Below are 56,016 nucleotides of genomic sequence, written 5' to 3'. Positions count from 1 at the left end.
TGGAACTCTATGCCGCCGATGCGACCTTCTGGATGCCGGCCTGGGATGACAACGACACACTCACCGAAGACCCGCAAAGCGAAATCTCGCTGATCTGGTACGGCAACCGTGGCGGCCTCGAAGACCGCATCTTCCGGATCAAGACCGAGCGCTCCAGCGCGACCATCCCCGACACCCGCACATCGCACAACCTGAGCAACATCGAGATCGTCGAGCACAGCGCCGACCAGTGCCAGGTGCGTTTCAACTGGCACACCCTGAGCTTTCGCTACCAGGTCACCGACAGCTACTTCGGCAGCAGTTTCTACACCCTCGATCTGCGTGGCGAACAGCCGCTGATCAAGGCCAAGAAAGTCGTGCTGAAAAACGATTACGTCCGTCAGGTCATCGACATCTACCACATCTAGTCGACACGGCGAGGTGCACCATGAATTTCCAGATCGCGCTTAATTTTGAAGACGGCGTCACCCGATTCATCGAGGCTGGCAGCCATGAAACCGTGGCCGATGCGGCGTATCGCCAAGGCATCAACATCCCGCTGGATTGCCGTGACGGCGCCTGCGGCACCTGCAAATGTTTCGCCGAAGCCGGGCGTTACGACATGGGCGACAACTTTATCGAAGACGCCTTGAGCGCCGATGAACTTGCGCAAGGTTTTGTGCTGACCTGCCAGATGCGCGTCGCCAGCGATTGCGTCGTCCGCGTGCCGGCCGGCTCGCAAGTGTGCAAGACCGAGCAGGCGAATTTCCACGCCTCGATCAGCGCTGTCCGGCAGTTGTCCAAGAGCACCATCGCCCTGTCGATCAAGGGCGAGGCGCTAAGCAAACTGGTTTTTTTGCCGGGCCAGTACGTCAATCTGCAAGTGCCGGGCAGCGAGCAGTCCCGCGCCTATTCTTTCAGCTCGTTGCAGAAGAACGGCGAGGTCAGCTTTCTGATTCGCAACGTGCCTGGCGGCTTGATGAGCAGTTTCCTCACCGGGTTGGCCAAGGCCGGCGACAGCATGACGCTGGCTGGTCCTTTGGGCAGCTTCTATCTGCGCGAAATCAAGCGGCCGTTGCTGTTGCTCGCAGGCGGCACCGGCCTGGCACCGTTCACCGCGATGCTGGAAAAGATCGCCGAGCAGGGCAGCGCGCACCCGGTGCATTTGATCTACGGCGTGACCAACGATTTCGATCTGGTCGAACTCGATCGCCTCGAAGCCTTTGCCGCACGGATCGCCAATTTCAGCTTCGGCGCCTGCGTGGCCAATCCGCAGAGCGCGCACCCGCTCAAGGGCTACGTCACCCAGCACATCGAGCCGCACCATCTCAATGAAGGCGACGTCGACGTGTACCTGTGCGGCCCGCCGCCGATGGTTGAAGCCGTCAGCCAATACATTCGTGAACAGGGCATCACCCCGGCGAATTTCTACTACGAAAAATTCGCCGCAGCGGCTGCCTGAACCCCTATTTTCGAGGTTGTCATGAACAACAGATTCTCCAACAAGGTCGCGCTGGTCACCGGCGCGGCGCAGGGTATCGGCCGCCGTGTGTGCGAACGCCTGCTGAACGAAGGCGCGCAAGTGGTCGCGGTTGATCGTTCCGAACTGGTTCACGAACTGCAAGGCGAGGGCGTTCTCGCGCTGACCGCTGACCTTGAGCAATACGCCGATTGTGCACGGGTCATGGCCGAGGCGATCAACACCTTCGGCCGCCTCGACATCCTGATCAACAACGTCGGCGGTACGATCTGGGCCAAGCCGTTCGAGCATTACGACGTCGAGCAGATCGAGGCTGAAGTGCGCCGCTCGCTGTTCCCGACCCTGTGGTGCTGCCACGCCGCGCTGCCGTACATGCTCAAGCAAGGGCGCGGCGCCATCGTCAATGTCTCGTCGATTGCCACCCGTAGCATCAATCGTGTGCCGTACGGCGCGGCCAAGGGCGGCATCAATGCCCTGACCGCGTGCCTGGCGTTTGAAAACGCCGAGCGTGGCATCCGCGTCAACGCCACGGCTCCGGGCGGCACCGAAGCGCCGCCCCGGCGCATCCCGCGCAATGCCGGCGAACAGTCGGCGCAAGAGCAGGCCTGGTATCAGGAGATCGTCGCGCAAACCCTCGACAGCAGCCTGATGAAACGTTACGGCAGCCTCGACGAACAGGTCGGCGCGATACTTTTTCTCGCCTCCGACGACGCCTCCTACATCACCGGCGTGACCTTGCCAGTTGGTGGCGGCGACCTCGGTTGAGCACTTTTCAAGGGACACAAAAATGCAGCGAATCCTGATTGAAAACCTGACGACGATCATCGTTGACCTGCCGACCATCCGCCCGCACAAACTGGCGATGCACACGATGCAGAAGCAGACTCTGGTAATCCTGCGTCTACGTTGCAGCGACGGCATCGAAGGCATCGGTGAAGCCACCACCATCGGCGGCCTCGCCTACGGCTACGAAAGCCCGGAAAGCATCAAAGCCAATATCGATGCGCATCTGGCTCCGGCGCTGGTCGGCATGGAGGCCAGCAACATCAACGCGGCGATGCAGCGGCTCGACAGGATCGCCAAGGGCAACACCTTCGCCAAGTCCGGTATCGAAAGCGCATTGCTTGACGCCCAAGGCAAGCGCCTCGGTTTGCCGGTCAGCGAGCTGCTCGGCGGCCGTGTGCGGGACAGCCTCGAAGTGGCCTGGACCCTGGCCAGCGGCGACACCGCCCGCGACATCGCCGAAGCCGAGCAGATGCTCGAAGCACGCCGCCATCGCATCTTCAAATTGAAGATCGGCGCAAACCCGCTGGAACAGGATCTCAAGCATGTGGTGGCGATCAAAAAAGCCTTGGGCGAGCGTGCCAGTGTGCGGGTCGACGTCAATCAGTATTGGGACGAATCCCAGGCGGTTCGTGGCTGTCAGGTGCTCGGTGACAACGGCATCGACCTGATTGAGCAGCCGATTTCACGGGTCAACCGTTCCGGGCAGATTCGCCTGAATCAGCGCAGCCCGGCAGCGATCATGGCCGACGAGTCGATCGCAAGCGTCGAGGACGCCTTCAGCCTCGCCGCCGACGGTGCCGCCAGTGTGTTCGCCCTGAAAATCGCCAAAAACGGCGGCCCGCGCGCCGTGCTCAGAACCGCGCAGATCGCCGAAGCAGCAGGTATCGCGTTGTACGGCGGCACCATGCTCGAAGGCTCCGTCGGCACGCTGGCCTCGGCGCATGCCTTCCTGACCCTGAAGCAACTGACCTGGAGCACCGAGCTGTTTGGTCCGTTGTTGCTGACCGAAGACATCGTCACGGAAACGCCGCAGTACCGCGATTTCCATCTGCACATCCCGCGAACGCCGGGCCTTGGCCTGGCGCTGGACGAAGAGCGTCTGGCGCGTTTTCGCCGCCACTGAATCAGGAGAACCGCCATGTTGTTCCACGTAAAAATGACCGTGAAATTGCCCGTCGATATGGACCCGTCATTGGCCACCCGGCTCAAGGCGGACGAAAAGGAACTGGCGCAACGGCTGCAACGCGACGGCGTATGGCGACACCTGTGGCGCATCGCCGGGCACTACGCCAATTACAGCGTGTTCGACGTGCCTAGCGTCGAGGCGCTGCACGACACGCTGATGCGCTTGCCGTTGTTTCCCTACATGGACATTGAGGTTGACGGCCTCTGCCGGCATCCGTCGTCGATCCACAACGACGATCGCTAAATCCGGGTCCGCCCCGAAAACCTTGTGGGAGCGAGCCTGCTCGCGAAAGCGATATGTCATTCGGCATCAATAGCGACTGATCCACCGAATTCGCGAGCAGGCTCGCTCCCACAGGTAAATGGGGGAGCCAAGAACTGTGTCGACAAAACAACAAGATGAGGTAACCACCATGACCGTGAAAATTGCCCACACCGCCGAGTTGCAGAAATTCTTCAAGGAAGCCGCCGGTTTTGCCAACGACGACGGCAACTCCCGGCTGAAAAGCATCGTCCTGCGCATCTTGCAGGACAGCGCGAAAATCATCGAAGACCTCGAAATCAGCGAGGACGAGTTCTGGAAAGCGGTTGATTATCTCAACCGTCTGGGCGCTCGCTCTGAAGCAGGTTTATTGGTTGCGGGCCTGGGTCTCGAACATTTCCTTGATCTGCTTCAGGACGCCAAGGACGCACAGATCGGCTTGACCGGCGGCACACCGCGCACCATCGAAGGCCCGCTTTACGTGGCCGGCGCGCCCCTGTGCGAAGGCGAGTGCCGCATGGATGACGGCAGCGAGGAGGGCGTCGCCACGGTGATGCTTCTTGAAGGTCAGGTGTTCGATCTGCACGGTCAACCGTTGGCCGGTGCCACGGTTGACCTGTGGCACGCCAACACCAAGGGCACGTACTCGTTTTTCGACCCGAGCCAGTCCGAGTACAACTTGCGCCGCCGCATCATCACCGACGCCGAGGGCCGCTACCGCGCTCGCAGTATCGTGCCCTCCGGTTATGGCTGCGACCCGCAAGGGCCGACCCAGGAATGCCTGAACCAGCTCGGCCGCCATGGCCAGCGCCCGGCCCATGTGCACTTCTTCATCAGCGCACCGGGGCATCGGCACCTGACGACGCAAATCAATCTGTCGGGTGATCAATACCTGTGGGATGACTTTGCTTATGCGACCCGTGAAGGGTTGGTTGGGGAGGTGGTGTTCCGCGAGGATGCGGCGTCGGGGCGTTATGCCGAGCTGAAGTTCGACTTTCAGTTGCAACCGGCGCCGGATGCCAGTGCTGAACAACGCAGCCAACGGCCGCGTGCGTTGCAAGACGCTTGATACCGCGTCGACTGATTCCCTCACCCTAGCCCTCTCCCGGAGGGAGAGGGAACTGACCGCGTTGTTGTTAAGCATCACGCCGACCTGAACGCTTTGTACCGAATCCAACCCGGTTTTTCAGGTCGGTGCATAACGCAAGACAACTCGTTCGGCTCCCTCTCCCTCCGGGAGAGGGCTGGGGTGAGGGGAAATCAGGCCTAAGGTAATGCGAAAAAGATATTGGCTCCGCATTTTTAAGATCGTTTAGTTTTGTCGCAACGACGAATCAAAACGCATCAAACCGATAGACCCCGATTGCCATGACGGCGCACGCTGAATCGATCACAGGTTTTTCAGGTTTGATTCACACGGGAGTGAATCATGCCGCATACCCTCGATATCACCGCATTACCGACGCTGGACCTGTCCCTGTTCGAAGGCACGGCGCAACAGCGGTACGAATTTCTCGAAAACCTGCGCCACGCCGCTCGCGACGTCGGGTTCTTCTACCTGACCGGTCACGGCATCGACAGCGCTTTACTCAAGCGCGTTCAGGCTCATGCTCAGCAGTTCTTCGCCTTGCCCGACAGTGAGAAAACCGCCGTCGGCATGATCAACTCACCGCACTTTCGCGGGTACAACCGTGCCGCCTCGGAAATCACCCGTGGCCAGCCCGATCTGCGCGAACAGTTTGATCTGGGCGCCGAGCGCGAGGCGTTGCCATTGACGGCCGACAGCCCGTTCTGGGCGCGGCTGCAAGGCCCCAACCAATGGCCGGCGGCGTTGCCTGAACTGAAACCCTTGCTGCTCGAATGGCAACAGGCGATGACGCGCATGTCGTTGCGCCTGCTGCGTGCGTTCGCTCAGGCACTGTCGCTGCGCGCCGATGCGTTCGATCAACTCTACGGTGACAAACCCAACGAACACATCAAGCTGATGCGCTATCCCGGTCAATCCAGCGAGTCGAGCCACCAAGGCGTCGGCGCGCACAAGGATTCCGGTTTCCTCAGCTTCCTTCTGCAAGACCAACAGGCCGGTCTGCAGGTCGAGATCGAAGAGGGCCGCTGGATCGATGCGTTGCCACGCGAGAACACCCTGGTGGTGAACATCGGCGAACTGCTCGAACTGGCCAGCAACGGTTATCTGCGGGCCACGGTGCATCGCGTGGTTTCGCCACCGGCGGGTAGCGAACGCCTGTCCATCGCCTTCTTCCTCGGTGCGCAACTGGATGCCGTGGTGCCGCTGTATCCGCTGCCCACCGCACTGTTGCGCGAGGCACGCGGGCCGGCGAGTGATCCGCTCAATCCGCTGTTTCGCGATGTCGGCTGGAACTACCTCAAGGGTCGTTTGCGCTCGCATCCCGATGTCGCGCAGCGCTTCTATGCCGATGCGCTGCTGCCGCCACCGCCTATTCGTCAATCCGCCTGACTCATCAATCGCTCAAGGACTCCGCACATGATCAACAAAGCAGGTTTGACCCTGGCCGTGCTCGGCGCGCTGGTGACGTCGTTCGGTGCCCAGGCGTTGGAGCCGTTGCGCGTGGCTGCCGACCCGGTGCCCCACGCGCAGATTCTGGCGTACATCCAGAAGATCGATCCGCAGCTGAACCTTAAAGTCATCGAGATCCCCAACGGGGTGAACTCCAACGAGCTGTTGGTACACGGTGACGTCGACGCCAATTACTTCCAGCACCTGCCGTATCTGAAATCCCAGGAAAAGGCCCTCGGCGAGAAACTCGCGGTGGCGGCCACGGTGCATATCGAACCCTTGGGCATCTACTCGCATCGGCATAAAAGCTTCGCTGACGTGCCGGTAAAAGGCACCGTCGCTGTGCCCAACAACGTCACCAACCTGAGCCGCGCGCTGTACCTGTTGCAGGACAATGGCCTGATCAAACTCAAACCCGGCTTCAACGATCCGGCGGCGGATCAGGCAACGCCCAAGGACATCGCCGAGAACCCGAAACAGCTGAAGATTCTCGAGATCGAATCGCCGCAGATTCCGCGCTCGCTGGACGACGTCGATCTGGCCGTGATCAACGGCAACTACGCGCTCGACGCCGGCCTGGTGCCGGCCAAGGATGCCTTGGGCCTGGAGAAAGCCGAGCACAATCCTTACGCCAATATTCTGGTGACCACGCCCAAGCTCGAACACGACCCGCGTATCGCGCAACTGGCCAAGGACCTGACGTCGCCCGAGGTCGCCAAATACATCACCGACAACTTCGCCGGCTCGGTGATTCCGGTGGCAGGCGGCAAGCCATGATTGCCGTCGAGCAGTTGAGCAAGACTTATCCTTCGGCCGCGCAACCGGCACTCGATCAGGTTTCGCTGAGCATTCCCGACGGTGCGGTCTACGGGATTCTCGGGCGTAGCGGGGCGGGCAAGTCGACGCTGCTGCGTTGCCTCAACCTGCTCGAACGTCCGGACAGCGGGCGCATTTTGCTCGATGGCATTGATCTGACAACGCTTGCGGTCAGCGAACTGCGCCAGCAGCGCCAGCGCATCGGCATGATCTTCCAGGGCTTCAACTTGCTGCATTCACGCACGGTGTTCGACAACATCGCGGTGCCGCTGGAGATCGCCAAGGTGGGCAAGCCGTGGCGCCACGTACGGGTCCGCGAACTGCTGGAGCTGGTTGGCTTGAGTGACAAGGCACAGGCCTTTCCCTCGCAGTTGTCCGGTGGCCAGAAACAGCGTGTCGGCATTGCCCGCGCCCTCGCCGCTGAGCCGGCCTATCTGTTATCGGACGAGGCCACCAGCGCGCTCGACCCGGAAACCACCGCGTCGATCCTTGAACTGCTGCGCGACATCAATCGGCAACTGGGCGTGACCATCGTGCTGATCACCCATGAACTGGAGGTGGTCAAGTCGATCTGCGACCACGCTGCGTTCATGGCCAATGGACGTTTGGTCGAAGCCGGGCCGGTGCCACGGTTGCTGGCCGATGCGCAATCGCAACTGGGTGCTTCGTTGCGACCGACCTGCGGCTTGCCACTGGGCCACGCTGAGCCGGGCCTGAGTTTTCTCAAGCAATACGGGGTAAGGGCGGCGCACTCATGAACCGCACGGTCAATTGGGATGAAATCCTGCAATTGGTGTTCAACGCCACCGGTGAAACCTTGTACATGGTTCTGCTCGCAGGACTGTTCACACTGCTGATCGGTTTGCCGCTGGGCGTGTTGCTGTTTATCAGCCGTCGCGACGGACTGCTGCCGATGCCACGCCTCAATGCGACTCTGGGTGGCGTGGTCAACCTTGGCCGCTCACTGCCCTTCGTGGTGATGCTGATCGCCCTGATCCCGCTGACGCGACTGGTGGTCGGCACAACGCTGGGCAGCACTGCCGCTGTGGTACCGATCACCATCGGCGCCTTTCCGTTTTTTGCCCGCATCGTTGAAAACGCCTTGGACGAAGTCGACAAGGGTCGCATCGAAGCGATCCTCGCCATGGGTGGCGACATCGGTCATGTGATTTTCAAAGTGTTGTTGCCCGAAGCGCTGCCGGCGCTGCTGGCCGGTATCACCTTGACGCTGGTGATGCTGATCGGGTTTTCCTCGATGGCCGGGGTGATCGGTGGCGGTGGACTCGGTGATCTGGCGATCCGTTACGGTTATCAGCGTTTCAACAATGAAGTGATGGTTGCCACGGTGGTGGTGTTGGTGATCCTCGTTCAAGGCGTGCAAAGCCTGGGCGATCGATTGGTTCGTTCGCTGGCGCATCGCCGCTAAGGAATTGTATGAGTGTGCCGGTTGCCGTAGTCCGCGAGCCGCTGATTCGTCTGCGTGAGTTGAGCAAGATATTTGGCGCGAGTCGGGCGCTGGATGCCGTCAGCCTGGACATCTATCCCGCCGAAGTGGTGGCGCTGCTCGGTGCCAATGGCGCGGGTAAGTCGACCTTGGTGAAGATTCTCGCGGGCAGCCAGACTGCCGATGCTGGGGAAATTCATGTGAACGGTGAGCCGCGACATTTCGCTTCGCCGTTGTCGGCACGACGGGTCGGGATTGTCGCGGTGCATCAGCAGATCAACGAAGGCATCGCACCCGGTTTGAGCGTTGCGGGGAATCTGCTGCTCGATGAGCTGTGCAAGCCGGACGCGGACTTCTGGCTCAATCGCAAACGCCTGCTGGAGCGTGCTGCGAGCATCGCCGCCGGACTGGGCTTGGTGTTGCCGCTGGAGCAGCCGATCGAGCATCTTGGTCAGGCCGAACGGCAACTGGTGGTGCTCGCTCGCGCGTTGGCGTTGCAGCCGCGTCTGCTGATTCTTGATGAGCCGACGGCGGCGCTCTCCGATGCCGAGGCGCAACGGTTGTTTGGATTGATCGACACTTTGCGCAGTCGCGGTGTGGCGATTCTGTACATCTCCCATCGACTCTCCGACCTGCAACGCGTGGCGGATCGCGCCATCGTTCTGCGTGACGGGCGACTCGCGGGCGAGTTCACGGCGCGGCAATTGCCGGAAGCGGTGAGCGCCATGCTCGGGCAGGTGCTGGCCGAGCATGTCTACCAACCGCGTGCGGCCGGGCGCGAGGTGTTGAAACTCAACGCCCTGCAAATTCTGCCGCGATCCGCCGCGTTCGATCTGACCCTGCACGAGAACGAAGTGGTGGTACTGACCGGACTGTTGGGCGCCGGCAAAAGTGAAATCGTCGAGGTGCTGTTCGGCCTGCGTAAAGCGACCTCGGGCAGCGTGCAACTGGACGGGGTCGACTGGCGTGCAGACTCACCGCGCAAGGCTATCCAAAGCGGGGTCTTCTTCGCGGCCGAGGATCGCGCCAGTCAATCGCTGGTGGCGGATTTCTCTCTGCGTCGAACCCTGACCTTGCCGTTTCTCGAGCGTTTCACCCGTGGCGGCTTCATCCGCAACCGTGCCGAGGCCACGGCGGTCGAGGCGCAAGTGGCGGCGCTGGGGATCAAGACCACCGGCATCGATGTGCCGATGACCGCACTGTCGGGCGGCAATCAACAGAAAGTCGTGCTCGGCCGCTGGCTGCTCGGCGAAGGGCGGGTGTTGATCCTCGATGAACCGTTTCAAGGCGTCGACGTGCGTGCCCGCCGCGACATTGGCCAACTGCTGCGTGACAGCGCCAAGGGCCGCGCGACGCTGGTGATTTGCGCCGATGTCGATGAAGCCCTGGAAATTGCTGACCGCATCCTGCTGGTGCGCGATCACGCCGTGGTGGCCGAGTACCCGCGTGCCGAACTGAATCGCGCTGATCTGGTGGCCGCATTGGCCGGCAGCGACGTCACCGAACATTCCCCTCAAGCGACGCCAAGGAGCAGAGCGAGTGCCTGATTCAAGTTCACCGTTATCGACCGAGCCGGCACGCGCCGAACGTCTGCTTCAAGTGCTGATTCGCTACGGCCTGTTGTGGCTACTGGCGCTGATCGTGGTGTTTTTCAGCGTGGCCGAGCCGGCATTCCTGCGTGTCGGCAACCTGTTCAGCATCCTGCAATCGGTGTCGATTGTCGCGCTGCTGGCGCTGGGCGTCACGCTGACCATGGCCGTCGGCGGACTCGATCTGTCGATTGGCGCGGTGGCGGCGATGAGCCTGATGATCGCCAGTTACGTGATGGTCGTGCTCGGCTGGGGCGCGGTGCCGGCGGTGTTGATCAGTCTGGCGGGCGGCGCGCTGGTCGGCCTGCTCAACGGCTGGCTGATCGTCAAACTGCGCGTGCCGGATATTCTCGCGACGCTGGGCAGCATGTTTCTGGTGATCGGCGTGCAACTGATTCCCACCGGTGGACGCTCGATTGCAGTCGGCATGACCTTGCCCAGTGGCGAGGAAACCGAAGGTACGTTCAGTGCCGCGTTTCTTGCGCTGGGACGTGGGCGGTTGTGGGAGGTTGTGCCGATTCCGGTGCTGATTACCGCCGTGGTCGCCTTGGCCGTGTGGCTGTTTCTCGAACGCACGCGCATTGGTCGTTTGTTCTATGCCATCGGTGGCAACGAGCAAGCGGCACGACTGGCGGGTGCGCCGGTGCAGCGTTTCAAGTTGTTGGCTTACGTGCTCTCGGCGTTGCTCGCATCGCTCGGGGGATTGTTGCTCGCGGCGCGCTTGGGCCGTGGTGACGTCAGTTCGGGCAACGGTCTGGTGCTGGATGCCCTCGGTGCGGCGCTGATCGGTTTTGCCGTACTCGGCGCGAAAAAGCCTAACGCATTCGGCACGCTGGTCGGCGCGCTGCTGGTGGCGGCGTTGCTCAATGGCCTGACCATGCTCAACGCGCCGTATTACGCGCAGGATTTCGTCAAGGGACTGGTGCTGGTGCTGGCCCTGATGTTCACGTTCGGCCTCGCGCATCGGGCGCGTTGAGCCGCTTCATTCAAGGAAGTTGTATGCACGGTTCAATCAAACAATTTGCCCGTCATTGCCTCGCTGGCGCGTTGTTTTCTGCAATGGCGCTGAACGCTCAGGCCAAAGCCTTGCCCGGTGCACCGGCGCCATTCGACAAAGGTCAGGTGCAGATCGCATTGGTCGGTTACTCGTTCTCTGGGGACTTCCCCGAGGCGTACTTGCGTGGCGTGGAAAAACAGACCGAAGCGCTCGGTGCCAACCTGCGCGTATTCGATGCCCGGCAGCAGGCGGCGAGTCAGGGCGAGATGATCGATCAGGCGATTGATCTGGGCGTGGACGGCATTATCGTCCAGCTCGGCTTGGCTGAAACCCTGAAAGCACCGATCGATCGGGCGATTGCCAAAGGCATCAAAGTGGTTGCTTTCGACGTCGATCTGAACACGCCGCAAGTGACCCAGGTCGAGCAGGATCACCATGCGCTGGCGCGTTTGGCGCTGGATCAAGCCGTCAAGGACAACGGCACGCAGTTTGATGCCGGCTACGTGTACATCAGCGGCTTTACGCCGATGGAGCGCCGCGACGAAATCTGGAGTCAGGTGAAGAAGGCCAATCCGGGGATCGTCGAGAAGGCGCGCTTCGGCACGTTGAATCCGCCGATCGCTAACTCGGTGGCGGATCAGGCCAGCGCCGTACTTCGCGCCAACCCGGGCATCAGCGTGATTTTTGCGCCGTTCGATGAGTTTGCCAAAGGCGCGAAAATCGCCGTCGACGAGGCTGGGCTGGCGAACAAGGTGAAAATCTACAGCGCCGATATTTCTACCGCTGATATTCAGATCATGAAAGAAGCGGACAGCGCTTGGGCGGCGACAGCAGCGGTCAATCCGCAAGTGGCCGGGGCGATCAGCGTGCGCAGTCTGGCGATGTTGATTGCCGGGGAAAATCCGGGGCATCAGGTGCTGGTGCCGCCGACGCTGATTACTCGTCAGCAGTTGCTCGATCTGGACGTGAAAAACGTTCGAGATCTGGCGCAGAAGCTCCCGGGCTTTGGTGATACCGCGAATGTTGCGCGGGCGGCGTGGATTCCGGTGGCTAACTAGAACATTTGCCACGACATCGCCCATGTGGGAGCGAGCCTGCTCGCGAAGAGGTCCGCTCAGTTGATATCTCTGTTGACTGGCCCAGCGCTTTCGCGAGCAGGCTCGCTCCCACAGGGGTAACGCGTAGTTGCGCAAACTGAGGGAGTTCTGGAGCTTACATGCACAACAAAGCTGACCGCTTACGCAAAAGCCGTTCTCCGACAGCGAATCCAGCATTCGGTGAACGACTACCCCCAGGCCAAGTGCTGACGGAGCGATTGCCAATCCTCCACGAAGGCGAAGTACCGGAATATGACCTCGCCAACTGGTCGCTGCGCTTGTCCGGCACGCTCGCACGGCCAATCGAATTACGTTACGCCGATCTGCAGGCACTGCCGCAACGACAACTGCGTTGTGACATCCATTGCGTGACACGCTGGTCGAAATTCGACACCGAGTGGAGCGGGGTGCATCTGCAGGATTTGTTGCAGGCGTTCGATATCCAGCCAGCCTCGGCGTTCGTCATGGCCCATGCCGACCACGATTACCAGACCAACTTGCGACTCGACGATCTGTTGCTTCCCGACAGTCTGCTGGCCACTCATTACGCCGGCCAACCGCTGACTGCGCAACACGGCTGGCCACTGCGGCTGGTAGTGGCAGGCCGGTATTTCTGGAAGAGTGCCAAGTGGCTGCGCGGGCTTGAATTTGTCGATCAGGAACAACCGGGGTTCTGGGAGCAGAACGGCTTTCACCTGCACGCTGATCCGTTTGCCGAGCAGCGATTCAGTGGCGATGAACTGGATATTGCCGAGGATGCCTGGCTGGATAAAGAGTTCGATTAAGTCTCCAGGACGCAGCCTGTTCAAACATTGAAATACGATCAACCTGTGGGAGCGAGCCTGCTCGCGAAGGGGCCGGGCCAGTTGCCTTTTTGGTGACTGATCCACCGCTTCGCGAGCAGGCTCGCTCCCACAGGGGGGGTATTCCGCACCTTGCTTAGTTGTAGGTTAGTTGGTTCAGGTGTTGGCTCAGCAACACTTATGCTGAACTAAGAACACTCCTGTAGAGCGATCTAACCTAAGCGTTATTGGTTCTTTTGCGATCAACTGAAGCTCGTCTAGCATCGGCTTTCAAGGGGAAACGTCTCACACTGGGGAAACTGCAACTCATCCTAAAAAAGCCTTCACTGCCTTCCAGAAATCCAAAACTACAGCAGACATTACCGCGCAATGATTGCCGCACTTTTATTGTCGGCAACGGCCGGGTATTAACTGCGATTCAAGGAGCTGTTATATGCATTACCGTTCCCGTTCATTATTGGCGGCTGCTGTCGTGTCCGCTATCTGGCAAATTCCGGTCAACGCCGAAGAAACTTCGGCAAGTGCCGACAGCGAATCCCGACTTGGCACCGTGTTGGTCACCGGCACCCGTGGCACTTCACGCACCGTGCTCGATTCTCCGGTACCGGTCGATGTGCTCACCGCCGAAGACCTCAAATCTGCCGGCGCCGCTGATGGTGAACTGGGCGCGGCGTTGCAGACGCTGTTGCCATCCTTCAGCCTGCCGCGTCAATCCAACTCCGGTGGCGCCGACCATGTGCGTGCAGCGCAATTGCGTGGCATGAGTCCGGATCAGGTGCTGGTGCTGGTCAACGGCAAGCGCCGCCACACGTCGGCGGTAGTCAACGACTCCTCGAAGATCGGTCGTGGTACCGCGCCGGTCGACTTCAACTCTATCCCGCTCAGCGCGATCAAACGTATCGAAGTGCTGCGCGATGGCGCCGGCGCACAGTACGGCTCCGACGCGATTGCCGGGGTGATCAACATCATCCTCGATGACGCCCCCGAGGGCGGCGAAGTGTCGACCAGTTATGGCGTTTATCACACCCGTCAGGACGCCATCGGCAAGACCACCACCGACGGCCAGAACAGTGTGACCACCGCGAAGATCGGCACGCGTTTGGGCGAGGAGGGCGGCTTCATTCGTGGCGGCACCGAATACAAGGATCGCAACCCGACCAACCGCGCCGGTTTTGACGGTTTTGCCGATACCCCCGGCCAGCGCAACTATGTGATGGGCGACGGCGTCGCGCGCGATGTGAACCTCTGGTTCAACAGCGAATTGCCGCTGGCCGGCGGCAAGGCCTACAGCTTCGGCACCTATAACCAGCGCCACACCACTGGCGCCGAGTTCTATCGTTATCCGTATGAACAGCCGCAGTTCTACCCCAACGGCTATTTGCCGCAATCGCTCGGTGACAACAAAGACGTCTCCGCCACCGCCGGTTTCAAAGGCCTGCTCGGTGACGAGTGGGACTTCGACAGCAGCGTCACCCACGGTCGCAATCGCTTCGATGGATCGACCCGGCGAACACTTAACGTCAGCCTCGGCGAAGACTCGCCGACGAAGTTCGACACCGGCGATTACGAGCTGCGCCAGACCACCACCAACCTCGATTTCAGCCGTGAGCTGCGTCTCGGCGAGCGCTCGTTCGTACTCGCGGTGGGCGGCGAATACCGCTACGAAAACTACCTGACCTACGCCGGTGACGAGGCCTCTTACATCGGCGCCGGGGCGGATGGTGCCAATGGCCTGCGCCCGAGCGAAGAGTCGGATCTGGATCGCAACGTGTTCGGCACCTACGCCGAGTTGTCCGGCGATCTCACTGATCGCTTGTTCGTCGACGCCGCCACGCGCTGGGAGCATTACGATGACGCCGGCAGCAAACTCACCGGCAAACTCAGCGGTCGCTACAAGATCACCGAGCAATGGGCCTTGCGTGGCGCGGTGTCGAACAACTTCCGTGCACCGTCTCTGGCCCAGAGTGGCTTCCAGAACACCACCAGCAACTTTGGCGATGGCGGCACGCTGACCGATATTCGTGTGCTCTCGGTCAACGACCCGATCGCCCGTGCGCTGGGTGCGGAAAAGCTTGATCCGGAAACTTCGAAAAACTTCAGCCTCGGCCTGACTTTCCAGTTGAACGAGCGCTTCGACGCCTCGCTGGACGTGTTCCGCATCGACGTCAAAGACCGCATCACGCTGTCGCAACGCATTGGCAGCGATGCCCTGGAAAACTACATCAACGACAACTTCGGCGTCGCCGGTGTACACGACGTCAACTTCTTCACCAACGCCGCCGACACCAGCACGCACGGCGCCGAACTGGTGCTCAACTACCATCAGCCGTTCTACGAAGGGCAACTGGGCCTGACCACCGCGTATACCTACAACCACACCAAAGTCACCAGCACCAAAGGCACGCCATCGCAACTGACGGCGTTGGGCATCGGCAACGACGCCCTCGTTGGCGTTGAAGAAACCAACACCCTGACTGATGCTGCGCCGAAGGATCGCTTCATCTTTTCCGCCAACTGGGCCAGCGAACACTGGGGCCTGCTCGGACGCTTGACGCGCCAGGGCGAGACCACTCGCGTATTCGATTTCGGTGACTCGCAGCCCGAGCAAACCTATGGCGCGGTGTGGCAACTGGACGCCGAAGTGGCTTACAAATTTACGCCGAAATTCAACATCGCGGTGGGCGGTAACAACCTCACCGACAACTACCCGGAACGTTCCGGCTCGGCGATCAACTACGGCGGCAACCTGCCGTACGACGTGCTTTCGCCAATCGGCACCAACGGCGCTTACTATTACGCCCGCGCCACCTATGGTTTCTGACGCAGGGCCGGGGCGCCATCTGCCGGTTTTTCAGGCGTTGCTGATCACGCTGGGCATGGTGATTACCACCGACATCCTGAAAACCGCGCCGACCGTAGCGCTCAACGTCGGGCCGGAGCATTTCTATTGGGTTTGGGTGCTTGGCGGTGTCGCATCAATGATCGGCGCGCTGTGTTTTGCCGAGATGGCCACGGCGTTTCCGCACCCGGGTGGTGACTATCATTTTCTGCGCACGGCGTATGGTGATCGCATGGGATTCTTGTTCGCCTGGTCGCGGTTCTCCGTAATGCACACCGGGTGGATTGCCTTGTCGGCGTTCATGTTTGCTGATTACGTCGATGCGGTGGTGCCGTTGGGGCAGTACGGTTCGGGGTTGTTTGCCGGGGTGGTGATTGCGGCATTGGTACTGCTTAATCTCACCGGTAAACACATCGGCTTCATCACGCAGACCTTGCTGGTTGGCTTGCTTGCACTGGGTTTTTTGAGCATTGCCAGTGCCGGTGTCTTGCTGGTTTGGCAGGGCATTGAACCGCCACCGCCAAGCACTTCGCAGATGCCCGAGAACACCGGTATGGCCGGCTTCTCGGCGGCGATGATTTTTGTCTTTCTGGCGTTCGGCGGCTGGAGTGACGCGGCGACGTTATCGGCAGAAGTGCGCGATGGCCGACGAGGGATTTTCATTGCCATGCTCGGTGCGCTGAGCGTGTTGATGGCGATCTATCTGGCGCTGAACTGGGCGTTCGTTGTGGGCTTGGGATTCACCGGTCTGGCCGCCAGCAATGCCCCGGCCGTGGAGTTATTGAACCGCGCATTCGGCGCACCGGGTGTTCTGCTGATTTTGCTGATGGTCGGTATCGCCGCGATCGCGACCATTAACTCGACCTTGCTGGTCGGCGCTCGCACCACTTACGCGGCTGCGCGTGATGTGCCGCAACTGCGCAGTTTCGGCGATTGGGACGACCGCCATGGTGTACCGCGCAAAGCGCTGCTGGCGGAAGGTGCGGTGGCGTTGTTGCTGGTGCTGTTCGGCAGTTTCACCCAGAGCGGTTTCAACACCATGGTTGAGTACCTGACTCCGGTTTATTGGCTGTTTCTGAGTTTGAGCAGCTTGGCGCTGATTATTCTGCGGTCGCGTTTTCCCGAGGTGCCGAGGCCGGTGAAGGTGCCGTTGTATCCGCTGTTGCCGTTGCTGTTTTTTGGGTTGTGCGTGTACATGCTGTATTCCAGCGTGACGGTGGTGGGATATGGGGCGTTTTTCGGGATTGCGGTGTTGTTGGTGGGGGCGGTGATACTGGCAGTATTGAGCCGACTGACGCCAAGCCCTCACCCCAGCCCTCTCCCAGAGGGAGAGGGAGCCGACCGAGGTGTCTTGCGTGATACATCGACCTGAAAGACCGAATCGATTATGGATTCGGTGAGGCAAATACAGGTCGAGGTCGATTGTGATGCAGTGGTGCAAGTTCAGACTGAGTCGATTACGGAATTCAGTGAGCCATGCTCAGGTCGGTGTACTTATCCAATCCTCACCCCAGCCCTCTCCCGGAGGGAGAGGGGGCCGACCGAGGTGTCTTGCGTGATACATCGACCTGAAAGACCGAATCGATTATGGCTTGAAGCAAATACAGGTCGAAATCGATTACGGATTCAGTGAGGCACGTTCAGGTCGGCGTACTTTTCCAATATCCCCGGATCGGTTCCCTCTCCCTCGGGGAGAGGGCTAGGGTGAGGGGCTTCTGATTCTAGAAGGACACCTCCGCCGGCTGCGACAACCGCAGCACCGACAAATCCCCGGTAATACGCTTGTAAGCCAAACGAATCGCTTCGATGCTGGCCCCATTCTTCGCACTGTTTTCATGCAAGATCACAATCACCTTGGTACTCAAGCGCTCAGGCGCCTGAGCGTCCTTATCCCGCCACTGCCCATAAGCATCGAACACACTGAAACCATCAGGAAACCGTGACGTGACTTCCTGATCAAGAAACTCGCGCCAGCGCGCCGGACTCACCGCACCTTCCTTGCCATCAATCGAACCCACCGAAAAGTACAACTCGGTGCGAATCCACTGTGCCTGCGCCGGCCGCGAAGCATCGCCTTGCAGGGTCGAGCTGGCGGGATCATGGGTGTGAACGGACGCAGGAGGAGGGCTGGCACAACCGGCGACGGCCAGAAACAAGGCCGCCAGTAAAAGACGTTGAGGCATGGAACATCCTTATTGATCGTTAGGTGAACCGCACGAGTATAAGGTTGCGGTTTACCGGCCAATAAAGACCTGAAATGCAGGTATTTAGGCGCTTCGGGTATAACCCTTCACCGCGCAAAATTTGTGGGAGCGAGCCTGCTCGCGAAAGCGATTTTTCAGACAGCGAAAATGCCACAGCCTCACCGATTCATTACGCACTCGCCGGTGGTTTCGCCAACGCAATCTCTGCTGCACCCAGCCGCTTGAGAATCTCGAACAGCAAATCACTTTTGGTCACCCCGACAATCCGCGGGCTGCCCACATAACCTGTGACCGTCAAAGTAATCCCGTCCGGCGACAACTTGCTGAAGCGCACGAACGGTGCCGGTTTATCGAGGATGGTTTCGTTTTCTCGGTAGGTTGTGAGCAACAGCTCTTTGACCTCTTCAGGATCGATATCCAGCGGGAACACCAGTTCCAGCGATGCCACGCCTTGCGCGCTGCCGCCCAGGGTCACGTTGCGCAGGTTCTGCGAGATCAGTTGCGAGTTGGGCACGATGACGATCGAGCGGTCGCTGAGCTGGATTTCCGTGGCCCGTACGTTGATGCGGCGAATATCGCCTTCGACGCCGCTGATGCTGATCAGATCGCCGACCTTGACTGGCCGTTCGGTCAGCAGAATCAGTCCCGAGACGAAGTTCTTCACGATCTCCTGCAAACCGAAGCCGATGCCCACCGACAGCGCACTGACGATCCACGCCAGGTTGGTCCACTGCACGCCCAGCGACGACAGTGTCAGCAGAATCACAAAGGCATAACCGATGTTGGAAAACAGCGTGCTCAGCGAGGCGCACATGCCCGGGTCCATGTCGGTCTTGGGCAGGAACTCATTGTCGAGCCAGCGACTCAGAGCACGGATCAGCCAGATGCCGATCATCAGCGCCAGCACGGCATTGAGCAGGTGGCCGGGGACGATGTTCAGCTTGCGCAAACCGGCGCCGCCGAGGATCGCCATGATGTTGCTCGCCAGTTGCCCCAGCGTGGTGCCGATGCCACCGACAAACAGGGCGATGACCGCCAGCAGCAACAACGCGGCACGACTGAAACCGGACAGCAGAATCGAGATCTGATCGAGCCGCCGGTCACCGATACCCAGTAGCTGTTTGAGCGCTTTGCCGCTCGCGTGCCGGGGTGAGAACACGTGCTCGCAGACGTCCTTGATCAACTGGATCAGCAGGTAAAAACCTGACAGGACAATGTACGCCCACACCAGCTCATAGCTGATGAACCGCGCCAGCGATACGTAGCCAGCGAGCAGGGCAATCGCCGAGACAAACATCGAGACGCTGGCGAGGGTGTAAATCACCCCGGCAAATGTACTGTTCGCCGCCGAGGCATCATTGGCCGCGACCAGCGCCTTGCGCACTTTGCCGACGCGCAATAGCAGGATCGTGACGATTGCCAGCACAACGATGGAAATGACCCCGCGCCCGGCAATCACAATCTGGCTGCTCATGCCGGTGGCGTTGCTGACCTGCACCATCGTCACCAGCACCAGTAGCGTGCAGGACAGAATGCGCGGGTAAGGTTTGAGCGCCAGCGCTACCTGATCGGCAATCGCCGGCAAGCGCCACGAGGGATGCTCAGTCGACAGCAACGCGCGGCTCAAACCGGTGAGCAGCACGCAGGCATACACCACCTTCTCGAACTCCTCGGAGAAGGTTTCCAGCACCGGCGGCAAGGGTTGGTGGCGGGTGCAGGCATAAAACAGCAATTGCAAGGCGATGCCGGTGGTGACGATGGTCGCCAGCGCCGAGGCGAACGCCAGTGCACTGCGGCGCAGACGACCCTCCGGCATGCGGTGAATGCACACCCAGGTCAGACCCCGTTCCGCGAGCCTGCGGCCGAACGTCCAGATGACCAGCGCCAGCAACACCAACACACTGGTGTAGAAGCGCTGTCCCGGCGCCCACACGGTGGCCCAGGTGTCGCGCACTTGAGCAACGAAAAAGCGCAAGCGCTGCCGATCATCGACGGTCGGACTGACCAGCGGTGACCAGAATCGCGGACTTAGAATGCTATCAGTGCCCAGCGTCAGTTCGCTCTCCAGCAACGTGCGGCGGATGCCGGCGATCTGCGTAATCAGATCCGCCGCGCTCTGCTTCAACGCCGCCAGGCTCTTCAGCGTCCCGTCTACTTTATTCTTCTGCTCCGCCAGTGAGGCGCGCTGCGCGATGATATCCGCTTGCTCCGCCGCCACTTCGGCATCCGGCGCCGCCCCCAACACCCCCAGCTGCACAGCTAGCTGCGCCTGTTGCGGCAGCAACGCTGCGGACAACCGATCGACATCCAGAATGAACGCCTGCACACGATCCTGCGGGCCTTCGAGCTGGTTGTAATTGTTCGCCGCGGAAATCTGTTGTTTGAGGCCGTCGAGGCGTTGTTGCAAGGCCTGCAGATCGCTTTGCGAAATCACCGGCAACGGCGCGGCAGCGGTGGTTACCGGCGCCGGCAAGTCGGCTGCCCACAGTGGCGGACTGCCGCCAACCAGCAGCATGAATATGACAAAAAGCAATGACTTCAATGTGTTGCGCATGGGTGAGGCGGCTCGAGTGGATCACACAGTCTATGAGGTTAGGTGATCAAGCCGATTGGGGAGGAAAACTTTCCGGCAGAGCAGGGCCGGTGAGTGGCGCATCCAGACGAAAAAAGCCCGACTGATGAGGTCGGGCCTTTCTTCGGTGACTGCGGTGAAGCGCTGCATTCAGACGACGCGGCGTTCAATCAAACGGTCTGAACCGCCTTCGGCAACCGCATCGCTGAACAGCGGGTCGGTTTCGGTGGCGGCGGCCACCGCGTCGCTGAACAGTGGGTCGGTCTGAGTAGCGGCCGCCACTGCATCGCTGAACAGTGGATCAGTCTGGGTCGCAGCGGCTACTGCGTCGCTGAACAATGGATCTGTCTGGGTGGCAGGTTCAGCGGCAAATGCATTCAGGGCGAACAGCGAGAAAGCGATGCTGAGAAGGGCTTGGCGTTTCATGAGTGTGTGCTCCGAGGTGTAGTGGTTGGGTCTGGAGCCGATCTTACGCCGCGAGACTGATAAGAGAACTTCATTGAATTAATGGCTGTTATTGACGCAGTTAATGGTTGTTCTATTTGAACGCATCGGGGATTGCGCCGGGACTCATCTGAGCACTGATCAGCTCGGCCAACATCCGCACGGGTTCGGTGAAGGTCTGGCGAGACCGGTGCACAAGGCCGATATCGCGGTGGAAGGTGTGCTGGCCGAAGTCGAGTACCCGGACACCGGCGGGCCAGGCAAAATCCGGCGCCGTCTGCGGCACCAGCGCTACGCCGACTCCGTTCTCGACCAATTTGATGATCGCCTCCAGTTCATCCAGCTCACAGACCTCGTGCAGGTTGAAATGCATCTGCCGCAGGAAACGGTCAACCTGTCTGCCGCCGAAGGAGGATCGGTCATAGCGAATGAAGGGCTGGCTGCACAGCAAGTGGGTCCAGTCATCGCCCGCCACTGCGCGAGGCACGATCAACCGGTAAGGCTCCAGCGCCAGGGTGGTCCAGCGCAGATCACTCTGCAGTGAGAAGGGTGGGCGGATGATCACGGCCATGTCGATCTCGCCAGTATCAACGAGGTTGACCAGTTCCATCGACAACCCCGGCACCACGCGGGATCGGCACTGCGGACAGTGTTGGTGAAACTTCGCCAGGGCATCAGGCAGATAAGAGCGCTGCACCGACGCAATCGCGCCAATGTTGACCAGCACGCTGGGCGGCAGTCCCACCGTTGTCGTACCGAGACTGTCGTAGAGTCGCAGCAGTTCTTGCGCTTGCAGCAGTATCTGGTGGCCCATCCTGTTGAGATGGGCCGAGCGTCCCTTTCTGTCGAAAAGCTCAAAGCCGAGTTCGGCTTCCAGACGCTGGATCTGTGCGCTGACGGCGGCCTGTGTGAGGCCGATCCGGTTACCGGCAGCAGCGAATGTACCTTCGCGCGCTACTGCAATGAGTGTCTTCAGTTCTTTGATCATTCACAAATATTAATTGTGTTTCTAAGAAATATATATTGATTTTTATGTTGGGTTTTCCGTCCTAGGATGTTTCTCATCCCCGCCAGCGGCTGACCCAAAGCGCCGATGACGGTAGGAACGTTCACCAACCCACAAGAATATGATCGGAGTTCTGATGAGCCTCTCGCCTTTTCACCTCGCAATCCCCGTTTACGATCTGGCTGCAGCGCGCACCTTTTACGGTGAGGTCTTTGGACTTGCAGAAGGGCGCTCCAGTCATCAGTGGGTCGACTTCGACTTCTATGGCCATCAACTGGTTATTCACGAACACCCGAAAACCGCCTCCCAGGAAAGTGTTCACAGCAACCCGGTGGACGGTCACGACGTTCCTGTGCCGCACTTCGGCATCATTCTGGGCTGGCTACAGTGGGAGGCATTGGCCGAGCGCCTGAAGTCCTTTGGCACTCAGTTTGTGATCGAACCTTACATCCGCTTTCAAGGGCAGGTTGGCGAGCAAGCCACCATGTTCCTCTTTGATCCGTGCGGTAACGCTCTGGAATTCAAGGCTTTCAAGGATATGAGCCAGCTCTTCGCCAAATGACATCCGCCATGGCACAACCCGGTTGTGCCATTTGTTCTCTAGTGAGCTGGAAGCTCATGACTCTAGCAACTGCCCTTAGCGCAGACCTTTCATTCCAACAAAAAGGCTAGACATGAAACGTATTCCCTTGGTGTGGCAAATCGTTGCCGGGCTGTTGCTTGGCGTGCTCGTCGGTTGGTATTTCAATACCCATCCGCAGTATCAAACGTGGGTAAGTGCGGAGATTCTCAAACCCCTCGGTGACATCTTTATCAAGATGATGAAGATGGTGGTTGTACCGATTGTGTTCTGTTGCATGATTCTGGGCATTGCCGGCGGTGGCGATAACAAGTCGTTTGGCCGCATGGGCATCAAGTCGCTGGGCTATTTCTTTGCGATCACTGCGCTGGCCATCGTCGTCGGCCTGTGTTTCGCGAACATCTTCGAGCCGGGTACCGGTACCGATATTTCCGGCCTCTCGCACGGTAATGCATCGATCAGCATGGAGCCGTCAAAAGGCGCGCTGGTGATCTTGCAGAACATCGTGCCGGACAATGTCCTGGTGGCGATGTCGGAAGCGAAATTGCTCTCGGTGCTGTTCTTCGCCGTGCTGTTCGGCCTCGCTTTGAATGCGCTGCCGCGAGAAAAAAGTGCACCTGCAATCGCGCTGGTTCAGAGCATTTCCGATGCGATGTTCAAAGTCGTCTCAATGGTCATGGCCTACGCGCCGATTGGCGTCTTCGGCATGATTGGCGCAACGGTCGCGACGTTTGGTTTTGCCTCGTTGTTGCCGTTGCTCAAGTTGATCGGTGTGGTTTACCTGGCGCTGATGGTCTTCGCCCTGGTGATACTCGGCGGCATTTGCTACTTGATTGGCGAGAACATTTTCAAGTTGATTCGCTACTTCCGCAGTGAACTGATTCTGGCGTTCTCAAGTGCTGCATCCGCCGCGGTCATGCCGCAATTGATGAGCCGTTTGGAGAGCTACGGCGTACCGCGTCGGATCGTCAGTTTCGTGGTGCCGGTGGGTTATGCATTCAATCTGGACGGCGCTTCGATCTTCCTCGGGGTCGCGACGATTTTCGTCGCGCAGCTTTATGGAATCGACCTGTCGCTGTCGCAGCAGATCCTGCTGGTGGTGACGATGGTGCTCACCTCGAAAGGAGCTGCGGGGGTGCCCGGGTTCGCCATCATTATCCTCTCCGCAACGTTGGCGTCAGCCGGTCTTCCGTTGGAGGGCGTGGCGTTGATTGCGGGTATTTTCAGGATCATCGACAGCGGCACGACCACGCTGAACGTATTGGGCAATGCCATCGCGCCGCTGGTGATTGCCAAGTGGGAAAGGGCGGCTCTGGAACCTTCACGTGCTCCTGCAACAGCCGAAGTATGAGTTTTTCGCGGACATAAGCTTTTGAAATCGCACTGTTAACGAGTGCACGCCCGCTGGCAGAGGGGCGTTTTTTTGGTTCTTTTTACTAGACGACCGGTCTATTGATTTGGAGTTCTTATGCTTGATAACGCTGTAGATACCGACCTTTTCTCGCCCATGACTATGGGCGCGCTGCAGTTAGCCAACCGGATAGTCATGGCGCCGGTGACCCGCAGCCGCATGGCCGACGACGGCGTGCCGAATGCAATGCACGCGACCTATTACGCCCAGCGCGCCAGTGCAGGCCTGATCATCGCCGAAGCGACGAACATTTCCGCTCAGGGGCGCGGCTATGCAATGACCCCGGGTATCTGGTCGCAAGAGCAAGTCGCCGGGTGGAAGAAAGTCACCGATGCCGTACATGCCGCCGGCGGAAAAATCGTCAGCCAGTTGTGGCACGTCGGGCGTTTTTCCAGTGTCGAGTTGCAGCCCAATGGCCAGGCTCCGGTTGCGCCTTCGGCGATCAAGGCTGAGGGCAGCACGTACACCGAGAAAGGCTTTGTCGAAGTGTCGATGCCGCGTGCGCTTGAGACCTCGGAAATTCCCGGAATCATCGAGCAATACAAGCTGGCCGCCGAGAATGCCAAGCGAGCCGGTTTCGACGGTGTGGAAGTGCATTCTGCCAACAGTTATCTGCTTGACCAGTTTCTGCGCGATTCGACCAATCAGCGCAGCGATCAGTACGGCGGCTCCATCGAAAACCGTGCCCGGCTGACGCTGGAAGTCACCGAAGCGGTGGTGTCCATCTGGGGCAGCGACCGCGTTGGTATCCGCCTGTCGCCGGTAACCCCCGATGCCGGCAATACGCCGCCCGACAGCAACGTCATGGCGACTTACGGCTATCTGATCCAGCAACTCAATCGATTCAATCTGGCCTATCTGCATTTCGTCGAAGGCGCCACCGCCACTTCGCGCACCGTGCCGGCGGGCGTGGATCTGGACGCGTTGAGTGCGCAGTTCGAAGGCGCGTTCATTGGCAACAACAACTACGACCTGGCGATGGCGCTTGAGAGGCGCGCGCAGGGCCGCATCGATGCGGTCGCGTTTGGTCGCCTGTTCATTGCCAACCCCGATCTGGTGGAGCGTCTGCGCCGCGGTTTCGAACTGACCATTGCCCCGCGTCAGAGTTACTACGGCGGTGGCGCCAAAGGCTACATCGACTGGCCAACCGCTAACGCCTGAATATCCACCCGGATGTAATCGCATTCACTGTAAAGAGGAGCGGAACTTGAATTATCTACATAACAAAGTCGCCATCGTCACCGGCGCATCTTCCGGTATCGGGGCGGCAACCACACGTGCGCTGGCGGCACACGGCGTTCGCGTCGTTGCCGCCGCGCTGGACGAAAAGGGTCTGAATACGTTCGTCGCCGAGTTGCGTGAAGCCGGTCATGACGTGTGTGCATTTACCACTGATGTGACCCGGCCGGATCAAACCCGGGCGCTCGCCAGATTCGCGCAGGACACCTATGGCGCGGTCGACATTCTGGTGAACAACGCCGGGCTGATGCTGTTCTCCAACTGGGTCGATCTGGCCGTAGAGGATTGGGACAAGATGATCGACGTGAACATCAAGGGCTATCTCAATGCCACAGCAGCCGTGCTGCCAATGATGCTGGAGCACAAGTCCGGGCAGATCCTCAACATGGACTCGGTGGCTGGCCATCAAGTCGGGCCGGCGGCGGGTGTTTACAGCGCCACCAAATTTTTCGTGCAGGCCATGACCGAGTCCATGCGCAAGGAGTTGGGCGTGCAGCACGGCATCCGCGTCAACACGGTCAGCCCCGGCGTTATCAATACCGGCTGGGCGGACAAGGTCAGTGATCCAGAGGGGCGCAAGGCCGCCCAGGAACTGAACCGCATCGCCATCGCGCCTGACGATATCGCGCGTGCGGTGATTTACGCGCTCAACCAGCCGGAAAACGTCACCGTCAACGACCTGATCATCTCGCCGACGCGCCAGGATTGGTAATCGGCGGCTGTTCCTGCTGCCGGGTACTAATTCTGGCTCCCGGCAGCCTTTGTCACTCACCTCCAACGATAGGAAACAATCATGTCCAAGAACATCAAAGCCGTGCCGACCGCTGAATACAACGCTGTGATCGCCACCGCCAACCAATACGTCGAAGGCCTTCGTATTGGCAGCGCGCAAGGCGTCGCTCAAGCCTTCCATAAAGAGGCGGTGATGTACGGTTTCACCAACGGCGAATTACTCGGCGGCCCGATCAAGAACCTGTTTGATTTCGTCGAGAAAAATGGCGCAGCCCCCGAAATCAGCACGCGGCTCGACGTGCTGGCGATCACACCGACCACCGCTGTGGTGCGTGTGGACATGGAAACGGATGCGATTGGTGCCGACTACAACGACTATCTGACCCTGATCAAAATTGACGGCGTCTGGAAGGTCATTGCCAAGGTTTATCACCAGTTCGAGGCCTGAGTAACGTTCGATCCCGGTAGCTCGCTGCCGGGGTCGGCGAATGATCAATCAGAAGAGGAATGGAGATGTCGAAGGTTGAGTTTTCCGCTGTGGTGGATGGCGCTGCACAACAGGTCTGGAACGTGGTGAAGCAGTTTGGCGAGATCAAGAATTGGCACCCTTCGATTGTGCACAGCCATATCGAAGGCGCAGGACCCGAGACGGTGGGGTGCATTCGCACGCTCACTTTGAGCGATGGCGCCGTTGTCAGAGAGCGCTTGTTGTCGGTTGATGACTCGGCGTTAACGCTTTCCTACTGCTTTGAAGAGGCACCTTTACCGCTGGACAATTATGTGGCCAGCGTGAAGTTGGTGGCTTTGACCGGGCAAGACAAAACACTGCTCAGTTGGCTGGCCAGGTTCGATCTTCGAGAGCCGAACAGTGCTGAGCACTATCAGACACTGATCCGCAGTCTGATCGTCGATGGCCACAATGGGCTGCAAGCATTGCTTGCTCGGTAATACGCAACACAGGTTCCCACGCCCGCATTCCCTTGAGGAATGCGGGGCATGAACCGAATGAATTTTTACTCGCGCTCACTTCGGCGTAGCGTGCTCAAAAACAAGGAGCATTGCCGTGAGCCAAACCTCGACCAGCCCCGCAGAAAAATTCGACACCTCGCGCGCCAGCGAATACGCCCGGCAAAGTCGCATCGCCCTGGCCGGCTACGACGCCTGTCACGATCTGGCGGCCTGCATGTTGGCCGCCAGTCTCGGTTCGCGGCCGGCCAACATACTGGTGGTCGGCGCTGGCGGTACGGCGCAGGAAATCCTTGCGATGGCGGCGCTGGAGCCGCAGTGGCGCTTCATCGCGGTCGATCCTTCCGCGCCGATGCTGGAAACCGCCGTGCAGCAGTTACAGGCCAACGACTTGCGGCATCGGACGCAGGTTCATCTCGGGTATGTCGAGGACCTGCCCGCCGATGCGTCATTCGACGCGGCAACATTGATTGGCGTGCTCCATCATCTGGACGGTGACGAACCCAAGCGCCAGATCCTGCAATCGATTCAGGCGCGCCTCAAACCGGGCGCGCCACTGATCGTCGCGGGCAATCATTACGCCTATGCCAGCCAACCGTTATTACTGCAGGCGTGGGGACAGCGTTGGCGGCAGCAGGGCGCCAGCGCGCAAGAGGTGCAAGCCAAACTCGGCAAGATCCTGCAAGGCGCCGATCCGCCGCATTCCGAGGCGGCAGTTCAGGCGCTGTTGCGTGAGGCCGGGTTTGGCGATCCGACGCGGTTTTTCAGCAGTTTGTTCTGGGGCGCGTGGCTGACGTGTAAAACGCCTTCTTGATGCGGACTGACTCGTAAGGTGCGCTCAGACTTGCCGTTTACTGAACCGTACGCACTCGATCCATTGTTCCCTGGTCAGCCCATAGCACTTGCACAGGGCCGGTGCACTGGAGAGGTTCAACTCGGCATCATACAAGTGCACGGCGCCGATTTTCAGCAGCGCTTTTTGCGAACGCAGGTTGGCGGGGCCAACGTGGAAATAGACGATGTCGTAGACCTTGAAGGCATGTTCCAGCATCAGTGCCTTCAACTCACGATTGGCCTCACCACCCCATTTGGTCCGCGTCAGAAAGGTGTAGCCGATGGCGATACTCTCGGGCTGATCGGGCGGCGTGTAGTAGCTCGACATACCGACGATCTGCCCCGACTCGATATCGATGACGGCAAGTGCTTTTGCGCTCGCCAGTCGCGCGGCGAAGTACGCTTCAAACACCTGCCGCTCATAGCGATCGCTGGCGGGGTGGCCGGTCCAGATCAGCGGGTCACTGGCCGCTGAAAACAGCGCTTCAAAATCACTGGCGCTCAACGCCCTGAGTTTCAGCGTGCGCCCATAAAGGGCGAGTTGGCAGTTGAAATCAAGTACAGGCATGGTTTCCGTTCCTGGTCGAACAGGGTTGTGCAACCAGTTTAGGGCGGCAGCACGTTAAGGAAAGATCCAATTCGATGGGTATTCATGGAGCCAACGGTCTACGGGTTTCGCAGGGTAAGTTGGTGCAGCTTTTGCTTAAGTGGTTTTGATCCAACAATGCAGAGGAAGTAGACAAGAGGCGCCTGACAACAATCTCGACTGGAGATCCGCAGGCAAATATCGGTGAGAAAAGGACAACCGCCTATCATGAGTCTTTCCAGTATTGCTGTTTTATACCGATGGAAACTGCACAGCGGCAAAGAGGAAGCCTTCAAGCAAGCCTGGGCTTTGCTGTCTGAACAATTGATACAACGAGGCTCGCTCGGGTCGCGTCTGCACCGAGGTGCTGACGGCTGGTGGTACAGCTATGCCGCGTGGCCGAGCGTCGCGTCTCGCGATGAGGCATTCAATCGAGAACCTCTTGATGCCGGCGCTTTGACGATCATGAGGGCGGCAGTGGCGGAGTCTTGTCCGGAAGTGGTGCTGGAGCCGGTGGTGGATCTGTTGCTATGAGAGGCGCCGCTCGGCCTGGGCGACGCCGTCAGGGTTAACTGCTCGCACGGTGTTCTGCTGGAGAACGCAGAGGATTTTTTCGCCATGCGAGGGGGATTTCAGCTTTCGCGGGTTTCGACTGGCTCTGCGGCTTCAGCCTCCAGTTTCGCCCGGTCAGCCTTGCTGATGTATTTGGGCTTTTTCGGTGCGAGTTTGGCGCTGGCCTTTTTGGCCTTTTCCTTGAACAACTGCTTCAGTTTTTTCTGGCGATTCATGTGTTCTGCTCTGTGCGTAAGGGTAAATGTCGACTGGCGAAGGGCGTAAACTGAGTCAGCAATTGTCATACCCGGTTAAACGAATAGACGCTCCACATTTGCTCCTTTCGCTCGAAAAGGGGCGAATCCTGACGTAAGCATCGGGCCAAGGCAACGCTAATTCCTCACATGGCGATAAAGTCGCGCACAGCCTTGATCGTCGGCGCCGGGGCTTCTTCCATCAACCAATGTCCCGCCGCCGGGATCACCACCTCGGTGACGTTGTCTGCAGCATTGCGCATGACGATCGCTTCATTGTTGCCGAAGGACTTTTCACCGCCCACGGCCAGCACCGGCATGCTCAAGTGTTTCTGCAGGACGGGAGCGTTGTCGAGGGCGTCCTGACGAATGCTGCGAAACTGGGCGAACGCGGCGTACATGGCGCCGGGGCGGGCGTAAAGCTTGGCGTAGTGCTGGCGGGTGCCTTCATCGACTTTGGCCGGATTGCCGGCGAACTTTGCCCACATATCGCCGGTATCGCCGAAACCATGCAACAGCACCACGGCCGGGCCTTTGCCGCCGACACGTACGTGCAGCGTCGCGCCGTCGACTTTGATGTCTTGAGTATGGAAGTTGGCGGGAAACGGTATGACATCCGCTTGGGCCATAAGGCTTAAGGCGAAAATGGCGAGGCCAGTCAGCAGCGGTCGAGTCATGGCGAGTCTCCGGGCGGGGGGCGATGGAGAGAGCGTAGATGCATCGATCAGGGCGGTTGGAATTTTGTTCGAAGGTCCGGCGGGGTGTCGGCCATGCGCAGATCCACTGGAACCAACGATCACTCAAGCGAAATAAACTAAGCTGATGTGTAACGTCAAGATGACACAGGAGCAACCCACCATGAAGGCGCGCCGTATGATCAAGTCACGTACGTTGATTGCAACGGTTTCTTCCCTGGCGCTGGTTTTCAGTTCGGCGATGGCATTGGCTGATCCCGGTAACGGAAAGGGCCAAGGGCAGGGCAATGGCAAGGGCAATTCGCAGAACGTGCAGGGGCACGGTAACCAGAAAGGCAATGGCGGCAACAAGGGCAACAACTCCGGTGGCGACTGGAGTCATGGCCCAAGCATCGACCGCGGCAATGTGCTCGGAATTGTCGGCGGCTACCGCGACTATTGGAGCCCGGGCCCTTCGCTGCCACCGGGCATTCAAAAGAACCTTGCGCGCGGCAAACCGCTGCCGCCCGGGATCGCGAAAAAACTCGATGGACGCCTGGTCGGCCATCTGCCGCATTACGATGGCTACGAATGGCAGCAGGTGGGCACAGACCTGATACTGGTGGCGCTGGCAACCGGTCTGATTTATGAGGTGCTGAACGGGGCGTTTGATTAAGGCGCCTCTTGGCAAATGCTGCTGTTGGCCATGGGCTTTTGACTGCCGGCAGTGATCTGTGCGGATGGCGCGAATGGAAGCAGATTTCCTGCCTGCACCACTGCGCGCCACCCACCGCAATCAAACGATTTTCAAAGCACTCAGCACGATCAGCGATTGCTCGGCAAATGCCTGGGCCTGTTCGGTCAGCGCGGCAATGTTGGCTTCGGCGGTGGTCAGCGGTTTGCCGTCCTTGACCAGCACTTCGTTTTGTTCAGCGATGACGCTCCACACCAGTTGCGCCCACTCCGCCGGGTGCTGTTTGCCTTGGCGGATGGCAATCAGGAACAGTTGCTGGAAGCGGCTGACCGTGACGCCACCACCGGTGACCGGACTGCTCAACACCTGAATGTCAGCGTTGAACAGCGCGCGCTTGCACAGTTGCAGGTTGAATGCTGCGCAGCGTTCGTACACCAACGCCTCGGCGGCTTCGCTCTGGCAAGGGGCAACCGCGCCCATGCCGATCAGAATGGCGATGGCCTGTTCCAGATCGTCATAGGCCATTGGCGACACCGCATCGAGCAGCTGCTGCATTGTTCTGGCTTCATACGTCTGGCCCGCAAGTGCATTGAGGACCGGGCGGTAAATTTCCGCTTGCAGTGACGCTTCGCCAGCCGGGCCGGTAACGCTGGACGCTACGGTTTCTGCCGGTTGCATCAGCACAAATCGCGTATTGAGCATGCGCGAGCGGCGCTCGGTGGCGCTCAGTCGGTTGGCACCGCGCACGTACAGGTCGCGACGGAAAGCCTGGTTGACGAAGTAGTCACGTGCCTGCTCGCGCATCACCGGATGTTCGATACCGTCGAGAAAGGCCAGGCCTTCGGCGCTCAGATTGAGCGCATCGACCGAATCCAGCGGCACCGCCGTCGTCACGTAATCGAGCTTGGCCGGGGCCAGCGCATCAACCATGTCGGCGAAATACATGCAGTTCCAGTCGCGATTGAAGTATTCGTGGGCGACGTACTGACGGTCCTGGCCTTTGATGGTCTGCAGTCGGGCGCCCAGGCTCGGTGCGGCCAAGGCGTACTTGGGGTTGGCCGCCAGCAACGCTTCGGAAAACTGCAACGCGGCATCGATGCGCTGATCCGCCCGCGTCGAGTGATTGGCAAAGCGGTCGTGCAGGCTGAACAATTGGCGCAACGGCGCTGAAGGCGACCAGCCCGGGAATGCGTTGTAGCTGACGTACAGATGACCACCCGGTTTGAGGTGGCGCCGGGCGAATTCGACAATCAGCTTCTGGTTGTCACGGCTGACCCAGGTCCAGATGCCATGCAGGCTGATGCTGTCGAACTGCGGCAAATCCTGGCGCGCCAGCAGTTGCTCGAAGCTGTCGTCATAGAGTCTTGCGCCGTTGTTGCTGAGTTCCGCCAGTTCAATGGCATGGGCCGCCTGACCGGGGTGGAAGTCCGTACCGACGAAGCCGCCGGGGTTGGCCGTGGCGTGGATATTGATCGATACACCCTGACCAAAACCGAGTTCGCAGTGATAACCGTCAGGATTGTCCAGACCGGCAAAGCCGCGCAACAACAGGCAGTAACGCTGGAAAACCGGATTGATTTCCCGGCTATAGCTGTAGGTGTAGCCTTCGTCGGTGAAATAACCTTCGTTCCAGGCATTGCTCATGGGTGCAGCCTCTTGAATCGTAATAGGAAGTGGCACTTACAGGGAGGTGGACTGGCGTCGTGAAAACCCCTCGCTGTCCACCAGGATGTTGTCGGCAGGATGGAACCATTCGATAGGGTTCCTGCGGATATTTCGCAAGGGTTATTCATGATCGTCAAATGGCTCGTTCACCCAAGCGCTCTACCAGTCTGACCAGATATCCATCGGGATCCTGAACGATGAATTCGCGCTGGCCGACTTCAACATTGTCAGCGCGATACCAGGTGTCCTGGCAGTCACGGTAAAGCGAAAAACCGGCCTGCCCGAGATGACCGATGATCGGCGCGACTTCGGCGACGTCGATCTGCAGGTTGATACCTCGTCCGAAGGGCTTGCTCAGCGGTGCCGTCAACCATTGACCAGCGTGCGGATCAACCTGTTCGAGCATGACCTGCGCGCCATTCAGATCCAGATAGGCGAAACCGTCTTCGGGCCGCTGATAAGCGATGCTGAACCCCAGGCAAGACACCCAGAACACCAGGCTGTGTGGCAGGTCGGTCACCATCAGTTCCGGGACCAGTTTGTTGCGTTCGAACATGGGGTGACTTCCGTTTCGAGTGGTATCCGAGATCAAAATCCATCGATTGACCTGTGCATGTGCTTCGCATCCTGCGGTAAACCGTGAAATAAAGCATCCAGGATCTTGCGGGAATTTTGACGAAGCAGGATGCATCTGGGTCGCTTTTTCAGGCCAATCTGTGCATTGAATGTTTCGGCGTTAAACGAATAATCGAGCGCTCGAATCTTTTGGAGTTGGGCACTGTATGGAAGCGTTACGCATTCAATCTGGCGACATTTATCGTTCACGGACGGCAGCCTCGGAGAGTCGTCCATGAGCCTGCATATCCGCACCAAACGCCTGACTGTACCGCAATTGGTGGCCATGAAAGGCCAACAGAAAATCGTCTCGCTGACGGCGTATTCCAGCAGTATCGCCAAACTGATCGACCCCATTGTCGACTTCATTCTGGTCGGCGATTCCACCGCGATGGTCGGTTATGGGCGCCCCTCGACACTGAGCATGCAGCTCGAAGAAATCATCGGCCACACGCGGGCGGTGGTCGATAGCACGCGCCTGGCCTGTGTGGTGGCCGACATGCCGTTCGGCAGCTATCAGGAATCCCATGAACAGGCCTTTCGTAATTGCGCTCAGGTATTGGCGCGTACCGGTTGCGACGCGGTGAAGCTGGAGGCCAACAAGGCTTTGGCGTCCACTGTCGAGTTTCTCGTGGCACGAGGTATTCCGGTTATGGCCCACGTCGGGCTGATGCCGCAATTCGTCAATGTCATGGGCGGTTTCAAGGCCCAGGGCCTGACCGCTGAAACCGGCGCAGTGATTGCCGAAGATGCGCGAGCCAACCTCGACGCGGGCGCTTTCAGTCTGTTGCTCGAAGGTGTGGCCGAAGGCGTGGCGCGGCAGATCACGCTGGACTCGAAAATGCCCACCATCGGCATTGGCGCCTCACCGGCCTGCGACGGCCAGGTGCTGGTCACCGAAGATGTGCTCGGTCTGGGCGGTGAGCATCTGCCGCGTTTCGTCAAACGCTACGCCGATGTCGGCGCGATGATCAGCGAGGCGTGCGCGCAGTTTGCCGAGGATGTGCGCCATGGCCGATTTCCTGAGGCGCGGCATTGCTATGGACTCTAGACGCGGTTTTCTTCGGTGATCGCCTGCGCCAGGCGTTTCACCGCGTGGCCGATGTCCTTGTCCCAGTCGAGGGTGTAGCTCAGGCGCAGGTACTGCTTCCAGGCGCCTTGCTGGCTGAAGATTTCGCCGGGAGCGATAACGATTCGTTCGGCCAGCAAGCGCTCGAACACAGGTTGCATGTCGATTGCGTGCGCAACCTTGAGCCAAAAGCTCGCACCACCTTGTGGGACGACTACCTGCCACTGACCTTCACGGTGTTCTTCCAGCAAGGTCTGTAGCTGTTGCATGCGCTTGAACAACATCGCGCGCAGGGTGGTCAGGTGCTGGTCGATGCGCCTGGAGCTGTAGAGTCTGGCAATTGCTTTCTGCCGAACCGGTGAGAGGCGAAATCCACGCTGCATGAACAATCGATGAAATTGCGCGGCGTGCTGGCGGCACAGCACATAACCGTACGGCGCTTCGCCGCCGATGATCTTGTCGAACGTCGACAACACCAGCAGCTTGTCCGGATCGGCAAAATCGCGGTAGCGCGCGGGTGAATCAGAGAAACACAACTCGCCCCACGTGTCGTTTTCGAACAGCCATATATCCTGCTCGGCCAGCCAGCGACAGATCCGCTGTTTATCCTGCGCCGGCATCAACTGGCCCTGGGGGATATTCACCGTGGAGGAAAGCACCGCCAGGCGCACCGGTTCGCGCGTGAGTAACGCCTTCAATGCAGGCAGGTTGAAGCGGCCGTCATCGCCGAGGGGCATTTCGATGACGCGGATATTGGCCGCCTGCAGTTGACGCAGAATCGCCCACGAGCAGGGCGATTCCACGAGCGCCACGCTGCCGCCGAGACTCAGGGCATTGAGTGAGACTTCCAGCACGCTGCGCAGGTCCGCGCCGATATACACCTGCTCGGCCTGCCAGTGGCTGTGCGCGGAACGGGTGTAACGCTCTGCCAGGGCGGCGCGCAATTCGGGCTCGCCGAGGGGCTGATAGGGTGGCGTGTGGGCGTGCGGATATTGGCGGGTCAGTTCGCGCTCCATCAGCAACAACGGTCGCTGTAGCGACAGCAGCATCGCCGGGGCATCGCTGCTCAACGCCAACATCGCAGGCTGTCGGGCACTGGCGAAGACGCTGTCGAGAAGATTGCCGGAGCTGGCCGTCACAGGCGCCGCCGGCATCGGCCGGGTGAAATAGCCGAACCTGGCTTTGGCGTGAATCCTGCCTTCGTCTTCGAGCAGTGCATAGGCGTATTTGGTTGTCGACACCGAAACGCCGAGGCGCAGGGCCAGTTGTCGCAGCGACGGCAGTTTTTGCTCAGTCGTGCCACTGGCGGCCTCGATCAGGCCGACGATGTAGTGGTAGACCGCTTGATAGGCGAATGAAGCGTCCTTGCGTACCGTCAATGCTGCTCTCCTGTTTTTGCTCTATTTGCCAGTGCCCGGCATGACGCTGCGTTGCCCGCGCAGACCCCTTGCTGCAAAACGTCGGCAAGCCTGAATCAAGTCTGAAGGAATCGCTCTGGGCGGCATGGTGCAAGGGCCGCAGATGACTGGCGATCCAGCAACTCTTCACTGGCGAGGCGCCCGACGATTGCCGCCAGCGTCACACCAGGATGCATCACACAAACGTAAACCCCGCCGACACCGGGCAAGTAACCGACAATAGGAAGGCCATCAGCGGGCACGGGCCGGAACCCGACGGCGACGGTTTGCGGCTCAATGGACACCACCCCGTGAAGGTCTTTGCGTATGGCTACGGCGGTTTGCCGGGCGATGTCTGTCGGCGAGTTGCCCGGCGCCTCGCCCAAATAGTCTTCAGCGGCCAGCAACGTACCGTCGGCACTTTGTCGGACCTCCATTTCAGGGCTGGAAATGATGCCTTTGACGAGGCCCGGTTGGGTCTTGTAGCGGATGAAAATGGCAGGCGAGGCGTCGATGGGCAGAGCGACGTTAAGCATCTGCGTCAACTGCCGGGTGGCAGTCCCCGTGGCAAGCACAACAAGGTCGGCATCGATCGTGCCTGTTGTGGTTTCAACGCCGGTCACGGTTGCTTTGCAGGTTTTGAAACCGATCAGCCGAGTGCGGGTGAGTAATTGCGCCCCCAGCGCCTGCGCGCCGGCAATCAAGGCGTGGGTGGCCTGCACGGCGTCTAGCGCGCCTTCTTCCGCGCGATACAACGCGCAGGGTGGGGGATTTTTCAGGTTGGGCTCGCGGGCAAGCACTTCGGCAGCCGATAGCAGCGTCGCCGAAGCCGAATGTTCTGCCGATGCGTTGTACGACAAAGCTCCGCTCCAGTGGATCTGCAAATCCGGGAGCTCGGTTTCGAGTCGACGGTAGGCTTCGATGGCCGCACCGCGTAATTGCGCAATCGGATCAGCACCGGTGTAGGTGGTATTGATCCAGGCGAAGGAACTTGCCGTCACGCCGCTGGCGATCTCGCCGGCCTCAATTAACGTGACCTGCGCACTTTTGCCGGACAGGTGATACGCAAAGGAGGCGCCAACGATGCCTGCACCCACCACCACAATTCGCGTCTTTTTCATTGCAACATTCCCTGTTGTCGAGGCGCCGATCCTGCAGCAGGGGGACCCTGCGAGCAAGCAGAAAAAAGCCCGGCCAAAGCCGGGCTCGTCCGTTTGCAACACGTTAAGCGGCCATATTTCCCGCGGCCATTTCCTTCTTGCAACTGGCCTTCATGGCTTCCATTTGCGCGCCCAGCTCTTCGAGTTTCTCCTTGCCCAACAGTTTTTTCGCCTGAGGAAACATTTCCGTCTCTTCCTCTTCGATATGGTGCTCCAGCAGTTCCTTGACCACTTTCACCCGACCGGAAAACTCCGGGGTGCCCGGGTCAGTGAGTTTCAGATCAGGCAGCACCAGTGAGTCGACGGTGCGGTGTTCTTCCTTGGCCTCGAAGTACATGACGTCTTGTTCTTTGCTGCCGGCGGCCTTGAAGGCGGGATAGAGTATTTCCTCTTCGAGCCGGGTATGGATGGTGATTTCCATCTCCAGTTTGCCCAACAGTTCCACGCGTTTTTTCAGCGCCCGCTCCGTCGAGTCGCTGAGTTGGCTGAGGATGTCTTTGACTTTTGCATGATCGGCTTTGAGAAGGTCGATGGCGTTCATTATGGTTCCTCGGCTGTTACGGAGTTAACACAGGCCGTTGTCTCACGGCGCTGTGAATGCTCTGTAACTGTGGCATTTGCCATGCCAATTCATCGATCCGGAAAAAAGCCGTCACTTCAAAGGTTTACAGCGCCTGAGGCAATCTGCCTTCGTGCAGCCTGCATGACCTGCGTCGTGCGAGCATTGCAGTTCACAGCCTTGGCTGAATTTGCACGCCGACATAGCTGTCCAACGCGCATCCGAGTGTTCTTCGAGGTGGACGTCATGTTGAGCGAGAGGCTGATCTACGCAAACGGTCACACGCCGTTTTCGTCACTGAGCGAATGGCATGGACGCTGTTGATTCAGCCCTGATGGCGGCACGCGCGCAGTTTGCGATCACCATCAGTTTTCATATCGTGCTCGCGGCGTTCAGCATCGGCCTGGCCAATTTTCTGATGGTCCTCGAGGCGCTCTGGCTACGCAGTGGGCGCAAGGTTTATCTGGATGTCTATCGCTACTGGCTCAAGGTCTTTGCGCTCAACGTCGCGGTGGGCACCGCGTCCGGGCTGATCCTTGAATACCAGTTCGGGCTGAACTGGTCGCGGCTGTCCGTGCAGGCCGGGGATATCCTTGGCCCGCTGATGTTCTACGAAGTGCTCGCAGCATTTTTTCTTGAGGCAGGCTTTCTCGGCATCATGCTGTTCGGGCTGAAAAAGGTCGGTCCGCGCCTGCATTTTTTTGCCACCTGTGCCGTCGCGGCGGGATCCTTGATCAGCGCGTTCTGGATTCTCTCGGCCAATTCCTGGATGCATACGCCGGCCGGCTATTCGATCGCCACCGATGGCCGCTTTATGGCCGAGGACTGGTGGGCGATCATTTTCAATCCTTCCTTTCCCTATCGACTGGCGCACATGACGCTGGCGACGTTGCTCGGCACGGCGACACTGGTCGCAGGTGCCGGCGCGTGGCAACTGTTGCGGGCACCGGAGAATCCACGGGCACGCCTGCAGTTTTCCATGGCGCTGTGGGCGATTGTGATCGTGGCGCCGTTGCAAATGGTGGTCGGTGATCTGCATGGTCAGCACAGCCTGAAGGTCCAGCCGCAAAAAGTGGCGGCCATCGAAGGCAGTTGGACACGCCCGCCAACAGGGGCGGGCGAACCCTTGCGCCTGTTGGCATGGCCGGACATGACCGAGCGGCGCAATCATTGGGAAATCGCGATTCCGCGCATCGGTTCCCTGTACTTGCGGCACGATCTGAGCGGCAGCATTGCCGCGCTGGACGAGTTTGCGCCGCAGGACATTCCGCCGGTGACGCCGGTGTTCTTTGCCTTTCGTTTGATGGTGGGACTGGGGCTGCTGATGCTGGGGCAGGGCGTGATCAGTCTGGTGCTGCGCCGCAGACAACGCCTCTACGTCGCGCGCCGCTGGTTGTGGGGCTGCGTGCTGATGGCGCCGGCCGGGTTTCTGGCCATGCTCAGTGGCTGGACGGTCACCGAGGTCGGCCGCCAGCCCTATACCGTCTACGGCCTGTTACGCACGGCGGACAGTCTGTCGCCGGTCTCGCGTGAACAGGTGCTGGGGTCGACTGTGCTGATTCTGGCGTTTTATCTGTTGGTCTTCGGCATCGGACTCTGGGTCCTGTTGCGCTTGCTGCGTGAGCCTGCGCATGAAGACGAACCCGGTCCGCAACCGACGCTGGCCGAAGAAACCGGGCACGCTGAGGAGCGGACGCATGGACACTGACTGGATAACCCTGCTGTGCGCCGCCGCTCTTGGGTTTTCGGTGCTGAACTACGTGTTGCTCGATGGCACCGACCTGGGTGTCGGTGTCTTGATGGGGCTGACCCCGTGCAGCGACCATCGGCGCGCCATGGCGGTGACGATCCTGCCGATCTGGGACGCCAACGAAACCTGGCTGGTGCTGGGTGGCGGCGGGCTGCTGGCGTTGTTTCCATTGGCCTACGCGATTTTGCTGCCCGCGCTGTACCTGCCGTTCATTCTGATGTTTCTGGCGTTGATGCTCAGGGCGTTGGCACTGGAATTTCGCGACCACGCTCCCAGCGAGCGCAGCAAGCGCTGGGTCGATCGTGTGTTGATGAGTGGTTCATTGCTGACCGGCGCGATCCAGGGCGTGGTGCTCGGCACGTTGATGCAAGGCGTGCCGCACAGGGGCGGTCAATACATCGGTGACGGCAGCGAATGGTTGCGCGTGTTTCCGTGGTTTTGTGGCCTGGTGCTGGTGCTGGGCTACACGTGGCTGGGCACCTGCTGGCTGTATTGGCGCACCGTCGATGAACTGCAACGGCGCTCCGCGCGACAGGCGCGACGACTGGCCGTGTTGACCGTCCTCGGGTTGCTGCTGCTGGTCATCTGGAGTGCAACATTGCACGCGCAGTATGCGCAGCGATTGAGCGACCCACGCGTCTGGATTCCCGTCGCAGCGCTGCTCGGCGTCTGTCTGTTGGTGTTCTTCTGCGGGTTCGCCGGGCGCTTTGATTTTCTGCCGTTGTTTGCCGCGCTGGGCGTCTTTGTACTGGCCTTCGCCCTCATGCTGATCGCCTTGTATCCGCTGATCATCCCGCCGAGCCTGACCCTGCAAGCCGCGACGTCCAGCCCGAAAAGCCAACTGTTCATGCTGGTCGGGTTTGCCGTGTTGATCCCGGTGACATTGATCTACAACACGTTCGGCTTTCGGGTCTTCAGCGGAAAAGTCCGTGTGCGCGGGGAGGGTGGTTCCCGCTGATCCGGTTTCTACAAAATCTCACTGAACTCGTTCTGACGCTGTCGTGCCGTATTGGAAGCAGCAGCCAATTCATCCATCAGTGCGAGGGCTTCGCCATGCGAGCAATGACCTATCACGGCGCTCACGACGTGAGAGTCGAGACCGTGCCTGACCCCAGACTCGAAGCGCCCGACGATATTATTCTGCGCGTCACTGCGACCGCCATTTGCGGCTCGGACCTGCACCTGTATCGGGGCAAGATTCCGACTGTCGAGCATGGGGATATCTTCGGCCATGAATTCATGGGCATCGTCGAGGAAACCGGTTCCGCCGTGACCGCGGTGCAGCCCGGTGACCGGGTGGTGATTCCGTTCGTGATTGCCTGCGGTGACTGTTTTTTCTGTCAGCAGGAATTGTATGCCGCGTGCGAGACCACCAATAGCGGCCCCGGTGCGGCGATGAACAAGAAAATCATCCCGCCACCTGCCGCGTTGTTTGGCTATAGCCGTATGTACGGTGGAATTCCTGGAGGCCAAGCGGAACTTGTGCGGGTGCCCAAGGCCAACACCGGCCCCTTCAAAGTCCCGGGCACGTTGGCGGACGAGAAGGTCCTGTTCCTCTCCGACATTCTGCCAACCGCCTGGCAAGCGGTGACCAATGGGCAGGTCGGCCAAGGGTCGAACGTGGCGATTTATGGCGCTGGCCCGGTGGGACTGCTCAGCGCGGCGTGCGCGAAAATGCTCGGTGCGGAACGTATTTTCATGGTCGATCACCACCCCTATCGGCTTGAGTACGCACAACGCACCTACGGCGTGATTCCGATCAACTTCGATGACGACGATGATCCGGCAGATACCATCATTCGCCAGACCCCGGGCAGTCGTGGCGTCGATGCTGTCATCGATGCGGTGGGGTTCGAAGCCAAGGGCAGCACCACCGAAACCATCCTCGCCACGCTCAAACTTGAAGGCAGCAGCGGCAAAGCGTTGCGCCAGTGCATCGCGGCTGTACGACGCGGCGGAGTGGTGAGCGTGCCGGGCGTCTATGCCGGATTTATCCATGGCTTTCTGTTCGGCGATGCGTTCGACAAGGGCCTTACGTTCAAGATGGGCCAGACCCACGTGCAGCGGTATTTGCCGGAACTGCTGGGTTACATCGAGACTGGCGCCTTGCAGCCCGACGCAATCATCACCCATCGGCTGTCCCTTGAGCAGGCCGCCGAGGGCTACAAGATCTTCGACAAGAAAGAGGAAAACTGCCGCAAGGTCATCCTGACCCCCGGCAGCAGCGACGTGCCGCTGGCGCAAATGGAAGAGATGCCACCATTGGTGCCCGTCAGTTGATCAACCTTGAACAGCGGGGCGCTGCCAACGGCAAGCCCCGCACCACGGCGAAAGAATCAGCTCAAGACGCTGAGTGCTGACGGACATGCTTGGGTCCCGCCAGCGCCCACGCGATCAAACCGAACAACGGCACAAACACGATCAGCACAATCCACACGCCTTTATTGCTCGATTTCCCCTCGCTCTTGCGCACCCGATTGATGGCCCAGAGTTCGATAAGCAGAAGAACTGCCGCCAGTACGATCCACACGGTTTCGATTTGCATTGGCTACCTCCTGTTGGTCTGTGCGTTAGGTGGCGTGGGGTGCGGCGGGTTCATTATTTTTTGTTCAAGGCGTTGAGCTGGCGGGCCAGATCCAGCGCCACTCGACCGCTGTTGAAGGTCGGCAGCAGGTGCGTGAAGGGGATTTCGATCATTCGGTTCTCGCGCACGGCGCGCAGTTGCGAGAGCACCGGGTCGTGGGTCAGCAGATAGCGTTTGCGACTGGCCGGCGACCATTCGGCGTCAGCCAGCAGAATCACGTCGGGGTCGCTGGCCAGCAGGGTTTCGCTGTTGACGGTCACCCGATAAAGATTGATCTCGGCGAACACATTGCGCGCACCGGCGGCGGCCAGTAGCGGGGTGAGAAACCCGCGTTGACCTTCGCTGTCGAGGCCTTTGACCTCACTGTCGAGGTAGAACACCGACAGCGGTTTACCCGAACCGGCCAAGGTGCGGGCGCTGGCGAGATCGGCGTCCATGGCCTCGCTCAATTGCCGCGCCTTTGCCTGTTTGTGTAGCAGTTTGCCAAGCGTCAGCAAGTCATTGCGCACATGTGCGAAGTAATCCAGCGAGTGCCCATTGCAGACCGATTCCAGCAAATACGAACCCACGCCATTGCGCGCAAGCCCCGAGCGTGAGGTCACACCGTCGCCGAACGCGGTGGCAAAACCACCGATCACCAGATCCGGTTTCTGCGCGTAGAGCACCTCGCTGGCCGGGTACTGGCGGGCGATCACTGGCACGCCGAAATATTCGGATGACCGCTGGCCGGCGGCGGTGTCATCCAGATACGCCACGCCGACCAGCGCTGGCCCGGCGCCCAGCGCCAGCACAAGGTCAGCCGCATGCTGATTGAGCGCGACGATGCGCGATGGCTGAACGGCGTGCCAGTCCTCGCCGCAGTTACGGTAACTGTCGGCGAGCACGGGCGTTGCGCAGAGTAGGGCGCCAAGCGCATACAGGATCGATCTCATGTCCGCGCCTTGATCAGCAAATCCTCGACCACTTCACCGCCGACCAGATGCCCTTCGACCAGTCGCTGCACATCTTCATGGCTGTGCACGCCATACCAGCAGCGTTCCGGATACACCGTAAGAACCGGCCCCGGATTGCACGGGAACTGACAGTGCGTACGAGTCAGCAAGACGCCGCCCGGGGTCTCGATGCGGTCGTGCGCGAGCAAATGCCGGCGCAGGGTTTTCCATAACTGCAAGGCGCCGCGCTGGGTGCAGCGTGGGCCAGTGCAGAGGAACACATGGCGCGCATGCTCAGGCACCTGCGACCAGTCCGGGTGCGTATCGACGCCGTCGATGGTGGTGATTTCACTCATCAGAAGCGGTACGTGTAGCGCACTTCGGAGGTGAACGGCCGGCCGAGGTTATCGACGTTGCTCGAGCGGCTGGTGACGTAATCGCGGTCGAAGAGGTTTTCCACCAGCAGGCTCACGCGGTGGTGGTGGGCATTGTCGAGGTAGCGATAAGCGTCGGCATCGACCACCGAATAATGGCCGTATTCAACCTGTTTCGAACTGGTGATGTCGTGGATGTAGCGGATCGCGCCGCCGGCACCCCACAGGCGGTTTTCCGCTTCATAACCCACGCGTGAACGGGCGAAGAAGCTCGGAATATCGTTGATGGTCGCCCCCGTACGCGATTCGGTCAGGTTGCGGGTCATGTCCGCTTGCAGGCTCCAATGATCGTTGAGCGCCAGTTTGGCGTCAGCCTCGAAACCGCGCATACGCACCTGGCCTTCACCGTTGACCCACTGAATGTCATCGAGGGTGATCAGGTCGTCGATCTTGCGTTTGAACAGGGTCACGCTGGCGCCGAATTCGCGGTCGAGCAAGAAGCCTTTGTAGTCGACACCCAGTTCAGCGTTGCGGCTTTTTTCCGGTTTCAGGTTGCGATTGCCGATCTCGTCGCCCGGTTCGTTGACGAACAGTTGCTCGGCGTTCGGCAGTTTGTAGGCGCTGCCGTATTGGCCACGCACCGACCAGTTGTCATTGAGGTCGTACAGCGAAGTGAGCATGCCGACCGTGGCACTGTCGCCGCCGCTCATGGCTTCGTGACGCACACCGATGCTCGGGTGCCAGTCGGGCAGGGCGTCGATCTGCGGGCGCAGTTGCGTGTAGAACGCGTGGGCTTCGGCCTTGTCGTTGTCGATGATCAGCACATCGTCCTGGCCTTTGAACCACTGGTTGTCGGTACCGAACACCAGCACATGGCCGCCGGGCAGTTCAGCCTTGCCTTCGGCTTGCACACCCCAGTCGGTGAAGCCCCAATAGTCGTTGTGATTGATGACTTGGGTGCCGCCACCGGCGACATTGTTGATCCGCGTGTAGCGGGTATCCCAGTCGTTGATATGGCCTTTGATGAAGTAGCTCAGGCGCTCGTTGATGTTCTGCTCGAACGTTGCCGTGGCGATCTGCTGCACGCGGTCGTTGGTGGTCTTGTGGTTGTCGACCGGGCGGGCGAAGTCGAGGTTGGCGTCGGCATATTGGTAGAACAGTTCCAGCCTTGAATCATCGCCGAACGATTGAATCGCCTTGCCGCCGAAGGTGGTGACTTCGTAGGCGCGGTTCTTCCCGGAATCGTTTTTCATGTCGCGGTTGCGATACGGCTGATAGCCATCGGAGACGTTGTGGCTGACGTACGCCAGTAAGCCGAGATCGCCGAAACCGTTAGTGAAGATATTCTCGACCCGCGCATCTTCGGTGGTGCCGCCAAAACTGTCGACGCCCAGATTCACTTCGCCGGAGGTTTTGCGCGACTGCGGGCTGCGGGTGACGATGTTGATCACGCCCGACACGGCTTGGGTGCCGAACAACAGGCTCTGGCCACCCTTGAGCACTTCGATGCGTTCGATGGCGTTGGCCGGCAGGGTGTCCAGATAGAGGCCGCCGTACAGGCGATTGTTCAGGCGTACGCCGTCGAGCAGGATCAGCGTGTCGTCGCTGCGCCCGCCGAGCAGCGAATAGGTGCCGTAATCGAACGGGCCGTTTTTCGGCGCCACATACAGGCCGGGAATGAACATCTGCATGACGCGGCTGACATCGGCACTGGGGCCGGCGCGTTCGATCTGCTCACGGCTGACGATCTCGACCTTGCTGCCGAACTTCGCCATGTCGGCGACGGTGGTGGATTCCACTGACGGTGCAGAAATGATTTGCTGATTGAGTTCCAGCGGCGCGTCATCGGCCAGCAGCAGCGGGCTGAACAGGCAGCCAAGGAACAGGCTTGGAGCAGAAGTGTTGAAAGGTCGAATCATTGTCTTCTCGAAAAGGATCTTCGCAGAAGAGCATGCAGGAGAAGGCATCGCGCACAGCCAATACCGGCCCATGCCCGCCCACCGCAGGATTTTGCCAAACAGCATTTCAGGCCGGTCTCCGGGCTCGCGCGTATCGAGGCTTTCACCTTCCCATGGCCAAGTGGCCACAGTGGTCTGTCGAAAGCATCACGCGCCTACCGTTGCGGGGGCAGCACCGGACTTGTTCGAAAAGAACGTACCGGTTTCCCGTTTCACCCCATGCACGGCGGCAGGGGGCACCTGAAACAGGCCGGCATCTGAACATTCGACAGACCGTTCGTCAACTTTTCGGGATCCGGCTTATGGGTATGAAAATGGCCCGTGTTGCCTATTGCCAAGCACCCGTCGTGCGCCAGACAATAAGAGTCATTATCACTCGCGAATTATTCCAGCCTCATGTCCGCCGACGATTTATCCCTGCGCAGCGCCGTCAATGACCTGTATTGCGACCATCACGGGTGGTTGAAAGGCTGGTTGCGCAAACGTCTGAGCAATTCTTTCGATGCGGCCGATCTGGCGCAGGATACCTTCGTTCGGGTCATCAAGGCCCGTAGCGCTCTGGATATTCGCGAGCCGCGTCCTTACTTGTCGATGATCGCCAAAGGTTTGCTCGTCGACCTGTTCCGCCGCCGTTCGCTGGAGCAATCCTGGCTGGAAGCGTTGGCGGCCATGCCACAGGAGCAACAGCCTTCGCTGGAAGAGCAGGCGATCCTGTTACAGGCGCTGGTGGAAATCGACCGTCTTCTGCAAGGGCTGGGGCCGAAGGTCAAGCAGACATTTATCCTCTCGCAATTCGATGGTTTGACCTACCCGCAAATTGCCGAGCGCTTGAACATCAGCGTGCGCAGCGTCAACAACTACATGGCCAAAGCCATGGAGCATTGCTGTCTGATGCAGATTCAGATGCAACTGGCATGAGCCTGTCGCCCGCCGAACTGCAAGCGATCAGCGCCGCCGCCCGCTGGTACGCGCGTCTGCATTCCGGCATCGCCACCGAGGCTGATCGCGCTGCGTGGAACGACTGGTTGCGCGCCGACCCTGCCCATCAGCAAGCCTGGCAACATATGGCGGCCGTTGGCGAACAAATGGCCAGCGTGCCGGGTACCTTGGCGGCACCGGCGTTGCGCGGAGTCGAGCGATCCCGGCGGCAGGTATTGCGCAGCGTAGTGTTGCTGGCCTCGGCCGGTTCGCTGGGCTGGTTGGGCTGGCGCAGTGAGCCGTCGCAAAACCTGCTGGCCGATTTCCGTACCGGTGTGGGCGAGCGACGTGAGTTTCGTCTGGCCGATGGCAGTTCCTTGCTGCTCAACACCGACACCTCAGTCAATCTGCGTTTCGACGGTCGCCAGCGCACCCTGGAATTACTGTGGGGCGAGATTCTGGTGAGCACCGCGGCCGATCCATCGCAGCGTCCGTTCAAAGTACTGACCCGGCATGGACAAGTGTTGGCGTTGGGCACGCGGTTTATCGTCCGCTCACAGGATCGCGGTGGTGAAGTGGCGGTGCTCGAGAAAGCGGTCGAAGTCAGCTCGGCGGGCGGTGGCTCGACCGTGCGTTTAGAGGCCGGGCAATCGCTGGATTTCAATGCCCGCTCGGTGGGCGCGATTCGCCGCAACGATGCGTCGGTCGGCGCCTGGGAGCAAGGCAGCATCATCGCGCTCAACCGTCCTCTGGCCGAGTTGCTGGCGGATATTTCGCGTTACCGCCACGGCGTGTTGCGCTGCGATCCGCGAATCGCCCAACTGAAAATTTCCGGCGCATTCCCGATCGACAACACCGACCTCGCACTGGCGGCGCTGGAGAGTGGATTCTCCTTGCGCATCACGCGCTACAGCCGTTATTGGGTCAATGTGTCGCCGCCGGCCCAGTGATTGGCGCCGTGAACCGGAAATATTTTTTACAGCGTTTGCACTTTTCACGCACACCGTTCGGCTCATCCCTCAATGAGTTTTTATTGAGCGTTTCTGGGGGAGGGTAAGCATGTCTCGGGTGTACAAGTCTGGTCGTCTGGCGACCGCAGTGAAGGTCGGACTACTGGCGGCAACGACGGCCGGGGTCTGGTCGACAATGACATTGGCCGCGCCAGTGTCGGCGCAACAGAGTTCGGTTAAATCCTTCGACATTGCTGCCGGCAGCCTGACCGAAGTACTCAGCCATTTCGCCAGTGCGGCGGGGGCAGCGATTTCATTCGATGCGCAGCAGACCGATGACTTGAAATCCCCCGGGCTCAAAGGCGCGTTCGGCACCAGCGAAGGCTTCGCGCGGATTCTCGGCGGTAGCGGTCTGCAGGCGGAACCGCAGGCCAATGGCACCTATGTGCTGCGGCCGGCACCGGTAGTCGGCTCGGCGCTGGAACTGGGGGCCACCAACATCAACGGCCAGACTCTCGGCGCAACCACCGAAAACAGCGGTTCATACACCACCGGCGCGGTAACCATCGGCAAAGGCGAGCACTCGCTGCGGGAGACGCCGCAATCGGTCACGGTGATGACGCGCAAGATGCTCGACGACCAGAACCTCAACACCATCGATCAGGTCATGGAAAAGACCCCGGGGATCACCGTCTACGACTCGACCATGGGCGGTAAATATTTCTACTCCCGGGGCTTTCGCATGTCGGGTCAATATCAGTACGACGGCGTGCCGCTGGACATGGGCAACCTCTACGTTCAGGCCGACAGCTTCAGCGGCGACATGGCCTATTACGACCGCGTTGAAGTCCTTCGCGGTGCGGCCGGGATGATGAAAGGTTCGGGCGGCACCGCCGGCGGGGTTAACTTTGTGCGCAAGCGCGGACAGGCCACAGCGCAAACCGAGATCACCCTGTCGGGCGGCAGTTGGGACAACTATCGCGGACAAGTCGACACCGGTGGCCCGTTGAACGACGCTGGCACGATACGTGGCCGCGCCGTGGTCGCCGAGCAGAGCCGGCATTACTTTGTCGACGACGCCAGCCGCAAGGATCAGGTGTATTACGGTGCGCTCGACTTTGACGTCAGCCCCGACACCACGCTCGGACTGGGTGTCGCCTATGAAGACGTCGATGCCAATCCGTGCTGGGGCGGTCTGCCGCGCTACAAGGATCGCAGCGATCTGAAACTCGGTCGCTCAACTTGCCTCGATCCGTCGTGGAATACCTGGCGCAGCCAGCGCACGACGGTGTTCAGTGATCTCAAGCATCAGATCAACGATGACTGGAGCCTGAAGGTTGCCAGCGTTTATACAAAAAACACGCAGGACATCAAATACGCATTCGCCTCCGGTGCGGTGACGCCGGGCGTCAACACCACCGGCATGCTGGGCAGCATGTACGATTACGATCAGGTCGATTACGGCCTGGATGCGTACGTCGATGGCAAGTTCGACGCATTCGGTCAGCAACATGAACTGATCGTCGGCGCCAACGCCAGCCGTTCGAAAAAGAACGACTTCTACTCCGTGGCGTTTTTGCCGCAGCGGCAAAACGTGTTCAATCCCGACAAACATATTCCTGAGCCGGACGACAGTTACTTCATCGAAAACTCCTCGCGCGGCGGCCCGGTCAATTCGCTGACCAAGCAGAAGGGCGTCTACTCGACGTTACGCCTGAAACTCGCCGATCCGTTGACGCTGGTCGTCGGTGGGCGGGTCAGCTGGTACAGCTCTGAGACTGATTCGGACTTCATCAACACCGGTACTTCGGAGCATTCCAGTTCGACGGAGACCGGCCAGGTCACACCGTTTGCCGGTGTGCTGCTGGACTTGAACGAGAACCTGACGGCTTACGCCAGCTATTCGGACATTTTCACCCCGCAAGGCAACTACCGGTCCGAAGACGGTTCGGCGCTCAAGCCACTGGTGGGCCAGAGCTATGAACTGGGGATCAAGGGCGCCTGGTACGACGGTCGACTCAACGCCTCGTTCAACCTGTTCCGCACGATTCAGAAAGATCAGGCGCAAACCGACTACAACTCGTCCTGCCCGTCGTCCGATGGTTATTGCTACCTGAATGCCGGCAAGGTTCGCGCGCAGGGTTTTGAAGCCGAGATCAGCGGTGAAGTCATCGAACGCCTGCAATTGCTCGCGGGGTACACCTACACGCAGACCAAGACCCTCGACGACATCGACAGCAGCCTGACCGGTGCTGCGTTCAATACCTATGTGCCGCGACACGTGCTGCGCATGTGGGGTGATTACGCGCTCAGTGGCGCGCTTGAGCGCTTTACTCTCGGCGCCGGCGTCAATGCGCAAAGCGACAACTTCCGCGTCTCACCCGCCAGTGGCGAGAAAATCAGCCAGTCGGGTTATGCGATCTGGAACGGTCGCATCGGCTACCGCATCGATGACACCTGGTCGGTCGCGCTCAACGGCAACAACCTGTTCGACAAGCGCTACTACTCGACCATCGGGACCGAGACGTTCGGCAGTTACTACGGCGATCCCCGTAACTTCATGGTGTCGGTCAAGGCGAGTTTCTAGTTCAGCCTGAAGCGATTGCATACGCCGGTTGGTCTTGAGTGCAGAGGTGCCTGAGGGTTCAGCTCCTTGCGGTCACTCTGCGCGCGCGTACCGGCCGCTTAGTTGTAAGGCCGGTTGTGTTTTCCTCCTTCTTTTGAAATAGCTACTAAGGTCTATAACTGTAGTCTGGAGGCCATATCGGTTTGTTGCCGACAGTGGCCGCTCAGTGGTGGAGATAGCTGAACAGGGAGGTTCTCATGCACGGTGCCAGCGGCCATCCTCACGGTGGGCACGCCCCGCATTTCATTCGTAACGCTTTACTGGTCGCCATGGCCAACACCCTGATGCTCGCAGACGCTCAGGCCGCTTGCGGTCCCTTGGCTGCGGGTGCCTACAACGTCTCGCAAACCTGTTTGCCTGCCGCTGGTGTCGATGCGTCGATCAGCACCCAGGCGGGCACCACCATCACCACCACGGCCGGTTCCTCTTTGAACAGTCGTGGCAACAATGCCAACACCACGCTGACGCTCAGCGGCACCACGGTGGACAGCACGCCACCAACGGCTGCCAATGCGGTGTTTGCCAATGTCATCGGTAGCACCGGCAACGCGAGCCTGAGCGTCAATGGTGGAACCAATACCGTCAATATCGGTGGCAGTGGCCTGGACGCGCTGGCGATAACCAATGCCGGCGCCGGGTCGTCGACGTTCTCGGTGAGTTCCGGTACCACGCTGAACATTCTCAATACCGTGGTCGGCAATGAACACGATGGCATCGACATAAACGCCAGCGGCGGCGGGGCGATCAACCTCAATCATCAGGGCAATGGCCAGATCACTTTGCTCGGTGGCAGCATCTGGACCAAAGCCACGGGCAGTGGCGAGACCAACGTCAACGTCGGCAGTGGCGTGAGCATTCTGGTCAACAACGATGATGCACTCTCCGCCGGGCCACCGATTTTAGATGACACCTTGCCCACCGCCGGCATCGGCAACCACGCCGGCGTGCACACTCGCGCGGTCAATGGCAACACCACATTGATCAACGCAGCAAATGTGCAGAGCATCGGCATGAACGCGTTCGGCTTGTTCACCGAGGGCGGCGCAGGCGATACCCGCCTGACCAACAGCGGCACTTTGAGCACCAGCGGCCTCAACGGCTTTGGCATTCGTTCGTTTTCCAGCGTCGGCAGCATCGCCATCGTCAACAGCGGTGCGATCACTACCACTGGCGGCGCCGCACACGGCATCTATGCCAACGACAACGTCGGTGGCAGCGGTTCGATCAGCGTGGAGAACAACGCCACCATTAACGTTGGCAGCACGGCCAACACCGCCGGTTCACGGGCGATCTACGTAATCAAGCGCGGCACCGGTGATGTCGCGATCACCGGTAGCGGCGACATCAACGTCCTCGGCGACATCAACACCACCCGGGCCTACGCGATCATCGTCAGCGCGGAAAACAACAATGTGCTGATCGATTATTCGGGTGATCTGTTCGCCAGCGGATTCGGTGCCGGTGGTATCCGCGTCGACGCGACTGGCGGCAATGTTCAGGTCAACTACCGTGGCGATCGCATCGAAACCCTGCACAGCAACGCCAACGGCATCTATGCCTCGACGCAGTCGCCGACGGGCACCGTCAACGTCAATTCCGGTGGCACGATCATCACCCATTCGAACGCCGGCTCGGGCGACGGCACCGGCATTGGCTCTTTTGGTATTCAGGCGCTGACGCTGGGCGGCGACGTGGGTGTTGTGTTCAACGGCCCGCTGATCGACGTCAACGGTCAAGGCGCGGCGATTCTGGCCGGCAATGCCTTCAACTCGGGCAGCGGGCTGGGCACGCTGAACGTCAGCAACAGTGGGGAATTGATCGCTCGCGGCAATGACCAGCGCGGTATCCGTACGCTGTCGGTGACTGGCGCGCAGAGTGTGGTCAACAGCGGCTCGATCCAGACGCTCGGCGCTGGCAACAGTCAGGGCATTCTTGCCGAAGCCTCGGGTGCGGCCAGTGTTTCGGTGAGCAATAGCGGCGCGATCACCACCCAAGGCACGGCCTCGTCGGCCATCGACGCGCTGACCGAGGGCGGCAGCGCCACCGTGACCAACACGGCAGCCATTCAGGGCGGGCGAGGCGACAGTAGCGGGGTCGCCCTCGGCGGTGCGAGCCAGACCTTGAACAACTCAGGTGCAATCAGTGCGCTGAGCGATGTTTCCGTACGCGCCGATGCGACCACGCCGGGCACGACGTTTGTGCTCAACAACACCGGGCAAATGACCGGTGCGGTGAATGCCGTCAGCGCGGCCAGCTCGGTGTCCAACAGCGGCACCTGGACACTGCGCAATTTTACCGACAGCAGCGGCACTCGCGATACCTGGGGCGTTGCCGTCAGTGATCTCGGCACATCGGGCGCCAACAGCATTGATAACAGCGGCGTGATCCGTCTGGCGGCGCAACCGGCGACGGGCATCGCCAGCTTCAATGCCAGCGGCGCCTATTTGCCGCTGGGGCAGGCGGCCAATACCCCGACACTGGGCGGCGCCGTGCAGGGTCAGTTGCTCGGTGTAAACCGATTCACCAACAGCGGCACCCTTGACCTTGCCGCTGGCAGCGACACCGTCGGCAATGTGCTGCTGATCAGCGGTGCCAACACCGCCGGCACGGATGGCAGTGGAGTGTTCGTGTCCAATGGCGGCCGGCTGTTGCTCAACACCACGTTGAATGGCGGTGGCACGAACAGCCTCTCCGATATGCTGGTGGTGGACTCGACAGCCACTGCCAGCGGCGGCACCACGGGCGTTATCGTGAGCAATGTCGGCGGGCAGGGCGAACTGACTCAAGGCAATGGCATTGCGGTGGTCGAACTGCTCAATAAAGCCGAAGCCGCGAGCGACGCCAATGCGTTTCAACTGGCCCGGCGGGTCGTGGCCGGTCCGTACGAGTATCGTCTGCAACAAGGCGCCGAGGATGGTAGCGGCAAGGACACCTGGTATCTGCGCTCGGACGCTGTGCCTCCGGACGGTCCGCCGGGTCCTGATCCCGATCCCGATCCCGATCCGTCGCCGGTGCCCAATTACCGTCCGGAAGTGTCGCTATACGGCGCGGTCCCCGCGCTGGCGCTGGTTTACGGTCGGACGATGGTCGACACCCTTCACGAGCGGGTCGGCGAGGAGCGTCTGAATCGTGGCGATCCATTGCCCAAGGAAGATGAGTCGACCCTGGCGCCGTCGATGGGCTGGGGTCGGGTGATCTACCGCAGCGGTAAACAGGATGGCGATCGCAAAAACGCCTTGGGCAACACACCCGAATACAACTATGACCTGACGGCTTTCCAGGTGGGTACCGACCTCTACCGCAAAGTGCGACCTGACGGCAGTCACGAGCAGGCGGGGCTGTCGTTGTCCGCCGGTACCATCGACGCTGGCGTCAGCCACTACACCCGGCGCGCCGCTGGCGAAGACACTTTGCGCGCTTACGGCGTCGGCGCCTACTGGACGCACTTCGGCCCCTCCGGCTGGTATCTGGACGGCGTGTTGCAGGTCAATCGCTTCGACATCGAAGCCAAACCCAACGACCTCGCCAAACTGAAAACCCGTGGCTGGGGCTACACCGCTTCGCTGGAAAACGGCTACCCGTTCGAAGTCGACAAAAACTGGTACATCGAGCCGCAATTGCAGGCGATCTACAGCTCTGTCGATCTGGACAGCAGTGATGACGTCGGCGCGAAGATTCGTTTCAAGGACGTTGATTCACTGATCGGCCGCGTCGGCGTGCGCATCGCCAAGGACTGGGACACCGAGGGTGTCGACAAAACGGCGCGGCGCACCAACGCGTGGATCCGGCCGAGTGTCTGGCATGAATTCAAAGGGCAGCCGAAAACCGAGTTTTCCTCCGAGTCGGGGTACATCCCGTTCGAATCCGATATTCAGGGCACGTGGGGCGAGGTGAACGTGGGGGTGGATTACCAGGCCAACCAGCGCACGACGTTTACCGCTTCGGCTGGTTATCGTCAGGGGTTCGATGGTGACAGCCACGGGTATGACGCGATGCTGGGGTTCAAGATCAATTTCTAGGACTTTCTGCTACACCGCAAACCCTTGTAGGCCTTCGCCTGCTCGCGATAGCGCAGTGTCAGCTAGCAGATCAACATCTGACACAGCGCTATCGCGAGCAGGCGAAGGCCTGCAGTGGATGGCTTGCTGACCTTCGGCCCTATATCCTGCACGCCTGTTTGATGGATTGATTTAGGGAAGAATTGCATGCTGTTCAGGGTGATGGTGGTCGGTGGTTACGGAAATTTCGGCAGCATCGTGTGCAGGCATCTGGCGCTGATGCCAGACATTGGGCTGGTGCTGTCGGGCCGTGATCCGCACAAGTTGCAACGCAAACTCGATGAGCTGAACAGTCAATCGGTCAACGTCTGCGAAGGCTGGTGCGGCGACGCCATGGGCGCCGGGTTCGAAGCCGCTTTGCGCGCGCTGAATATTCAATTGGTCGTCCACACCGGCGGGCCATTTCAGGGGCAATCCTATGCCGTCGCCGAGAGTTGTATCGATGCCGGCGTGAACTACTGCGATCTGGCGGACTGCCGCACTTTCGTCAACGGCATCGACGTGCTCGATGCGCGAGCGAAGCAGGCGGGCGTGGCGATCCTCAGTGGTTGCAGCTCGGTGCCGACACTGTCGTCGGCGATTATCGACGAGCAGCGCCAACGCTTTTCCCGCATTGATTCGATCGAGCATGGTATTTCCTCATCGGCGAAAATGCCGGGGCTGTCGACCATCGAAGGAGTATTGGCCTACGCCGGCAAACCGATCAAGCAACTGAAAAACGGCAAAGTCCATGAAGTGTCGGGCTGGCTGGATCTGACCTTGCGCAAGATGCCGCAGATGGGTACGCGGCTGCTGGCCAACGTCGATGTCCCGGACATGGACATCTTCGCCGGTCGTTACGGCGCGCAGACCCTGAAGTTCAAGGCAGGCGCCGGGCTTAAACTCGGCGGCATCGCCAACGGTTTGCTGGCTCGGGCATTGAAAGTCGGACTGGTGCGCGACCATGCCCTGTGGGCCGCCAGACTGCATCGCCTCGGCACGCGCTTCGAGCGTTTCGGCGATGGCAAAAGTGCGATGTACATCGACATTCAAGGTCTTGGCGTTGACGGCAAACCGCTGTCGATGACCGCGCAACTCACCGCCCTGAACGACAAAGGCCCGGAAATCCCCAGCTGCGCCGCCGTGGCCCTGGCGACGAAAATGGCCCAAGGTTACGTGCCACCCGCCGGCGCCCGACCGTGCGTGGGCGAAATCAGCGTCGCCGAGTACATGGCCGCGATCAATGACCCGGACAACCTGAGCCTGGCCGTGAGCTTCTCGGACGGGCAGCGCTGACATGCTCTATCTGTGCCTGAAGTACCTGCACATCATCGCGGCGATCTTCCTGTTCGGTTTCGGCATGGGCTCCTACCTCTACCTGATCGCCGCCAGCCGCACCGCCAACCCGCAAGTGATTGCCCACGTCGCACGCATGGTCGTGCGCTTCGACACCTGGATCACCACACCAGCGGGTTTCGTGCAGATCATCACGGGTTATCTGCTGATGCGACTGTCTGGGCTGTCGATGAGCACCGAGTGGGTGCTGACCTCGCTGATCATCTTCTTCTGCGTCGGCTCGCTGTGGTTGCCGGTGCTGCTGTTGCAGAAGCGGCTGTGCGTAATGGCATTGAGCGCGAGCGAGGAGGGGGCGAGTCTTGATGAGCAATATCAAGCCGTGTACCGCCAATGGTTCTGGATGGGCGTGCTCGGGTTCGCCGGAATGTTCGTGATCGTGCTGATGATGGTGACGAAGATGACACCGCTGCAGTTGTTCAGCTTGCTGACGTAGGTGCGGTTGCTTTCAGAAAGCGCTGTTCATGATCAGGGTTCGGCAGCAGGCAAGTGTCGTATTTGCCGAACAGGCGATAGCGGTTCAGCGCAATGCGGTCGTAGGCCCAGTCGCGCAGGCCACGGGGGAAAACCCGCAGCAGGCGCAATGGTTGCCAACGGGCGGGTAGTTGGCTGATGACTTCGAAGAACGCGTCCGAACGTTCCCAGTAGTGACGGTCGCGGATGACGGCCATGGTGTCGAACTGATCCACCGGCAACCCGGCCCACTCGAGCAACGCCTGCCCCTCAGGCGACTGAACCGCTGCCAGACGTACGCGACGTTGATGATCGTGGCGGATGAGAAACCGCGCCCAGCCGTTGCAGAGTTTGCACACGCCGTCGAACAGAACCACGGATTCGCCGGGGTTGAGCAGCGGGGCGGGGGTAGGGCGGGTTTTCGGAGTGGGCATGGGTTGAGTTCGGCAGAGGCTGGAGTGCTGCGATCATAGCCTCAGAAAGTACGATCTGCGAATAGCCAGTATTCGGCGAGAGCCGGGCGGGTGTCTGTGGACATGGGACAGACCACGTTTAGAGGCGTGATCTGTCTCCTGTTGCCGTCACACCGCTGTTTCACCACCGCGCACTTCACTGCCCCGACCTTTCACACCCTCCCGAAGTGCATGCCGAAGCTTCAGCGCCGGCCGCTCGACGCAGTAATACGAAACACCACTCAGCAAGAACGACAGCACCACCACCATCGCAACCTTGTGCCAGTCGAATGAAGTGATTGGCCAGAGACTGTGCAGGAAGTAAATCACCACGAAGTGATTCAGGAACACGCCGTAGCTGATGTTCCCGAGAAACTCGTCAATCCGGTGAAACCTGAGCTTCGTCAACAAGTACACGGCGGGGATGCCCAGCGCGATGCCAGCGGCGACTTCGGCGTTGGACGGTCGGCGCTCGATCCAGCCCGCCACGATCGCCACAAAGATCAATGCTGCCGCCACGGCGGTCGCTGCGGCGATGGCCAAACCCTTCATCCGGGGTTTGTAGAGGTAGCTGCCGCACAGGAAGATGAACAGGACGCCCGG

The 56,016-nt window shown here is 59.9% G+C and carries 53 protein-coding genes and 1 riboswitch (2 of these 54 only partly in view); of the genes, 35 read left to right on the top strand and 18 right to left on the bottom strand.

Translation table 11 applies throughout. The features are described 5' to 3' along the window. The 16 genes from benB to ACRRSD_RS02895 form a co-directional block, all read left to right on the top strand. Positions 1-407, top strand: the 3' portion of a protein-coding gene (benB, locus tag ACRRSD_RS02970) for a benzoate 1,2-dioxygenase small subunit (RefSeq protein ID WP_435037049.1). It extends 82 nt beyond the left edge of the window; 407 of the gene's 489 nt are visible here — the last part of the coding sequence; its start codon lies off the left edge, out of view; the stop codon is at positions 405-407. A gap of 20 nt (positions 408-427) precedes the next feature. After that, on the top strand, positions 428-1,441 hold the full coding sequence (gene benC / locus ACRRSD_RS02965) for a benzoate 1,2-dioxygenase electron transfer component BenC (protein WP_435037048.1): 1,014 nt from the start codon (positions 428-430) through the stop codon (positions 1,439-1,441). Positions 1,442-1,462: 21 nt separating this feature from the next. Then, entirely contained in the window at positions 1,463-2,224 is a 762-nt protein-coding gene (locus ACRRSD_RS02960; RefSeq protein WP_435037047.1) for a 1,6-dihydroxycyclohexa-2,4-diene-1-carboxylate dehydrogenase, read from the top strand. A 22-nt stretch (positions 2,225-2,246) separates the two neighbouring features. Further along, the gene (locus tag ACRRSD_RS02955) at positions 2,247-3,368 is read left to right on the top strand and encodes a muconate cycloisomerase family protein (protein WP_435037046.1); all 1,122 of its coding nucleotides are present in this window, start codon (positions 2,247-2,249) and stop codon (positions 3,366-3,368) included. Between the two features lie 15 nt (positions 3,369-3,383). Next, a complete protein-coding gene (catC, locus tag ACRRSD_RS02950) occupies positions 3,384-3,674 on the top strand; it encodes a muconolactone Delta-isomerase (RefSeq protein ID WP_401042486.1) in 291 nt (96 codons plus the stop codon). A gap of 169 nt (positions 3,675-3,843) precedes the next feature. Then, positions 3,844-4,761 (top strand): catechol 1,2-dioxygenase, encoded by a 918-nt coding sequence (gene catA / locus ACRRSD_RS02945; protein WP_435037045.1) that lies wholly within the window; start codon positions 3,844-3,846, stop codon positions 4,759-4,761. A gap of 360 nt (positions 4,762-5,121) precedes the next feature. Next, positions 5,122-6,168: an isopenicillin N synthase family dioxygenase gene (locus tag ACRRSD_RS02940; RefSeq protein WP_435037044.1), complete on the top strand. Its 1,047-nt coding sequence runs from the start codon at positions 5,122-5,124 to the stop codon at positions 6,166-6,168. Between the two features lie 27 nt (positions 6,169-6,195). Beyond that, a complete protein-coding gene (locus ACRRSD_RS02935) occupies positions 6,196-7,005 on the top strand; it encodes a MetQ/NlpA family ABC transporter substrate-binding protein (protein WP_435037043.1) in 810 nt (269 codons plus the stop codon). After that, on the top strand, positions 7,002-7,802 hold the full coding sequence (locus ACRRSD_RS02930) for a methionine ABC transporter ATP-binding protein (RefSeq protein ID WP_435037042.1): 801 nt from the start codon (positions 7,002-7,004) through the stop codon (positions 7,800-7,802). Before ACRRSD_RS02935 ends, ACRRSD_RS02930 begins: the two co-directional genes overlap by 4 nt. Next, positions 7,799-8,470, top strand: a complete 672-nt coding sequence (locus ACRRSD_RS02925) for a methionine ABC transporter permease (RefSeq protein WP_435037041.1) — start codon at positions 7,799-7,801, stop codon at positions 8,468-8,470. The genes ACRRSD_RS02930 and ACRRSD_RS02925 overlap by 4 nt, the downstream gene beginning before the upstream one ends. A gap of 8 nt (positions 8,471-8,478) precedes the next feature. Further along, complete coding sequence (locus tag ACRRSD_RS02920) at positions 8,479-10,035, top strand: sugar ABC transporter ATP-binding protein (protein WP_435037040.1); 1,557 nt, start codon at positions 8,479-8,481, stop codon at positions 10,033-10,035. Further along, positions 10,028-11,053 (top strand): ABC transporter permease, encoded by a 1,026-nt coding sequence (locus tag ACRRSD_RS02915; protein ID WP_435037039.1) that lies wholly within the window; start codon positions 10,028-10,030, stop codon positions 11,051-11,053. The genes ACRRSD_RS02920 and ACRRSD_RS02915 overlap by 8 nt, the downstream gene beginning before the upstream one ends. 23 nt (positions 11,054-11,076) lie before the next feature. Then, positions 11,077-12,132 (top strand): substrate-binding domain-containing protein, encoded by a 1,056-nt coding sequence (locus ACRRSD_RS02910; protein WP_435037038.1) that lies wholly within the window; start codon positions 11,077-11,079, stop codon positions 12,130-12,132. Positions 12,133-12,290: 158 nt separating this feature from the next. Then, entirely contained in the window at positions 12,291-12,956 is a 666-nt protein-coding gene (locus ACRRSD_RS02905; protein WP_414869353.1) for a sulfite oxidase-like oxidoreductase, read from the top strand. Positions 12,957-13,407: 451 nt separating this feature from the next. Beyond that, positions 13,408-15,795, top strand: a complete 2,388-nt coding sequence (locus ACRRSD_RS02900) for a TonB-dependent receptor plug domain-containing protein (protein ID WP_435037037.1) — start codon at positions 13,408-13,410, stop codon at positions 15,793-15,795. Next, on the top strand, positions 15,785-17,185 hold the full coding sequence (locus ACRRSD_RS02895) for an APC family permease (protein ID WP_435037036.1): 1,401 nt from the start codon (positions 15,785-15,787) through the stop codon (positions 17,183-17,185). The genes ACRRSD_RS02900 and ACRRSD_RS02895 overlap by 11 nt, the downstream gene beginning before the upstream one ends. 349 nt (positions 17,186-17,534) lie before the next feature. Here ACRRSD_RS02895 and ACRRSD_RS02890 read toward each other — a convergent pair whose 3' ends face one another. The 4 genes from ACRRSD_RS02890 to ACRRSD_RS02875 all read right to left on the bottom strand — a co-directional run bounded on the left by ACRRSD_RS02890 (position 17,535) and on the right by ACRRSD_RS02875 (position 22,021). Further along, on the bottom strand, positions 17,535-17,996 hold the full coding sequence (locus ACRRSD_RS02890) for a DUF3574 domain-containing protein (protein ID WP_435037035.1): 462 nt from the start codon (positions 17,994-17,996) through the stop codon (positions 17,535-17,537). Positions 17,997-18,186: 190 nt separating this feature from the next. Next, positions 18,187-20,571, bottom strand: coding sequence for a DUF3772 domain-containing protein (locus ACRRSD_RS02885; protein ID WP_435037034.1), 2,385 nt, complete (start codon positions 20,569-20,571; stop codon positions 18,187-18,189). Positions 20,572-20,739: 168 nt separating this feature from the next. Next, positions 20,740-21,015 (bottom strand): hypothetical protein, encoded by a 276-nt coding sequence (locus tag ACRRSD_RS02880; RefSeq protein WP_435037033.1) that lies wholly within the window; start codon positions 21,013-21,015, stop codon positions 20,740-20,742. Positions 21,016-21,127: 112 nt separating this feature from the next. After that, a complete protein-coding gene (locus tag ACRRSD_RS02875) occupies positions 21,128-22,021 on the bottom strand; it encodes a LysR family transcriptional regulator (protein ID WP_435037032.1) in 894 nt (297 codons plus the stop codon). 154 nt (positions 22,022-22,175) lie between these two features. Here ACRRSD_RS02875 and ACRRSD_RS02870 point away from each other — a divergent pair, with 154 nt between their 5' ends. The 7 genes from ACRRSD_RS02870 (at position 22,176) to ACRRSD_RS02840 (ending at position 27,781) form a co-directional block, all read left to right on the top strand. Then, positions 22,176-22,601, top strand: a complete 426-nt coding sequence (locus tag ACRRSD_RS02870) for a VOC family protein (RefSeq protein ID WP_435037031.1) — start codon at positions 22,176-22,178, stop codon at positions 22,599-22,601. Positions 22,602-22,713: 112 nt separating this feature from the next. After that, on the top strand, positions 22,714-23,970 hold the full coding sequence (locus tag ACRRSD_RS02865) for a cation:dicarboxylate symporter family transporter (RefSeq protein ID WP_435037030.1): 1,257 nt from the start codon (positions 22,714-22,716) through the stop codon (positions 23,968-23,970). A gap of 117 nt (positions 23,971-24,087) precedes the next feature. Continuing rightward, entirely contained in the window at positions 24,088-25,191 is a 1,104-nt protein-coding gene (locus ACRRSD_RS02860) for an alkene reductase (RefSeq protein ID WP_435037029.1), read from the top strand. A gap of 46 nt (positions 25,192-25,237) precedes the next feature. Then, on the top strand, positions 25,238-25,981 hold the full coding sequence (locus ACRRSD_RS02855; protein WP_435037028.1) for an SDR family oxidoreductase: 744 nt from the start codon (positions 25,238-25,240) through the stop codon (positions 25,979-25,981). An 81-nt stretch (positions 25,982-26,062) separates the two neighbouring features. Then, a complete protein-coding gene (locus ACRRSD_RS02850) occupies positions 26,063-26,449 on the top strand; it encodes a nuclear transport factor 2 family protein (protein WP_435037027.1) in 387 nt (128 codons plus the stop codon). 65 nt (positions 26,450-26,514) lie between these two features. After that, positions 26,515-26,949: an SRPBCC family protein gene (locus tag ACRRSD_RS02845; RefSeq protein WP_435037026.1), complete on the top strand. Its 435-nt coding sequence runs from the start codon at positions 26,515-26,517 to the stop codon at positions 26,947-26,949. 115 nt (positions 26,950-27,064) lie between these two features. After that, positions 27,065-27,781 carry a class I SAM-dependent methyltransferase gene (locus ACRRSD_RS02840; protein ID WP_435037025.1) on the top strand — a complete coding sequence of 239 codons (717 nt, stop codon included), beginning with the start codon at positions 27,065-27,067 and terminating at the stop codon, positions 27,779-27,781. A gap of 24 nt (positions 27,782-27,805) precedes the next feature. Here ACRRSD_RS02840 and ACRRSD_RS02835 read toward each other — a convergent pair whose 3' ends face one another. Continuing rightward, positions 27,806-28,369: a GNAT family N-acetyltransferase gene (locus tag ACRRSD_RS02835; protein ID WP_435037024.1), complete on the bottom strand. Its 564-nt coding sequence runs from the start codon at positions 28,367-28,369 to the stop codon at positions 27,806-27,808. A 246-nt stretch (positions 28,370-28,615) separates the two neighbouring features. Here ACRRSD_RS02835 and ACRRSD_RS02830 point away from each other — a divergent pair, with 246 nt between their 5' ends. Next, positions 28,616-28,921, top strand: a complete 306-nt coding sequence (locus ACRRSD_RS02830; RefSeq protein WP_435037023.1) for a hypothetical protein — start codon at positions 28,616-28,618, stop codon at positions 28,919-28,921. A 98-nt stretch (positions 28,922-29,019) separates the two neighbouring features. On the opposite strand, the gene ACRRSD_RS02825 is transcribed toward ACRRSD_RS02830, so the two are convergent. Beyond that, entirely contained in the window at positions 29,020-29,175 is a 156-nt protein-coding gene (locus ACRRSD_RS02825) for a DUF2986 domain-containing protein (protein WP_080762070.1), read from the bottom strand. 164 nt (positions 29,176-29,339) lie between these two features. Then, complete coding sequence (locus ACRRSD_RS02820; protein WP_435037022.1) at positions 29,340-29,870, bottom strand: alpha/beta fold hydrolase; 531 nt, start codon at positions 29,868-29,870, stop codon at positions 29,340-29,342. A 196-nt stretch (positions 29,871-30,066) separates the two neighbouring features. On the opposite strand from ACRRSD_RS02820, the gene ACRRSD_RS02815 reads away from it, so the two are divergent. Then, positions 30,067-30,543 (top strand): anti-virulence regulator CigR family protein, encoded by a 477-nt coding sequence (locus tag ACRRSD_RS02815; protein ID WP_435038470.1) that lies wholly within the window; start codon positions 30,067-30,069, stop codon positions 30,541-30,543. A 120-nt stretch (positions 30,544-30,663) separates the two neighbouring features. On the opposite strand, the gene ACRRSD_RS02810 is transcribed toward ACRRSD_RS02815, so the two are convergent. Then, positions 30,664-32,205 (bottom strand): methyltransferase regulatory domain-containing protein, encoded by a 1,542-nt coding sequence (locus ACRRSD_RS02810; RefSeq protein ID WP_435037021.1) that lies wholly within the window; start codon positions 32,203-32,205, stop codon positions 30,664-30,666. Positions 32,206-32,359: 154 nt separating this feature from the next. Then, positions 32,360-32,782: a bleomycin resistance protein gene (locus ACRRSD_RS02805; RefSeq protein WP_435037020.1), complete on the bottom strand. Its 423-nt coding sequence runs from the start codon at positions 32,780-32,782 to the stop codon at positions 32,360-32,362. A gap of 294 nt (positions 32,783-33,076) precedes the next feature. Here ACRRSD_RS02805 and panB point away from each other — a divergent pair, with 294 nt between their 5' ends. Beyond that, positions 33,077-33,892: a 3-methyl-2-oxobutanoate hydroxymethyltransferase gene (gene panB / locus ACRRSD_RS02800; protein ID WP_435037019.1), complete on the top strand. Its 816-nt coding sequence runs from the start codon at positions 33,077-33,079 to the stop codon at positions 33,890-33,892. Here the strand turns inward: panB and ACRRSD_RS02795 are convergent. The 3 genes from ACRRSD_RS02795 to ACRRSD_RS02785 form a co-directional block, all read right to left on the bottom strand. Continuing rightward, complete coding sequence (locus tag ACRRSD_RS02795; protein ID WP_435037018.1) at positions 33,889-35,289, bottom strand: PLP-dependent aminotransferase family protein; 1,401 nt, start codon at positions 35,287-35,289, stop codon at positions 33,889-33,891. The two genes, panB and ACRRSD_RS02795, sit on opposite strands and share 4 nt — an antisense overlap. Positions 35,290-35,384: 95 nt before the next feature. Beyond that, positions 35,385-36,428 carry an NAD(P)/FAD-dependent oxidoreductase gene (locus tag ACRRSD_RS02790; RefSeq protein WP_435037017.1) on the bottom strand — a complete coding sequence of 348 codons (1,044 nt, stop codon included), beginning with the start codon at positions 36,426-36,428 and terminating at the stop codon, positions 35,385-35,387. 103 nt (positions 36,429-36,531) lie between these two features. Then, positions 36,532-37,008: a hemerythrin domain-containing protein gene (locus ACRRSD_RS02785; protein WP_122854441.1), complete on the bottom strand. Its 477-nt coding sequence runs from the start codon at positions 37,006-37,008 to the stop codon at positions 36,532-36,534. 328 nt (positions 37,009-37,336) lie between these two features. On the opposite strand from ACRRSD_RS02785, the gene ACRRSD_RS02780 reads away from it, so the two are divergent. The 3 genes from ACRRSD_RS02780 to ACRRSD_RS02770 all read left to right on the top strand — a co-directional run bounded on the left by ACRRSD_RS02780 (position 37,337) and on the right by ACRRSD_RS02770 (position 41,056). Then, positions 37,337-38,734 (top strand): cytochrome ubiquinol oxidase subunit I, encoded by a 1,398-nt coding sequence (locus tag ACRRSD_RS02780; RefSeq protein ID WP_435037016.1) that lies wholly within the window; start codon positions 37,337-37,339, stop codon positions 38,732-38,734. Next, positions 38,724-39,734, top strand: a complete 1,011-nt coding sequence (cydB, locus tag ACRRSD_RS02775; RefSeq protein ID WP_435037015.1) for a cytochrome d ubiquinol oxidase subunit II — start codon at positions 38,724-38,726, stop codon at positions 39,732-39,734. The genes ACRRSD_RS02780 and cydB overlap by 11 nt, the downstream gene beginning before the upstream one ends. Positions 39,735-39,829: 95 nt before the next feature. Beyond that, on the top strand, positions 39,830-41,056 hold the full coding sequence (locus tag ACRRSD_RS02770) for a zinc-dependent alcohol dehydrogenase (RefSeq protein WP_435037014.1): 1,227 nt from the start codon (positions 39,830-39,832) through the stop codon (positions 41,054-41,056). A 61-nt stretch (positions 41,057-41,117) separates the two neighbouring features. Here the strand turns inward: ACRRSD_RS02770 and ACRRSD_RS02765 are convergent, their stop codons facing one another. Genes ACRRSD_RS02765 through ACRRSD_RS02750 form a run of 4 tightly spaced genes read right to left on the bottom strand, consistent with a single transcriptional unit; the run spans position 41,118 to position 44,585 of the window. Continuing rightward, entirely contained in the window at positions 41,118-41,321 is a 204-nt protein-coding gene (locus ACRRSD_RS02765; protein WP_016984840.1) for a PLD nuclease N-terminal domain-containing protein, read from the bottom strand. 53 nt (positions 41,322-41,374) lie between these two features. Then, positions 41,375-42,292: an ABC transporter substrate-binding protein gene (locus tag ACRRSD_RS02760; protein WP_435037013.1), complete on the bottom strand. Its 918-nt coding sequence runs from the start codon at positions 42,290-42,292 to the stop codon at positions 41,375-41,377. Then, the gene (locus tag ACRRSD_RS02755; RefSeq protein ID WP_435037012.1) at positions 42,289-42,648 is read right to left on the bottom strand and encodes a (2Fe-2S) ferredoxin domain-containing protein; all 360 of its coding nucleotides are present in this window, start codon (positions 42,646-42,648) and stop codon (positions 42,289-42,291) included. The genes ACRRSD_RS02760 and ACRRSD_RS02755 overlap by 4 nt, the downstream gene beginning before the upstream one ends. Continuing rightward, positions 42,648-44,585 (bottom strand): TonB-dependent receptor plug domain-containing protein, encoded by a 1,938-nt coding sequence (locus ACRRSD_RS02750; protein WP_435037011.1) that lies wholly within the window; start codon positions 44,583-44,585, stop codon positions 42,648-42,650. The genes ACRRSD_RS02755 and ACRRSD_RS02750 overlap by 1 nt, the downstream gene beginning before the upstream one ends. Before the next feature lie 92 nt (positions 44,586-44,677). Next, positions 44,678-44,883, bottom strand: a riboswitch (cobalamin riboswitch). Positions 44,884-45,020: 137 nt separating this feature from the next. On the opposite strand from ACRRSD_RS02750, the gene ACRRSD_RS02745 reads away from it, so the two are divergent. From ACRRSD_RS02745 to ACRRSD_RS02720, 6 genes are all read left to right on the top strand, one after another. Beyond that, positions 45,021-45,542: a sigma-70 family RNA polymerase sigma factor gene (locus ACRRSD_RS02745; RefSeq protein ID WP_038365696.1), complete on the top strand. Its 522-nt coding sequence runs from the start codon at positions 45,021-45,023 to the stop codon at positions 45,540-45,542. Continuing rightward, entirely contained in the window at positions 45,539-46,492 is a 954-nt protein-coding gene (locus tag ACRRSD_RS02740; RefSeq protein WP_435037010.1) for a FecR domain-containing protein, read from the top strand. Before ACRRSD_RS02745 ends, ACRRSD_RS02740 begins: the two co-directional genes overlap by 4 nt. 109 nt (positions 46,493-46,601) lie before the next feature. Next, on the top strand, positions 46,602-49,079 hold the full coding sequence (locus tag ACRRSD_RS02735; RefSeq protein WP_435037009.1) for a TonB-dependent siderophore receptor: 2,478 nt from the start codon (positions 46,602-46,604) through the stop codon (positions 49,077-49,079). 236 nt (positions 49,080-49,315) lie between these two features. After that, a complete protein-coding gene (locus ACRRSD_RS02730; protein ID WP_435037008.1) occupies positions 49,316-53,137 on the top strand; it encodes an autotransporter outer membrane beta-barrel domain-containing protein in 3,822 nt (1,273 codons plus the stop codon). A 186-nt stretch (positions 53,138-53,323) separates the two neighbouring features. Continuing rightward, positions 53,324-54,451, top strand: coding sequence for a saccharopine dehydrogenase family protein (locus ACRRSD_RS02725; protein WP_435037007.1), 1,128 nt, complete (start codon positions 53,324-53,326; stop codon positions 54,449-54,451). Between the two features lies 1 nt (position 54,452). Continuing rightward, positions 54,453-54,944, top strand: a complete 492-nt coding sequence (locus tag ACRRSD_RS02720) for a DUF2269 family protein (protein ID WP_435037006.1) — start codon at positions 54,453-54,455, stop codon at positions 54,942-54,944. On the opposite strand, the gene ACRRSD_RS02715 is transcribed toward ACRRSD_RS02720, so the two are convergent. Continuing rightward, the gene (locus ACRRSD_RS02715; RefSeq protein WP_435037005.1) at positions 54,928-55,395 is read right to left on the bottom strand and encodes a thiol-disulfide oxidoreductase DCC family protein; all 468 of its coding nucleotides are present in this window, start codon (positions 55,393-55,395) and stop codon (positions 54,928-54,930) included. The genes ACRRSD_RS02720 and ACRRSD_RS02715 overlap by 17 nt on opposite strands. Positions 55,396-55,542: 147 nt before the next feature. Next, on the bottom strand, positions 55,543-56,016 hold the final stretch of the coding sequence (locus ACRRSD_RS02710) for an acyltransferase family protein (protein WP_435037004.1). 528 nt of this gene lie beyond the right edge of the window; 474 of the gene's 1,002 nt are visible here — the last part of the coding sequence; its start codon lies off the right edge, out of view; the stop codon is at positions 55,543-55,545.

This window comes from Pseudomonas neuropathica (assembly GCF_051174785.1).
Classification (GTDB): Bacteria; Pseudomonadota; Gammaproteobacteria; order Pseudomonadales; family Pseudomonadaceae; genus Aquipseudomonas; species Aquipseudomonas neuropathica_A.
This window is presented reverse-complemented; position numbering and strand designations above follow the sequence as displayed.

What these genes read in the sequence shown, in the direction of transcription:
- benC (WP_435037048.1), top strand. Translation starts at nt 428, where the DNA reads ATGAATTTCCAGATCGCGCTTAATTTTGAAGACGGCGTCACCCGATTC.
- ACRRSD_RS02960 (WP_435037047.1), top strand. Translation starts at nt 1,463, where the DNA reads ATGAACAACAGATTCTCCAACAAGGTCGCGCTGGTCACCGGCGCGGCG.
- ACRRSD_RS02955 (WP_435037046.1), top strand. Translation starts at nt 2,247, where the DNA reads ATGCAGCGAATCCTGATTGAAAACCTGACGACGATCATCGTTGACCTG.
- catC (WP_401042486.1), top strand. Translation starts at nt 3,384, where the DNA reads ATGTTGTTCCACGTAAAAATGACCGTGAAATTGCCCGTCGATATGGAC.
- catA (WP_435037045.1), top strand. Translation starts at nt 3,844, where the DNA reads ATGACCGTGAAAATTGCCCACACCGCCGAGTTGCAGAAATTCTTCAAG.
- ACRRSD_RS02940 (WP_435037044.1), top strand. Translation starts at nt 5,122, where the DNA reads ATGCCGCATACCCTCGATATCACCGCATTACCGACGCTGGACCTGTCC.
- ACRRSD_RS02935 (WP_435037043.1), top strand. Translation starts at nt 6,196, where the DNA reads ATGATCAACAAAGCAGGTTTGACCCTGGCCGTGCTCGGCGCGCTGGTG.
- ACRRSD_RS02930 (WP_435037042.1), top strand. Translation starts at nt 7,002, where the DNA reads ATGATTGCCGTCGAGCAGTTGAGCAAGACTTATCCTTCGGCCGCGCAA.
- ACRRSD_RS02925 (WP_435037041.1), top strand. Translation starts at nt 7,799, where the DNA reads ATGAACCGCACGGTCAATTGGGATGAAATCCTGCAATTGGTGTTCAAC.
- ACRRSD_RS02920 (WP_435037040.1), top strand. Translation starts at nt 8,479, where the DNA reads ATGAGTGTGCCGGTTGCCGTAGTCCGCGAGCCGCTGATTCGTCTGCGT.
- ACRRSD_RS02910 (WP_435037038.1), top strand. Translation starts at nt 11,077, where the DNA reads ATGCACGGTTCAATCAAACAATTTGCCCGTCATTGCCTCGCTGGCGCG.
- ACRRSD_RS02905 (WP_414869353.1), top strand. Translation starts at nt 12,291, where the DNA reads ATGCACAACAAAGCTGACCGCTTACGCAAAAGCCGTTCTCCGACAGCG.
- ACRRSD_RS02900 (WP_435037037.1), top strand. Translation starts at nt 13,408, where the DNA reads ATGCATTACCGTTCCCGTTCATTATTGGCGGCTGCTGTCGTGTCCGCT.
- ACRRSD_RS02895 (WP_435037036.1), top strand. Translation starts at nt 15,785, where the DNA reads ATGGTTTCTGACGCAGGGCCGGGGCGCCATCTGCCGGTTTTTCAGGCG.
- ACRRSD_RS02890 (WP_435037035.1), bottom strand. Translation starts at nt 17,996, where the DNA reads ATGCCTCAACGTCTTTTACTGGCGGCCTTGTTTCTGGCCGTCGCCGGT.
- ACRRSD_RS02885 (WP_435037034.1), bottom strand. Translation starts at nt 20,571, where the DNA reads ATGCGCAACACATTGAAGTCATTGCTTTTTGTCATATTCATGCTGCTG.
- ACRRSD_RS02880 (WP_435037033.1), bottom strand. Translation starts at nt 21,015, where the DNA reads ATGAAACGCCAAGCCCTTCTCAGCATCGCTTTCTCGCTGTTCGCCCTG.
- ACRRSD_RS02875 (WP_435037032.1), bottom strand. Translation starts at nt 22,021, where the DNA reads ATGATCAAAGAACTGAAGACACTCATTGCAGTAGCGCGCGAAGGTACA.
- ACRRSD_RS02870 (WP_435037031.1), top strand. Translation starts at nt 22,176, where the DNA reads ATGAGCCTCTCGCCTTTTCACCTCGCAATCCCCGTTTACGATCTGGCT.
- ACRRSD_RS02865 (WP_435037030.1), top strand. Translation starts at nt 22,714, where the DNA reads ATGAAACGTATTCCCTTGGTGTGGCAAATCGTTGCCGGGCTGTTGCTT.
- ACRRSD_RS02860 (WP_435037029.1), top strand. Translation starts at nt 24,088, where the DNA reads ATGCTTGATAACGCTGTAGATACCGACCTTTTCTCGCCCATGACTATG.
- ACRRSD_RS02850 (WP_435037027.1), top strand. Translation starts at nt 26,063, where the DNA reads ATGTCCAAGAACATCAAAGCCGTGCCGACCGCTGAATACAACGCTGTG.
- ACRRSD_RS02845 (WP_435037026.1), top strand. Translation starts at nt 26,515, where the DNA reads ATGTCGAAGGTTGAGTTTTCCGCTGTGGTGGATGGCGCTGCACAACAG.
- ACRRSD_RS02835 (WP_435037024.1), bottom strand. Translation starts at nt 28,369, where the DNA reads ATGCCTGTACTTGATTTCAACTGCCAACTCGCCCTTTATGGGCGCACG.
- ACRRSD_RS02830 (WP_435037023.1), top strand. Translation starts at nt 28,616, where the DNA reads ATGAGTCTTTCCAGTATTGCTGTTTTATACCGATGGAAACTGCACAGC.
- ACRRSD_RS02825 (WP_080762070.1), bottom strand. Translation starts at nt 29,175, where the DNA reads ATGAATCGCCAGAAAAAACTGAAGCAGTTGTTCAAGGAAAAGGCCAAA.
- ACRRSD_RS02820 (WP_435037022.1), bottom strand. Translation starts at nt 29,870, where the DNA reads ATGACTCGACCGCTGCTGACTGGCCTCGCCATTTTCGCCTTAAGCCTT.
- ACRRSD_RS02815 (WP_435038470.1), top strand. Translation starts at nt 30,067, where the DNA reads ATGATCAAGTCACGTACGTTGATTGCAACGGTTTCTTCCCTGGCGCTG.
- ACRRSD_RS02810 (WP_435037021.1), bottom strand. Translation starts at nt 32,205, where the DNA reads ATGAGCAATGCCTGGAACGAAGGTTATTTCACCGACGAAGGCTACACC.
- ACRRSD_RS02805 (WP_435037020.1), bottom strand. Translation starts at nt 32,782, where the DNA reads ATGTTCGAACGCAACAAACTGGTCCCGGAACTGATGGTGACCGACCTG.
- panB (WP_435037019.1), top strand. Translation starts at nt 33,077, where the DNA reads ATGAGCCTGCATATCCGCACCAAACGCCTGACTGTACCGCAATTGGTG.
- ACRRSD_RS02790 (WP_435037017.1), bottom strand. Translation starts at nt 36,428, where the DNA reads ATGAAAAAGACGCGAATTGTGGTGGTGGGTGCAGGCATCGTTGGCGCC.
- ACRRSD_RS02785 (WP_122854441.1), bottom strand. Translation starts at nt 37,008, where the DNA reads ATGAACGCCATCGACCTTCTCAAAGCCGATCATGCAAAAGTCAAAGAC.
- ACRRSD_RS02780 (WP_435037016.1), top strand. Translation starts at nt 37,337, where the DNA reads ATGGACGCTGTTGATTCAGCCCTGATGGCGGCACGCGCGCAGTTTGCG.
- cydB (WP_435037015.1), top strand. Translation starts at nt 38,724, where the DNA reads ATGGACACTGACTGGATAACCCTGCTGTGCGCCGCCGCTCTTGGGTTT.
- ACRRSD_RS02770 (WP_435037014.1), top strand. Translation starts at nt 39,830, where the DNA reads ATGCGAGCAATGACCTATCACGGCGCTCACGACGTGAGAGTCGAGACC.
- ACRRSD_RS02765 (WP_016984840.1), bottom strand. Translation starts at nt 41,321, where the DNA reads ATGCAAATCGAAACCGTGTGGATCGTACTGGCGGCAGTTCTTCTGCTT.
- ACRRSD_RS02760 (WP_435037013.1), bottom strand. Translation starts at nt 42,292, where the DNA reads ATGAGATCGATCCTGTATGCGCTTGGCGCCCTACTCTGCGCAACGCCC.
- ACRRSD_RS02755 (WP_435037012.1), bottom strand. Translation starts at nt 42,648, where the DNA reads ATGAGTGAAATCACCACCATCGACGGCGTCGATACGCACCCGGACTGG.
- ACRRSD_RS02750 (WP_435037011.1), bottom strand. Translation starts at nt 44,585, where the DNA reads ATGATTCGACCTTTCAACACTTCTGCTCCAAGCCTGTTCCTTGGCTGC.
- ACRRSD_RS02745 (WP_038365696.1), top strand. Translation starts at nt 45,021, where the DNA reads ATGTCCGCCGACGATTTATCCCTGCGCAGCGCCGTCAATGACCTGTAT.
- ACRRSD_RS02740 (WP_435037010.1), top strand. Translation starts at nt 45,539, where the DNA reads ATGAGCCTGTCGCCCGCCGAACTGCAAGCGATCAGCGCCGCCGCCCGC.
- ACRRSD_RS02735 (WP_435037009.1), top strand. Translation starts at nt 46,602, where the DNA reads ATGTCTCGGGTGTACAAGTCTGGTCGTCTGGCGACCGCAGTGAAGGTC.
- ACRRSD_RS02730 (WP_435037008.1), top strand. Translation starts at nt 49,316, where the DNA reads ATGCACGGTGCCAGCGGCCATCCTCACGGTGGGCACGCCCCGCATTTC.
- ACRRSD_RS02725 (WP_435037007.1), top strand. Translation starts at nt 53,324, where the DNA reads ATGCTGTTCAGGGTGATGGTGGTCGGTGGTTACGGAAATTTCGGCAGC.
- ACRRSD_RS02720 (WP_435037006.1), top strand. Translation starts at nt 54,453, where the DNA reads ATGCTCTATCTGTGCCTGAAGTACCTGCACATCATCGCGGCGATCTTC.
- ACRRSD_RS02715 (WP_435037005.1), bottom strand. Translation starts at nt 55,395, where the DNA reads ATGCCCACTCCGAAAACCCGCCCTACCCCCGCCCCGCTGCTCAACCCC.